The 57,671-nt window shown below is 66.8% G+C and carries 42 protein-coding genes (1 of these 42 running past the window's edge); 10 read left to right on the top strand and 32 right to left on the bottom strand.

Annotated elements, in window-relative coordinates:
- From EDF57_RS23665 to EDF57_RS23635, 8 genes are all read right to left on the bottom strand, one after another.
- Positions 1 to 1,432, bottom strand: the 5' portion of a protein-coding gene (locus EDF57_RS23665) for a type I secretion system permease/ATPase (RefSeq protein WP_134096135.1). Its footprint begins 713 nt before the window's first position; 1,432 of the gene's 2,145 nt are visible here — the first part of the coding sequence; its start codon is at positions 1,430 to 1,432; its stop codon lies beyond the left edge, outside the window.
- Complete coding sequence (locus EDF57_RS23660) at positions 1,425 to 2,993, bottom strand: TolC family protein (RefSeq protein ID WP_243841266.1); 1,569 nt, start codon at positions 2,991 to 2,993, stop codon at positions 1,425 to 1,427. Before EDF57_RS23660 ends, EDF57_RS23665 begins: the two co-directional genes overlap by 8 nt.
- A gap of 98 nt (positions 2,994 to 3,091) precedes the next feature.
- Complete coding sequence (locus tag EDF57_RS23655) at positions 3,092 to 14,824, bottom strand: Ig-like domain-containing protein (protein WP_134096133.1); 11,733 nt, start codon at positions 14,822 to 14,824, stop codon at positions 3,092 to 3,094.
- Between the two features lie 737 nt (positions 14,825 to 15,561).
- Entirely contained in the window at positions 15,562 to 17,529 is a 1,968-nt protein-coding gene (locus tag EDF57_RS23650; protein WP_132269333.1) for an oligopeptide transporter, OPT family, read from the bottom strand.
- An 18-nt stretch (positions 17,530 to 17,547) separates the two neighbouring features.
- A complete protein-coding gene (locus EDF57_RS23645; protein ID WP_243841265.1) occupies positions 17,548 to 18,705 on the bottom strand; it encodes a phosphatase PAP2 family protein in 1,158 nt (385 codons plus the stop codon).
- A 479-nt stretch (positions 18,706 to 19,184) separates the two neighbouring features.
- Positions 19,185 to 19,358: a hypothetical protein gene (locus EDF57_RS25675; RefSeq protein ID WP_166675374.1), complete on the bottom strand. Its 174-nt coding sequence runs from the start codon at positions 19,356 to 19,358 to the stop codon at positions 19,185 to 19,187.
- A gap of 132 nt (positions 19,359 to 19,490) precedes the next feature.
- Entirely contained in the window at positions 19,491 to 20,222 is a 732-nt protein-coding gene (locus EDF57_RS23640) for a Crp/Fnr family transcriptional regulator (protein ID WP_243654428.1), read from the bottom strand.
- A 116-nt stretch (positions 20,223 to 20,338) separates the two neighbouring features.
- Positions 20,339 to 21,004, bottom strand: a complete 666-nt coding sequence (locus tag EDF57_RS23635) for a Crp/Fnr family transcriptional regulator (RefSeq protein WP_166675373.1) — start codon at positions 21,002 to 21,004, stop codon at positions 20,339 to 20,341.
- 701 nt (positions 21,005 to 21,705) lie between these two features.
- Here EDF57_RS23635 and EDF57_RS23630 point away from each other — a divergent pair.
- The gene (locus tag EDF57_RS23630; protein WP_134096131.1) at positions 21,706 to 22,065 is read left to right on the top strand and encodes a hypothetical protein; all 360 of its coding nucleotides are present in this window, start codon (positions 21,706 to 21,708) and stop codon (positions 22,063 to 22,065) included.
- 313 nt (positions 22,066 to 22,378) lie between these two features.
- The gene (locus tag EDF57_RS23625; protein WP_134096130.1) at positions 22,379 to 22,633 is read left to right on the top strand and encodes a hypothetical protein; all 255 of its coding nucleotides are present in this window, start codon (positions 22,379 to 22,381) and stop codon (positions 22,631 to 22,633) included.
- 25 nt (positions 22,634 to 22,658) lie between these two features.
- On the opposite strand, the gene EDF57_RS23620 is transcribed toward EDF57_RS23625, so the two are convergent.
- From EDF57_RS23620 to EDF57_RS23595, 6 genes are all read right to left on the bottom strand, one after another.
- On the bottom strand, positions 22,659 to 23,969 hold the full coding sequence (locus tag EDF57_RS23620; protein ID WP_134096129.1) for a glycosyl hydrolase family 28 protein: 1,311 nt from the start codon (positions 23,967 to 23,969) through the stop codon (positions 22,659 to 22,661).
- A gap of 107 nt (positions 23,970 to 24,076) precedes the next feature.
- On the bottom strand, positions 24,077 to 24,595 hold the full coding sequence (locus tag EDF57_RS23615; RefSeq protein WP_132269324.1) for a lipocalin family protein: 519 nt from the start codon (positions 24,593 to 24,595) through the stop codon (positions 24,077 to 24,079).
- Positions 24,596 to 24,661: 66 nt separating this feature from the next.
- Entirely contained in the window at positions 24,662 to 24,925 is a 264-nt protein-coding gene (locus EDF57_RS23610; protein ID WP_132269322.1) for a DksA/TraR family C4-type zinc finger protein, read from the bottom strand.
- Positions 24,926 to 25,010: 85 nt separating this feature from the next.
- Complete coding sequence (locus EDF57_RS23605; protein ID WP_134096128.1) at positions 25,011 to 25,460, bottom strand: c-type cytochrome; 450 nt, start codon at positions 25,458 to 25,460, stop codon at positions 25,011 to 25,013.
- Positions 25,461 to 25,465: 5 nt separating this feature from the next.
- On the bottom strand, positions 25,466 to 25,786 hold the full coding sequence (locus tag EDF57_RS23600; RefSeq protein ID WP_243841264.1) for a hypothetical protein: 321 nt from the start codon (positions 25,784 to 25,786) through the stop codon (positions 25,466 to 25,468).
- Entirely contained in the window at positions 25,779 to 26,207 is a 429-nt protein-coding gene (locus tag EDF57_RS23595) for a DUF983 domain-containing protein (protein ID WP_134096127.1), read from the bottom strand. The genes EDF57_RS23600 and EDF57_RS23595 overlap by 8 nt, the downstream gene beginning before the upstream one ends.
- A gap of 68 nt (positions 26,208 to 26,275) precedes the next feature.
- Between EDF57_RS23595 and EDF57_RS23590 the strand changes: the two genes are divergently transcribed.
- On the top strand, positions 26,276 to 27,670 hold the full coding sequence (locus EDF57_RS23590) for a PLP-dependent aminotransferase family protein (RefSeq protein WP_243841263.1): 1,395 nt from the start codon (positions 26,276 to 26,278) through the stop codon (positions 27,668 to 27,670).
- Between the two features lie 268 nt (positions 27,671 to 27,938).
- Positions 27,939 to 29,522 (top strand): alkaline phosphatase D family protein, encoded by a 1,584-nt coding sequence (locus tag EDF57_RS23585; RefSeq protein WP_134096125.1) that lies wholly within the window; start codon positions 27,939 to 27,941, stop codon positions 29,520 to 29,522.
- A 348-nt stretch (positions 29,523 to 29,870) separates the two neighbouring features.
- Here EDF57_RS23585 and EDF57_RS23580 read toward each other — a convergent pair whose 3' ends face one another.
- The 7 genes from EDF57_RS23580 to EDF57_RS26115 all read right to left on the bottom strand — a co-directional run bounded on the left by EDF57_RS23580 (position 29,871) and on the right by EDF57_RS26115 (position 35,702).
- Complete coding sequence (locus tag EDF57_RS23580; protein WP_134096124.1) at positions 29,871 to 30,773, bottom strand: glycosidase; 903 nt, start codon at positions 30,771 to 30,773, stop codon at positions 29,871 to 29,873.
- Between the two features lie 4 nt (positions 30,774 to 30,777).
- A complete protein-coding gene (locus EDF57_RS23575; protein ID WP_134096123.1) occupies positions 30,778 to 31,569 on the bottom strand; it encodes a glucose 1-dehydrogenase in 792 nt (263 codons plus the stop codon).
- A 76-nt stretch (positions 31,570 to 31,645) separates the two neighbouring features.
- Entirely contained in the window at positions 31,646 to 32,608 is a 963-nt protein-coding gene (locus EDF57_RS23570; RefSeq protein WP_134096122.1) for a copper resistance protein B, read from the bottom strand.
- Positions 32,608 to 34,383 carry a copper resistance system multicopper oxidase gene (locus EDF57_RS23565; protein ID WP_134096121.1) on the bottom strand — a complete coding sequence of 592 codons (1,776 nt, stop codon included), beginning with the start codon at positions 34,381 to 34,383 and terminating at the stop codon, positions 32,608 to 32,610. Before EDF57_RS23565 ends, EDF57_RS23570 begins: the two co-directional genes overlap by 1 nt.
- Before the next feature lie 24 nt (positions 34,384 to 34,407).
- Complete coding sequence (locus tag EDF57_RS23560) at positions 34,408 to 34,977, bottom strand: RNA polymerase sigma factor (RefSeq protein WP_243841262.1); 570 nt, start codon at positions 34,975 to 34,977, stop codon at positions 34,408 to 34,410.
- 6 nt (positions 34,978 to 34,983) lie between these two features.
- Positions 34,984 to 35,424, bottom strand: coding sequence for a periplasmic heavy metal sensor (locus tag EDF57_RS26120; RefSeq protein ID WP_132269308.1), 441 nt, complete (start codon positions 35,422 to 35,424; stop codon positions 34,984 to 34,986).
- Between the two features lie 2 nt (positions 35,425 to 35,426).
- Positions 35,427 to 35,702, bottom strand: a complete 276-nt coding sequence (locus EDF57_RS26115) for a hypothetical protein (RefSeq protein WP_134096120.1) — start codon at positions 35,700 to 35,702, stop codon at positions 35,427 to 35,429.
- Between the two features lie 174 nt (positions 35,703 to 35,876).
- On the opposite strand from EDF57_RS26115, the gene EDF57_RS23545 reads away from it, so the two are divergent.
- From EDF57_RS23545 to EDF57_RS23535, 3 genes are all read left to right on the top strand, one after another.
- The gene (locus EDF57_RS23545) at positions 35,877 to 36,278 is read left to right on the top strand and encodes a copper resistance protein CopC (protein WP_132269304.1); all 402 of its coding nucleotides are present in this window, start codon (positions 35,877 to 35,879) and stop codon (positions 36,276 to 36,278) included.
- Positions 36,279 to 36,318: 40 nt separating this feature from the next.
- On the top strand, positions 36,319 to 37,176 hold the full coding sequence (locus EDF57_RS23540; RefSeq protein WP_134096119.1) for an oxygenase MpaB family protein: 858 nt from the start codon (positions 36,319 to 36,321) through the stop codon (positions 37,174 to 37,176).
- 146 nt (positions 37,177 to 37,322) lie between these two features.
- Complete coding sequence (locus tag EDF57_RS23535) at positions 37,323 to 37,589, top strand: DUF2171 domain-containing protein (protein ID WP_132269302.1); 267 nt, start codon at positions 37,323 to 37,325, stop codon at positions 37,587 to 37,589.
- Positions 37,590 to 37,620: 31 nt separating this feature from the next.
- Here EDF57_RS23535 and EDF57_RS25670 read toward each other — a convergent pair whose 3' ends face one another.
- The 6 genes from EDF57_RS25670 to EDF57_RS23510 form a co-directional block, all read right to left on the bottom strand.
- Positions 37,621 to 37,782 (bottom strand): hypothetical protein, encoded by a 162-nt coding sequence (locus tag EDF57_RS25670; RefSeq protein WP_165921515.1) that lies wholly within the window; start codon positions 37,780 to 37,782, stop codon positions 37,621 to 37,623.
- Positions 37,783 to 38,235: 453 nt separating this feature from the next.
- On the bottom strand, positions 38,236 to 41,043 hold the full coding sequence (locus EDF57_RS26110; RefSeq protein WP_243841261.1) for a DUF885 family protein: 2,808 nt from the start codon (positions 41,041 to 41,043) through the stop codon (positions 38,236 to 38,238).
- 8 nt (positions 41,044 to 41,051) lie between these two features.
- Positions 41,052 to 43,412 carry a glycoside hydrolase family 127 protein gene (locus EDF57_RS23525; protein WP_243841260.1) on the bottom strand — a complete coding sequence of 787 codons (2,361 nt, stop codon included), beginning with the start codon at positions 43,410 to 43,412 and terminating at the stop codon, positions 41,052 to 41,054.
- A gap of 90 nt (positions 43,413 to 43,502) precedes the next feature.
- Positions 43,503 to 44,252 (bottom strand): FadR/GntR family transcriptional regulator, encoded by a 750-nt coding sequence (locus EDF57_RS23520; RefSeq protein ID WP_243841259.1) that lies wholly within the window; start codon positions 44,250 to 44,252, stop codon positions 43,503 to 43,505.
- Between the two features lie 145 nt (positions 44,253 to 44,397).
- Positions 44,398 to 45,777, bottom strand: a complete 1,380-nt coding sequence (locus tag EDF57_RS23515) for a HAMP domain-containing sensor histidine kinase (RefSeq protein WP_134096117.1) — start codon at positions 45,775 to 45,777, stop codon at positions 44,398 to 44,400.
- Positions 45,778 to 45,806: 29 nt separating this feature from the next.
- Complete coding sequence (locus EDF57_RS23510) at positions 45,807 to 46,484, bottom strand: response regulator transcription factor (RefSeq protein ID WP_134096116.1); 678 nt, start codon at positions 46,482 to 46,484, stop codon at positions 45,807 to 45,809.
- Positions 46,485 to 46,667: 183 nt separating this feature from the next.
- Between EDF57_RS23510 and EDF57_RS23505 the strand changes: the two genes are divergently transcribed.
- The gene (locus EDF57_RS23505; RefSeq protein WP_134096115.1) at positions 46,668 to 47,861 is read left to right on the top strand and encodes a glycosyl transferase; all 1,194 of its coding nucleotides are present in this window, start codon (positions 46,668 to 46,670) and stop codon (positions 47,859 to 47,861) included.
- A 77-nt stretch (positions 47,862 to 47,938) separates the two neighbouring features.
- On the opposite strand, the gene EDF57_RS23500 is transcribed toward EDF57_RS23505, so the two are convergent.
- The 4 genes from EDF57_RS23500 to EDF57_RS23485 all read right to left on the bottom strand — a co-directional run bounded on the left by EDF57_RS23500 (position 47,939) and on the right by EDF57_RS23485 (position 54,771).
- Positions 47,939 to 49,342: an efflux transporter outer membrane subunit gene (locus EDF57_RS23500; protein WP_134096114.1), complete on the bottom strand. Its 1,404-nt coding sequence runs from the start codon at positions 49,340 to 49,342 to the stop codon at positions 47,939 to 47,941.
- Entirely contained in the window at positions 49,332 to 50,537 is a 1,206-nt protein-coding gene (locus tag EDF57_RS23495) for an efflux RND transporter periplasmic adaptor subunit (RefSeq protein WP_132269292.1), read from the bottom strand. Before EDF57_RS23495 ends, EDF57_RS23500 begins: the two co-directional genes overlap by 11 nt.
- Complete coding sequence (locus EDF57_RS23490) at positions 50,530 to 53,727, bottom strand: efflux RND transporter permease subunit (RefSeq protein ID WP_132269291.1); 3,198 nt, start codon at positions 53,725 to 53,727, stop codon at positions 50,530 to 50,532. The genes EDF57_RS23495 and EDF57_RS23490 overlap by 8 nt, the downstream gene beginning before the upstream one ends.
- A 261-nt stretch (positions 53,728 to 53,988) precedes the next feature.
- A complete protein-coding gene (locus tag EDF57_RS23485; RefSeq protein ID WP_134096113.1) occupies positions 53,989 to 54,771 on the bottom strand; it encodes a helix-turn-helix transcriptional regulator in 783 nt (260 codons plus the stop codon).
- A gap of 80 nt (positions 54,772 to 54,851) precedes the next feature.
- Between EDF57_RS23485 and EDF57_RS23480 the strand changes: the two genes are divergently transcribed.
- Both EDF57_RS23480 and EDF57_RS23475 read left to right on the top strand, forming a co-directional pair.
- Positions 54,852 to 55,625: a class I SAM-dependent methyltransferase gene (locus tag EDF57_RS23480; RefSeq protein WP_134096112.1), complete on the top strand. Its 774-nt coding sequence runs from the start codon at positions 54,852 to 54,854 to the stop codon at positions 55,623 to 55,625.
- A gap of 195 nt (positions 55,626 to 55,820) precedes the next feature.
- Positions 55,821 to 56,450 (top strand): LysE family translocator, encoded by a 630-nt coding sequence (locus EDF57_RS23475; RefSeq protein ID WP_132269285.1) that lies wholly within the window; start codon positions 55,821 to 55,823, stop codon positions 56,448 to 56,450.
- Between the two features lie 34 nt (positions 56,451 to 56,484).
- Here the strand turns inward: EDF57_RS23475 and EDF57_RS23470 are convergent, their stop codons facing one another.
- Entirely contained in the window at positions 56,485 to 57,399 is a 915-nt protein-coding gene (locus EDF57_RS23470; RefSeq protein ID WP_134096111.1) for an ROK family protein, read from the bottom strand.
- Positions 57,400 to 57,671: the final 272 nt, after the last annotated feature.

The raw sequence follows: 57,671 nt of genomic DNA, 5'->3' as shown, positions 1-57,671 counted from the left end.
CATAATAGCCGTTGAGCGTCGCCCGGCGCAGCAGGCCGCGTTCGGGATCGTGGTCCACCGGCTTGTCGAACAGGTCCTCCAACCCGGTCATCGCCACTTTGGCATTCTGCCAGCGGGTGAATATCTGCCCGAACGGCACGAACAGGACCAGTGCGCGGCTGGTGAGGATCGAACAGGCGATCAGCGCGCCCATCGTCATGTCGCCTTCCATGACCTTGAAGGCGCCCGCCACGACGACGGCCGTATAGGCGAGTTGCTGAAGCGTCTGCGTCCAGTTGACGAAAAGCGCGGAAAGGAAGCGCTGTTCGGCGCCGACACGGGTGCCGGCAAGGGTCAGGCGTTCCCAAAGCGACTGGAAACGGGCTTCGGCCTGTGCCGACTTGATCTCGTCGATCCGTTCGATCGATTCGACCAGGATCGCGTTGCGCAGCGCCCCTTCCCGCATGCCTTCGGTGGCGAGGCGGGCCAGCGGGCGCTGAAGCAGCAGTCCCGGCAGCAGGATCAGGACAGCCGCGCCGATCAGCACGAAGGTCAATTGTCCCGCCAGGAAGGCGAAGAGCACCAGGAACAGCAGGATGAACGGCAGGTCGATCATCGCCGAAACGGTGGTGGACGTCAGCATTTCGCGTATCTGCTCGACATCGCGCAACTGGGCGATCAGCGCGCCGGTCGAGCGCGGACGGGCATCGTTGCGGATGTCCAGCGCGCGGGCGAAAATGCGCGAGGAAATCGCGATGTCGGCGCGCCGGCCGATGCGGTCCACCAGTTGGACGCGCGCCGTGCGCAGCAACAGTTCCAGGAACAGCGCCAGCCCGGTCCCCAGCGCCAGCACCCATAGCGTGGGGACGGACTGGGCCGGGATCACCCGGTCCCACACCTGCATGGCGAAGAGCGAGGTCGCGAACGTGAGGAGATTGCCGAAGACCGACCCGAGCACCACTTCGCCATAGCCGCGCCGGTCGGCCATGATGATGTCCCACAGCCAGGACCGCGAAGGTGCCCGCAGGAATTCGTCCAGCCGGGCATCGCGCGAACGCGTGGAGAGCGGCTCCACGAAACCGACGCGGCCGGTGGTGCGGCCGCGGAACGTGTCGAGCGACAGTTCCACGGGCGCATCGTGCCGCATTCCGGGCATGGAAACGCGCACGCCCAGCCCGTCCCGGGCGTGTAGGATCGCCGTGCTCTGGTCGTTGAGTTCGACGATGGCCGGAAGCAGCAGTTGCGGCACGTCGTCAACGCGCATGTTCACGATCTGGAAGTCCAGCCCCGAGAGGCGCGCGGCGTGGACAAGGGTCTTCTCGGCGTCCAGGCCTTCGGACCAGTAGAGGCGTTTCGCCAGTTCCTGCGCGCCCACCGGCACGCCTTTCAGAGTGCCGAGGGCCGCGACGGCGGCGGTCCAGGGCGGCTGGACGATATCGGCGCTGTCAGCCATCGAAGTCTTCCTCCTCACGCAGGCGGGCAGGCAGGCCGAGCGAAGGCCGCAAGGTGCCGCTGACGTTTTCGAAACGGACGCGCGCTTCCATGATGTCGTATTGCGCAGCGATGCGCGAACTGGCTGCGCGGTAGATTTCAAGCTGGGTGTTCAGCAGTTCCGTAAGGGTGCGCTTGCCCAGCTTGTATTCCTCGAAGAAAATGCGGCTGGCGGTGACAGCCTGCTCTTCCTGGCGGGAATAGGCTGAGATGCGGGCCTGCCCGGCGCGGATTTGCTGACGGGCCGAAAGCGCCTTGCCCCGTGCTTCCAGCACTGCGGAGTCGCGCGCCGCCTCGGCCCCGCGGCGATCTTCCTCTGCGGCCTCGATCAGGTAGTGGTTGCTGCGGCGATAGAGGTCTCCGGTAACGGTCACCATCCCCGCGAAGGAATTGTCGCGCGTGTTGTAGGTGTAGTTGTTGCGCGTGTAGCCGAGCTGGAGGCCCAGCCGGGGGTAGCGTTCGGCCTTGGCCTGGCCGATCTTCGAGGCGGCGGCATGTTCGGCCTGTTCCGTGGCCACCACCGCGGGCAGCTTGTCATAGTCCGGCTCGTCGTCGCCCGTCTCGAAGCGGGATATCTGTGCGGTCGGGTCCTCATAGCTCTGCGGAAGATCGCCGATGAGATTGAGCAGGCCGGACTGCGCAACGGCGAGCGAGGTTTCCGCCTGGATCGCCTCTCCCCGGGCGCTTTCCACCCGGACATCGGCGAGCATGAGGTCCGACTTGTCGGACACGCCGGCGTTGACCCGCAGGCCGATCAGGTGGCGCAGCCGTTCCAGCTCCTCCACTTGCTTGCGGGCCTCTACCGAAAGCAGTTCGAAGCGCTTGACCTCCAGGAAAGCCATGGCGCCTTGCTCCGCCAGTTGGTCCGCGACGGATTCCAATTCATATCGGCGCTGACGCATGGTTGAACGGGCGGCGCCGATCTCTCCCTTGGAGCGGCCGAAATCCCAGACCTGCTGCTGCAGATAGACGCTCGGCCCGGCCATGTTTTCGTTGAAACCGGACGTGTTGCGGCCGGAAAGCATGTTCGGTCCGAGATTGGCCTGATAGGAAACCTGTGGCGTCCAGGCAGACTTGGCCGCGCCGAGATCGGCCCGCCCCCGCGCCAGGGCAGCGTTGGCGCGCGAAATCTCCGGGTGGCGCATCAAGGTGAGCACCACGGCATCGGAGAGGTCGAGCCGGCCCGGCACCAACGGGGCATCGGACTGATCTTCGCCCGGCTGCCCGGAAGCTGCCTGACCGGAGCCGGGAGGCAGGCCTTGCGGCGGCGGTGGAACAGCTTGCGCCCAGCCAGCCTGGCCATCTTGCGGAACGGCTGCGACGCTCGCCGCAGAGACGGCGTTCGGCGCAGAGACGGCGTTCGGCGCAGCCCCGACACCGGGCGCCGCGGATTGCGGCGCCACGGTGCCTGAGGTGGCGGTGCCCGGCGGGAGAACTTCCTGCCTACCGATCGGCGGCAGTTCGCCCGAGGCGATTACGGCATGCGTATTATCCTGTTCCTGTGCGTGACATCGACTACCCACGATCCCCAGGACGGCGATTCCCACCGTTCCGGCGACCCTCCACTCCGTAAACGCCATGCTCCCCTTTCATGAACTGAGTTCGCTGGCCGTGCTTCCTGTCAGATGACGACCATCACCGGATGGTCGACGAAGATGTCGGTCGTACCCAGAGAGTAATGGTTGTAGGCCTCTCCATTGATGAGCGTCTGTCCCTGGAACACCGCGCCGGTCATCGTCACGCTGTCGTTCCCATCGCCGTTGATGGTGAGTTGATGACTGCTTTCGGTGGCACGAATGACTCCCGCTTCCGTTAGGTTTATCCGCCGCCCCGCATCGCCGATCCCGAGATTGATCACCTCGATATTCCGGATGTTGGTGGCCGTTCCCAAGTCCAGCACTTGTCCGGTGCCGCTGTCGATCAGAAGTGTATCCGTTCCGGTTCCACCGTCGATCAATGTGTCCGCGGAGTCGTAGACCAGGGTGTCGTTGCCGGCGCCGCCGTTGAGGGTATCGGCGCCGGGACCGCCGCGCAGGAAGTCGTTGCCGTTGCCGCCGTTCAGCACGTCGACGCCGGCGTGGCCGTAGAGACGGTCGTTCCCTGCGGTGCCGTTCAGGAGGTTGTTACCACCGTCGCCCTCGATGAAGTTCGGCGAACCGCTGGCGTTCAGCAGACTGAGATCGAGCAGCGTCCCCGTCGACGAAGAGGCCGAAAGGTTGGTGGTGTCAGTGGCGGTAATGCTGACCGAATTGAGAAGGTCCACGCCCAGGGTCGAGACGTTCTGTTGGAAGTGCACGGTGTTGAGCAGTTCGTTGACGGCCAGGTTGTCGATCGCGCCGCCGCTGAGCGAGGTGATCGTCAGCGTGGAGGTCGGCGCGAGGATGCCGAGCAGGCCTGCGGTATTGGTGACGGCGATCTGCAGGCCCAGTTCCGCTGCCAGCGCACTGGAGCCGGTCAGCGTGTAGGCGCCGAGACTGAGCGCCAGGAGGGGTGCGTAGCGGACCTGGACGCTCTTCAGGTTGTTGTTCGGGTCGACCGCCATCAGCGACTGGGTGCTAAGGTCAATGAGGTTCAGCGCCTCGACCCCCACGAGGCCGAGCAGCGATGTGCCGGTGGCCTGGACGATCGGTGCCTGAGCCGGAATGGCGGCGATGCTGAGGTTCTGCGAGGCACTGTTGCCGACATTGCCCGCCGCGTCGACCACGCGGGCGATGATGCTGTGCGATCCGGTCGCCAAGGTTCCCGCGCCGTAGAACCAGGTCGATCCGGAGGAACTGGCGTTGATCCAGGTGCCGCCGTCGATCTGGACCTGCACTTGCTCACCCGCCCCCAACGCGGCGCTGAGCGTGCCGCCGATGGTAGGGGTGGTATCCTGCGTGCTCCAGTCGCCCTGAGTGCCGGTGTCGGTGGTCAGCGTCGTAATCGCGATGGTCTGGACCGGCGCGGCGGTGTCCACCGTCATGCCATAGGTATTGGACGCCGCGCTGGCATTGCCGGCGGGATCGACGGCCACGGCGGTGAAGCTGTGGGCGCCGTTGGCGATCGTGCCGGTCGGCGTGAAGCTCCAGGCTCCCAAACCGTTCGACGTGGTGCTGCCGATCAGGACATTGTTGTCGTAGACCAGGACCACGGTATTGATCGCGGCCGTGCCGTTCAGCTGCGGCGAGGCATCGTTGGAGATGCCGCCGCTGGGGACCGTGCCCGTGACCGGAGCGACATCGTCGACGATGCTGGTGATCATCGGCGAGGGCGGCGCGGTCAGGTCTACGGTGATGCCGAAAGCCGCCGAAGCGGTGCCGGGGTTGCCGGCGGCATCGGTGGCGAAGGCGGTGAAGGCATAGTTGCCCTCGCCAAGGGCGGTCGGGGGCAGGAAGCTCCAGTTGCCGGTCGCATCGACCTGGGTGGTGCCGATCGCGGCGCCGTTGGCCAGGATCGTCAGGACCGAACCCGCCTCGGCCGTGCCGCGCAGGAGCGGGATGGTGTCATTGGTCACGCCGCCATTGGCGACGGCGCCCTGCACCGAACCCACGTCGTCGGTGACGCTGGCGATGACCGGGGCGGCCGGGCCGGCCGTGTCCACCCTTACGGTATAGGCTGCGGACGCGGCGCCCTGGTTGCCGGTGGCATCGGTGGCGCGGACCGTGAAGCTGTGGTTGCCGTCCCCCAGGGTCGTGGTGGGTGCGAAGGTCCAGACCCCGTTGGTGTCTGCGGTTGTCGTGCCGATCTGGAGGCCGTTGTCGAACACCGCGATGCTGGTATTGGCCTCGGCCGTGCCCGAGAGCGTCGGCGTCGTATCGTTCGTGGCGCCGCCGCTGGCCACGATGCCAAGCTGCGGCGCGGTGTCGTCATTTGCCGAGACGATCACCGGCGCCACGGGCGGCGTGGTGTCCACGGTGAAGGCGTAAGCCGCGGAGGTTCCGCTTACATTGCCCGCAGCGTCGCGCGCGGAGGCCGTGAAGCTGTGCGGGCCCTCCGATAGCGGCGAGAGCGGTGTGAAGGACCAGTCCCCCGATCCGTTCGCAACAACGGTCCCCAGCAGGACGCCGTTGTTGAAGATCGAGACGGTCGCATTCCCTTCGGCGGTACCCGTGATCTGCGGGAGAGCGTCGTCAGTCAGGCCGCCATTGGCGATCGGGCCGGACACGCCGACATCGTCCGTCGCGCCGGTGATGGCGGGCGCCGCCGGGGCGGCGGTATCCACGGTCAGGTTGAAGGCCGCCGTGGGCCCGCTCTGGTTGCCGACGGCATCGGTGGCGGTCACCGTCAGGATATGACCGCCGGGATCTAGCGGCGTGGTGGGCGTGAACGTCCATGCGCCGGACCCATTGGCCGTGGTAGTGCCCAAGAGCACGCCGCGGTCCAGGATCGAGACGGTGGAGTTCGCCTCTGCAGTGCCGGTCAGGGTCGGTCGGGTATCGTCGGTCTGCGCGCCCGATACCAGGGCGGTCTGGATCGTGCCCACATCGTCAGTGACGGACGTGACTGCCGGCGGGTTCGGTGCAGCGGTATCGACGTTGACGGTGAAGGCGCTGGAGTTGGCGCTTGCCGTGCCGGCCGCATTGGTGGCGACGGCCGTGAGAACGTGCGCGCCGTCCTGCAACAGGCTGGTCTCGATCGACCAGGCCCCGTTGATGTCGCTGGTGGTCGTGCCTACGGCCACTGCGCCTTCGTAGAGCGTGATCGTCAGGTTCGCGCCGGCGCTGCCGGTGATCGTGGGCTGGCTGTCATCCGTGGCCCCGCCATTGGCGATGGGACCGACTATGGTGCCGACATTGTCGGCGCCGCCGGTAATGACCGGGGCGGCGGGCGTGGAAGTGACGATGGTAAGCGTGTAAGGCGCGGAAGCCCCGCTGACGTTGCCGAACGTATCCGCGGCCGTGACGGTGAAGCTGTGCGGCCCTTCTCCCAGGGCGGTCGGCGGAGTGAAGGTCCAGGCGCCGCCCGTCGCTACCGCGGTGCCGAGCAGCGTCGCACCGTCGTAGACCGAGACGATGGCGTTCGCCTCTGCGATGCCCGAGAGCGTTGGCGTGGTGTCGTCCGTGCCGCCTCCGGTAGCGACGGGGCCCAGGACACCGCCGGCATTATCGTCTGCTCCGGTGATGGCGGGCACGGTGGGCGGCGTCGAATCGATGGTCGCCGTGGTGCTGCCGGAGAGATTGCCCGCCACGTCCCGCGCGGCCACGGTCACCGCGGCGGAGTCGGGAATGGGCGTGCCCGGCGTGAAGGTCCAGTGTCCCGTCGCGTCCGCCTGAACGGTGGTCGATCCGCCCGGATAGGTGATGATAACGCTGGCGTTGGCTTCCGTCGTGCCGGTAAACACCGTGCCGTTGCCCGGATCGACCACTGGCGCCGGCGGCGGGGTGAGGTCGAGCGTGAAAGCGATGGCGTTGCCGCTGATGCTCTCCACGCCATTGGCGGTCGCTGTGGCGGAAATGCTGTGAGGGCCTGCGCCCAGAGGGGGGGTCGGCGAAAAGCTCCATGCGCCATCCCCATCGCTATTGGTCGTGCCAAGTAAGGTCGTGCCGTCGTAGACGGAGATGAGCACGTTGGCACCGGCGGTGCCGGAGATCAGCGGCGAGATATCGTCGGTGACGCCGCCGTTGGTGATGGCCCCCACGACGAAGCCTGCATCATCACTGATAGTGGAAAGGACAGGCGTGGCAGGCGGGGTCATGTCGACGCCCTGGTCGACCGTGCCGGTCCCGGGACCGGAATTGTTGCCTGCTGCATCCCTCGCAGTGGCAGTGAGAGTGGTTCCGTTGGCTGCCTGTATCGGCAGGGTCAGGCTCCATTGGCCGACGCTGTTGGCTGTGGTTTCGTAAGTACCGCCGCCGGAGACTGCGAGCGTAATCGTGGCGCCGATTTCGCTCGTGCCCATGACGGTGGTGCCGTCGCTGCCGGTGATGACAGGCGCACCGGGCGCAAGAGTATCGACGACGATCGCGAAGTCGCCCGAAGGCCCGCTTTGATTGCCCGCAGCATTGGCGGCCGAGACGGCGATCGTATGCGGCCCGTCATCGAGGCTGGGCGCGTTGAACGACCAGTCGCCGGTCCCGGTTGCGGTCATCGTGGCGACGCCGGTTCCATCGATGATCAACGTGACGATGGCGCCCGGATCGGCCTTGCCGGATATGACGGGCGTCGGGTCGTTGGTGGCGCCGCCGCCCAGGATGGCGCCAGGTGTCGGGCCATCGTCGGCAACCTGGACGATCGTCGGCACGCTCGGGTTTCCGGTCAGAACCGTGAAGACCAGGGCCGGACTTTCCGTGCCTGCATTTCCGGCAAGGTCGGTGGCGATATACGTGATGCTGTGAACGCCGTTGCCAAGCGCGACACCCGGCGTGAGGCTCCAATTGCCGTTGAGGTCGGCCTGGACGGTGCCGATCGGCTGTCCGGCGTCGAAGACCTGAACCGTCGCGTAGGCTTCGGTGGTTCCGGAGAACAGGGGAAGCGTATCATCGGTCGTCGAATTGGGCGCGATCGCGCCCATGACGAGGCCCTGATCGTCTTGCGCAGCGATGGCGACAGTTGCGGCAGGCCCGGTCAGGTCGACGAATACCGTCGTGGCCGACGATCCGTTGCCCGCCGCGTCGATCGCGGTCACCGCGATCTGCGTGTTTTCGGCATTGCTGCCGGGAATGGCGTAAGTCCAGTTGCCGGATGCGTCGACGTTCGCCGTCGCGGCCGTCCCGCCGCCGATGACGATGCTCACCGTCGTGTTCGGCTCGGCCGTGCCGCTGAGCGTTCCCGTGCCATTCGTGGGATTGACCAGGGGCGCCGCAGGGGGCGTGGCGTCCACGGTGAAGACGAAGGGCGCTGACTGCACGCTGCTGCTTCCGGCCGCGTTGGCGGCGCTGACGGTGATGCTCTGCGGACCGTCTCCGCCCGTCACGAGCACATATTGCCAGTCGCCAGTCGGCGAGGCCGTCGTGGTATCGATCGCAACGCCATTGGCGTAGATCGTGACCACCGCGTTGCCGTCCGCCCTGCCGATGAGGGTGGGCGTGGTATCGTTGGTAAGGCCGCCGCTCAGCACCGGCGTCGTGATGCCCGGCACATCGTCGTTGGCCTGGGTAATCGTCGGCACCGCGGGAACGGTGGTATCGATATTGATCTGATAGCCGGCTGAAAAGCTGCTGGAGTTGCCGGCGGCATTGGTGGCGATGGCCGTGAAGGTATGCTGGCCGCCGCCCAGCGTTCCAGCGGGCGTGAAGGACCAGTCGCCGCTGCCGTTCGCCACGGTGGTGCCCAACAGGCCCGCCACACTATCATAGACGGCGACGGTCGCATTGCCGCCCGCGGTTCCGACGATCGTCGGCAGCGCATCGTCGGTCGTGGCGCCCGGCGCCACCGTGCCGACGATCGTACCGACATCGTCCCGCACCGAAGTGATGACCGGCAGGACGACCGGGCTGACGTCCACGGTCACCGCATAGGCAGCCGAGGCCGGGCCGACATTGCCCAGCGGATCGGTAGCCGTGGCCGTGAAGGAATGCGGCGCCGAACCGAGCGGCGTCGTCAGCTGCAAGGACCAGGTGCCGGTGGCGCCGACCACGACAGTGCCGACCGGCGCACCGAAATCGAAGAGGTTGATCGTCGAGCCCGGCTCACCCGTACCCGTCAGTTCGGGCAAAGTGTCGTCGGTGGTGCCGCCATTGGCGACATTGCCGGCCTGCGCGCCGACATTGTCCAGGATCTGGGTAATGCTCGGTGCCTGCGGCGGCGTGCGGTCGATCACCACGCTGTCCGTGCCCGAGGCATTGCCCGCCGCGTCGACCGCCGTGACGATCACCGTCGTTCCGTTGTCCAGCCGGGTCGCAGGGGTATAGCTCCAGACCCCGCTGCCGTCGGCAAAGGTGGTGGCGTCGATCGTGCCGTCACCGTCGAGATCCAGCAGGATCGTGGCGTCCGCTTCCGCCGTGCCGTTCAGGATCGCGCCCGCGCTGGGATCGATTTCGGGGGCCAGCGGCGCGCTGGTGTCCACTTCCAGCGTGAAGCCGCCGGACGCCAGGCTGGTATTGCCGACGGCATCGGTGGCCGTGGCGGTGAAGACATGCGGGCCTTCGGACAGCGCCGAAGTCGGCGTGAAAGTCCAGCCGCCAAGCCCATCCAGGGTCGCCAGGCCCAGGGGCGTGCCATTGTCGTAGACCGTTACGGTGCTGCCGATCGGCGCCGTGCCGCTCAGCACCGGCAACACGTCGTCGGTCACGTCGCCACTCGCCAGCGCGGCCGTGTAGCGTCCGACATCGTCGGCAGCGGATGTGATCGAGGGTGCGCCGGGAAGCGCAGTCGAGACCGTCAGCACGAAGTCCGGAGAGACGGCGCTGGGCACGCCGGCCTCATTGGTGACACTCGCGGTATAAGTATACGTGCCCGGCGCGAGGGTGGCAGGCGTGAAGTTCCAGACGCCGAAGGCATCGGCCGTCACCGTGGTGACGAGAATGCCCCCCTCGAAGATGTCGACCTGGGCATTCGCATCGGCGGTTCCGGACAGGACCGGCAGGGTATCGTCGGTTGCCGCGCCGCTCGCCAACGCGCCCTGCACGGACCCTACGTTATCGAAGGCGGATGTGATCGCGGGTGTGGTGGGAACCACGCTGTCCACGGTCAGCGTGAAGGGCGCCGAGGGCGTGCCGGCATTGCCCGCAAGATCCGTGGCGATGACGACGATGCTGTTGCTCCCCTCCGGCAGCGCCGCGCCGGGGATGAAGTTCCAGATGCCCGTCGTTCCGTCTGCCTGGGCCGTGCCCAGCAGCGTCCCGTTGCTGAAAATCGAAACCGTGGAGCCGGACTCCGCCGTTCCGGTAAACGCCGGCCGGGTATCGTCAGTGACGCTGCCCGATACCAGCGGATCGGTGATCGCCCCCACGCCGTCCGCCACCGACGTGATCACGGGCGCGTCCGGGCCCTGGTTGTCGACCACGACGGTGAAAGTCGCCGGCAGGCTCTCGTTACCCACCGCGTCCGTCGCCGTGATGGTGAGCGCGTGGCTCCCCTGCCCCAGCGGCACCAGCGGCGTCACCGACCAGGCACCGGAAGGACCGGCCTGCGCCGTGCCGATCACGGTCGTGCCTTCGTAGAGCGTGATGATGGCATTGCCCTCGGCCGTGCCGCTGAAGGTGGGCTGGGCGTCGTCGGTCGAGGCACCATTCACAAGCGGATCGGTGTAGATTCCGACATCGTCGGCCACCGCGACGATCGTCGGCGCCAGCGGAGCGGTGGCGTCGACCGTTCCGATCGCCGGGCCGGAAGTGTTGCCGGCCGCATCCGTAGCGGTGGCGGAAATCGTGCCGCTGATCAGCGGCGCGAGCGGCGTATAGCTCCAGACGCCCGCGCCGTCGGCCTGGACCGAGGTGTCGGCGGTGCCATCGTTGTTGAGGTCCAGATTGATGGTGGCGTTGGCCTCGGCCGTGCCGGTGATGGCCTGCCCGTCCGAAGGATTGATGACCGGGGCGGCGGGGGCCGCGGTATCGACCGTCAGCGCGAAGGCAGGCGATGGCTGGCTCTCGTTGCCATTGGTGTCGGTCGTCGTCACCGTCAGGCTATGGGCGCCTTCGCCAAGCGGCGCGGTCGGTTCGAACAGCCAGTCCCCCAGCCCGTCCGCCGTGGTCGTGCCCAGCAGGATACCGTTGTCGTAGATCGTCACGGTCACATTGGCTTCGGCCGTACCGTTGAGAGTGGGCTGGGTGTCGTTGGTGGAGCCGCCGTTCGACAGCGACCCTTGCACGGGATCGGCATTATCCGTCACCACCGCCAGGACGGGAATGGGCGGCGGCGTGGTATCGATGCTGTCATCCACGGTGACAGTGGCAGGCGCAGTGGAATTGCCCGCGACGTCCACCGCCGTCACGCTGACGACCGTCCCGTCGGGCAGCGGCGCGGTGAAAGTGACGCTCCAGCTGCCGTCTGGCCCCGCGGTCACCGTCTGGTCGGCCGTGCCGTCGCCATTGGTGTCGACCAGCACAGTCGCGCCGATCTCGGTCGTACCCGTGAGCGTGAGGCCGTCCGTGGGGTTCACGACCAGCGACGCCGGAGGCGAAAGATCGACCACGACGCCGTAAGTCACCGAAGGGCCGCTGACATTGCCGGTGGCGTCGGTGGCGGTAACGGCAAACTCGTGCGGACCTTCGGCGAGAACGCCGGTGGTGAGCGTCCAGTTGCCGGATGGGTCGGCGATGAGCGTGCCGATCAGCGTGGCCCCGTCGTAGATCCGCACCGTGGAATCGGGCTCGGCCGTGCCGTTGATCGTCAGCGTGGCATCGTTGCTCACCGAACCGCGCGGGACGACGCCGATGACGCCTTGCACATCGTCGACCACTTCCGTGATGCCCGGCGCGACCGGCACACTGGCATCGACGATCACGGCGGCCGGCGGCGAGACGTTGCCCGCGGCATCGATAGCCGTGACGGAGATCGTCACGCCATCGGGCACGGCGCTTCCGGGCACGTAAGTCCAGTTCCCGGCTCCGTCCGCCTGGACGTAGGCATCGGGAACGCCGTCCCCGGTCATGTCGATACCCACGCCCGCGCCGATCTCGGCGGTGCCGGAGATCATCGTGCCATCGGTCGGATTGACCGTGGGCGCTACGGGAGCGTTCGTGTCGACAGTGAAGGCGAAGGGCGCGGACGCGGCACCCTGGTTGCCCAGGGCGTCCGTCGCGACGAAGGTCAGGCTATGCGGCCCCTCGCCCAACGCGACCAGCGGCGTGAAGGTCCAGCTGCCGTTGGCGGCGACAGTGGCATTGCCGATCGGCGCGCCATTGTCGAACACCGCCACGGTCGAGCCCGGCTCGGTCGTACCGCCGAAAGTGGGCGCGGGATCGTTCGTGGCGGTATCGGGCAGCAACGGCGCAATCACCGGCGCCGTATTGTCGCTGCCGCCGGACACGACAGGGGCGGCGGGCGGCGTGGTATCGATGCCCGCGTCGACCGTCGCGTTCCCGGTGCCCGAGACATTGCCCGCAGCATCGGTGGCCGTGGCGCCGACCACGGTGCCGTCGCTCAGCGGGGCCGGCAGGGTAATGCTCCAGGTGCCGTCACCGGCAGCCGTCGTGGTCGCATCCGGCGTACCGTCGCCGTTGGTGTCGAGGCCGATGGTCGCGCCCGCTTCCGCCGTCCCGGAGATCGTAGTGCCATCGGTGGGATTGAGCGCCGGAGCGGCCGGAACGATAGTGTCTACCGAGAATGCGGAAGGCGCCGAGGCCGGGCTCTGGTTGCCCGCTCCATCGGTGGCCACGAAAGTCAGGCTGTGCGGCCCCTCGCCCAGCGGCGCAGTCGGCGTGAAGCTCCAGGTGCCATCGGCGGCAACGGTTGCAGCGCCGATCGGCGTGCCGTTGTCGAGAACGGTGACGCTCGATCCCGGCTCCGTGGTGCCCTGGAACGTCGGCGTGGTGTCGTTGGTGGCGCCCCCGGCGGCGACGCCGTCAGTGACGACCGGGATCGGCGGCGGCACGTTGTCCACCCCGTTCACCACCGTAGCGTTCGCCGGAGCGGAGGGATTGCCTGCCGCGTCAGTGGCCGTGGCGCTGACGACGGTGCCGTTGCCGAGCGGGGCGGGCAGCGTGATGCTCCAGGTGCCGTCTGCACCGGCCGTGGTGGTCGCATCGGGCGTGCCATCGCCATTCGTATCGAGACCGATCGTGGCGCCGGCCTCGGCCGTGCCGGAGATCGTGGTGCCGTCGGTCGGATGCAGCACCGGCGCGGCAGGTGCAGCCGTGTCCACGGTGAAGCCGAGCGCCGGCGTGGCGGCGCTGGGGTTGCCCGCCGGATCGGTAGCGGTGAACGTCAGGCTATGCGCGCCCTCGCCAAGCGGGGCTGCGGGCGTAAAGGTCCAGGTGCCGTCAGGGCCGACCGTCGCCGTGCCGATGGACGTGCCATTGTCGAAGACCGTTACGGTCGTTCCGGCCTCCGCCGTGCCGGTGAACGTCGGCGTCGTATCGTTGGTCGCGCCGCCCGGTTCGAGGCCGCTGGTGACGACCGGGGTGGCCGGCGGTGTGGTGTCCAGGCCGCTGTCCACCGTGGCGCTGGCGGCGCCCGAGGCATTGCCCGCCGGGTCGGTGGCCGTGGCGCTGACGACGGTGCCATTGCCGAGTGGGGCCGGCAGCGTGATGCTCCAGGTGCCGTCTGCACCGGCCGTGGTGGTCGCGTCGGGCGTGCCATCGCCATTCGTATCGAGGCCGATCGTGGCGCCGGCCTCGGCCGTGCCGGAGATCGTGGTGCCATCGGTCGGATTCAGCACCGGCGCAGCAGGCGCAGCCGTGTCCACGGTGAAGCCGAGCGCCGGCGTGGCGGCACTGGGGTTGCCTGCCGGATCGGTGGCGGTGAACGTCAGGCTATGCGCGCCCTCGCCAAGCGGGGCGGCGGGCGTAAAGGTCCAGGTGCCGTCGGGGCCGACCGTCGCCGTGCCGATGGACGTGCCATTGTCGAAGACCGTTACGGTCGATCCGGCCTCCGCCGTGCCGGTGAATGTCGGCGTCGTATCGTTGGTCGCGCCGCCCGGTTCGAGACCGCCGGTGACGGCGGGCGCTGCGGGCGCGGCCGTGTCCACGGTGAAGCCGCGTGCCGGCGTGGCGGCGCTCTGGTTGCCGGCGGCGTCGGTGGCCGTGAAAGTCAGGCTATGGGCGCCTTCGCCAAGCGGTGTGCCGGGCGTGAAAGTCCAGGTACCGTTGGCTGCGGCGGTGGCTGTGCCGATGCGGGTGCCGTTGTCGAAGACGGTTACCGTCGAGCCGGCTTCCGCCGTGCCGCCGAAGGTGGGCGTCGTATCGTTGGTGGCACCGCCCGACTGGAGACCGCTGGAAACGACCGGCACCCCAGGCGCCGTGGTGTCGCTGGGCGGATTACCGATATTTCCGCCGCCGCCGCCGCCGCCACCACCGCCGCCGGCAGCCGCAGCAACACCGCCGCCTACGGCCAGCGCGCCCAGACCAATCAGGAGGCCGTTGCTGATTCCCCCGCTCGCCGCCGCGCCGGTGGCACCGGCCGTGCTGGCGGCGGCACTGTCGAGCGGGGTCAGGTTGTAGTTTACGGCCTCGGTGGAAACATCGCCCGGCGCCACGCAGGACACCTCGCTCAGGTTCACCAGCCATTGCGATCCGTTGGAGGGATCGTCGAGCGTCAATTGCCCGAGGTCTTCCGGCGAGCAGCCGAAGTAGCCTTCAAGACGAATGATCGATCCATCCGCGAACTTCAGGACGAGGTCGTCGCCCTCACGGACCATGGATGCGACGGAATTGGGCGGGGCGTCGATCTTGACGTTGGAATCGAGGGGGATCGGGATGCGGGTTTCGCCGGCTCGGGCGACGGCATTGGTTGTTGCCTTGGTGGCGCGATTCACGATCTCGACCCGCTTGTCCATCTCGGTCCTCCCAGCATTGAAGTATCGCCTAGCGCGATACAGCCGTTCGTTGCGCGAAGATGGCCCGCGTCTGCGGACGAACCGAAGAGATCGCCTTGGTTAGTTTTATCAACTAACCAATCTCTGTTTTATTCACCGTGACCTAGGGCGTCACGGCAACAGAATTTTTACGCCCCTCCAACTCATCAATACGTCTGCGGCCCAGTCCCCATCAGGTTTTTAACTTAGGCGATGTCACCTAGTTACGGCCTGCAACGTCGATTTCCAGCCGAAGTTTCCCGAGCGAAGTAAGCGATTTGTCACAGAGACTGCGCAATGGGACACGGGAAGGCAAAACACGGCCAGATCGACGCGCGCATGAGCAGCGAAGCGAAGTCTGCCGATCTCGTCTTGAGGCAACGGAATCCGCTATTTCTCAATGATTAGATGGCATCTTCAAAGAAGAGCACGAAGTTCTCAACGAGACGCATTTACATTCATTACGGCTCTATTTTTCAGGCCGAAATGGTTTTTGTTTCCGTCACTTGCATGAGTTCCGGTGCCGCCTCGAGCGATCGATCGAGGGGCGGGCGAAGGCCTCGGCGACCGAAGTGGAGAGCTGATCCGCAGCATGCAGATCACGCGGCGCGCGTATAGGGCGCGGGGGCGGTCGCTGTCTCGACAAGGACAGCCTTTGACTAACGGACAGTGGATTTGCCGGTTCCCGGTGCCGCCGATCGCGGCACCGGGCAGCGCCTTCAGTCCGAAGTCACCAGCTTGCGGGTCCGGCGATAGAGCGCATGAACCAGGACGAAGAACAGCAGCGTGCCACCGACGAGCGCCGGTCCGGCGAAGCCGTCGCCTACCAGGGCCAAAGGCGCGTCGCTGCCCGAAGCCGCAACGATCCCGGCGAAACCGACGCCCCAGAGGCTTTCGCCCACGATCAGGCCCGTCGCCGTGAGCACACCCATGCGCTCGGCGAATTCGGGATCGCGCTGCTTCCCGGCCCAGCGGTCATAGAAGAAGCCCAGCACCGATCCGATCACGGTCGGCAGGATCACGCTCATCGGCAGGTAGATGCCGATACCGACGCCGAGCGGCGGCAGGCGCAGGCGGCCCATGGCGCCCAACACTTCGTCGATCACGATGAAGGCCACGCCGGCAGCAGCACCCCAACCGATCATCGTCCAGTTGAGATTGCCGCCGAGCACGCCCTTGGCCAGGGTCGAGATCAGTGCCGCCTGCGGGGCGGGCAGCGCGTTCGGGCCGGCATTGGCCGCGCCCGCAAAGCCGAAGGCGGTGTTCAGCAGGTCCAGCACCGGCGGGATCACCAGCGACCCGAACACGACGCCGATCACCAGAGCGACCTGCTGCTTCCACGGCGTCGCGCCGATCAGCTGCCCGGTCTTGAGGTCCTGGAGATTGTCGTTCGAGATCGTCGCCACGCCGAAGACGATGCCGGTGACGATCAGGGCATAGGCCACCAGCGCCTCGGTGGTTCCGGTCGGTTGATCTCGGCCGAACAGGCCCACCAGCATGAGCGAGGCCGCCACGACCGAGAGGATGCCGATGCCCGAAACGGGCGAGTTGGACGCACCGATCAGGCCCGCCATATAACCGCAGACCGCCGCGATCAGCAGGCCGATCACCAGAATGAAGGCCAGCGCGCCGGAAATCAGCAACATTTCGGAGCCTGCCAGCGGTCCGCTGCCGATGACGCTCCACAGCAGCACCGCGATGGGCACCAGCATGGCGAGCGTGCCGATGAAGACGATGGAGATCGGCAGGTCCTGCTCCTCCACCGCCAGCTTCTCGCCCGCCTGGCGCGCACGGCTGGCGGCAAGGGCGGAACGCACGCCACCGATGACCGGTCCGGCGATGCGCAGCAAGGTCCAGACGGCAGCCACGCCGATCACGCCGGCGCCGAAGAAGCGGACGTTTTCGGAGAATACGGTGGAAGCCCAGACTTCCGCCCCGCCCGGCAGTGGGTTCTGCGCGGTCAGGATCGGCAGGAGCACCCACCAGCCCACCACGAGGCCGAGGAACATGGCCATGCCGACCGAAATACCCACGAGGTGCCCCACGCCCATCAGGGCGAAGGAGAGGCCGCCGGAAATGCCGGTCGCACCGGGCCCGGCGCGGAACCAGACCGAGGCTTCCGCCACGGCAAGGCGCGTCTGGGTGAGGATCGCGAAGCCGGCGGACGCCAGCGCGTTCCACAGGAGGACGGAGAGACCCTTGGCGCTCTCCTCTGCACCTTCGCGCGATTCGGAGCCGACGCGCAGCACTTCGGCGGCGGCGTGGCCTTCGGGATAGGGCAGCGGCGTATCCAGCACCAGTGCACGGCGCAGCGGTACGGAGAACAGCACGCCGAGAATGCCGCCCGTCCCGGTGATCGCGGCCGTGGTCCAATAAGGGAAGCCCTGCCACCAGCCGATCATGACCAGCCCCGGCAACACGAAGATGATGGCCGCCAGCGTCCCGGCCGCACTGGCGACGGTCTGGACGATGTTGTTTTCGAAGATCGTCGAGTCCTTGAACCCGCGCAGGATCGCCATCGAGATCACGGCTGCCGGGATCGAGGTGGCGAAAGTCAGGCCAACCTTGAGGCCCAGATAGACGTTCGCCGCCGTGAAGAGCAGCGTGATCACGCCGCCGAGCAGCACCCCGCGCAGGGTCAGTTCAAGCGGCGATCCCGCGCGCGTGCTGCCAGTCTGGTTCGCCATGTTGTCCCGTTCAGCCGATCATGGGGCCCACCCGCCTTCTGCCTGGCGAGAAGGAGGCCCGATATGGAATTCTCTGCGATCTTCGGAAGTCGAAGCGGCACGCTCGCTGCCATATTGTCGCGCAGCCGTCCAGCGCGAGCCGCGAACAGCGCCCGCTTTCAGGCGTCGCACATGCCATTCGAGCAGCAAAAGCGCGGTTACCGCCACCGCCGCGCCCAGGATCATGTCGATCAGATAATGCGTGCCTTCCACCGGCGTGGACAGGAGCATCGCCGCATTCAGGGCGATCACCGGCCAGCGCAGCCCCGGAATCCGCCAGGCCGCGACGATGTAGAGCACGGCGGCGGCAGTGTGGAAACTCGGCGCCGAAACGATGCCCCGCAGATGCGCCAGGTCCACCACATGGACGCCGTGTGCCCGCAGCGCCGGGATCAGGCCGGGCTGCCAAAGCTCGCTTTCCGGCATGTAGACGATCGGCTGGTGCCACAGATGCGAGAACGGCCCCAGCGCCGGCATCAGGCTGAACACGGCCAGGGTGATGACCGCCGCCAGCCAGAAACCGGCCAGGAAGCGATAGGCCGCCTCGCGCTGTCCGGACTTTGCCGCCGACCACAGCAGCAGTGCAGGCGTGATGTAGATGCTGCGATAGGCGGTCGTCCCCAGCACCTGGAGCCAGGGATGCGCGACGACCTGGCGATAGAGCGCGAGCCAGTCGAACCCCAGCGCCTCGTCGATCCGCTGCAGGGCGTCATCGGCATAACCATGCGTGAGCGCGGCGACCGGATAGCTGGCGGCCGCCCCCATCAGCGAAATCGCGGCGAACAGCGCCGCATACTCGCTGAACGCCGCACCGGCCTGCGCATGGCGCCACCGCATCCGGGGAAGGAAATGGCGGCATGCCAGCGCCAGGGCGCCCGCGAGATAGAAGGGCAGGTTACCCACGCGCCAGGGGTCGATCCGCAGCCCGGCCCGGTGCAGCAGCATCCCCAGAGCCACCAGGCTGAGCGCGAGGCCGACCATGAGATGGCGGCGAAGCACATCGCCCTGGCCCGATGCCGTCAGGCGCGTGGCCGGAAGGACTGCCGAACGCTCCGGCAGCCTCGCCTCCACGGCGCGCCCCTCCGCTCCGTCGAGTACGGAGGGCGGCACGGGCAGAAGCGGCTGCATCAGGGTCATTGCGGTTATCCAGGGGCGCGAAGCCCACGTTTCGAAAGGATCGCGTCCAGCCCGAATTCTCCTTAAGCGGGGCTTAACTGCTATCCGGGCGGCAGATTAACTCTTCGTCATGTTCGGTTTTCCGCGAAAGGGCGGAACCTCTTCGCGACAGGGGTGTTGAGATCGGGACTGCTCAAAGAGGCAGAGACCCCGAGGGCCCAATCCCCACCCCCGACCGGGCCCCGTCACTCCATCAAGGCCGCCCCCATGCACGGTGGGCGGCCTTTCCATGTCCGGCGTGAACGGCAAGACGGGCTTTTCCGGCGATCTGGGCGGTGGGTTATGGCCGCCGACCGCTTGTTGTCGGCGCAAACCCGCTCTAGAGGCCGCGCCCGGTCCTCGCCTCTAAACAACGATGGACCGGGGGGCGGTGGCGCGCTGCGTTGCCGCCCCCTCCTGTTCGCCATCGTCCGCGGACCATGCGAAGAATACCGGGAATGTCAGAAAGAACGCGTGCCTTCGCCTTCATGGTCGGGATCGATCCGGGAGCGCAGCCGGTCGAGCAGATCGGGCACCAGATCGCGAAGATGGATCAGGTCGAGGCGCGATCCCACCCGCGATGCGGCAAGATCGTAAAGCCGCTGGGCATGGTCGATCAGTTCGTCGTCGGTCATCGCAGGCGCGTCCTCTGTTCGGCCATCCGCGCAAGCCGCTAGTCTTCCGCCGATGCCTGCACAAGCAGGCGCCCCGCACTATCCCCTTTCACGTCAATGGATCTTGCCGCCTCCACTTGCGGCGGCGGGCGCTCAGACCCGAACGTCCAGCATCAGGTAGCCCGGATCGAAACTGCCGCGACCGGCCAGGGCGTCCCAGTTCTCCACGCGCACCCGCCCCTGCTCGAAGAGGAGGCCGCATTCCTGGCGCAAGGCGGAAACCGTGCGATTGACGTGAACGGTGGTCAGACCCAGCGCATCGGCCATCTGGGCCTGGGTGATCGGCAGGGCGAAATCGTCCCGCGCGTCCAGGCCGTGCGCTTCCATCCGCATGCCCATCTCGCAGATCAGGTGCGCCGTGCGGGTGACGGCATCGGCCCGGCCGAGATTGGCCGTCCATTTCGCCAGGATGGAGGCATCCGTCACGGTGTCGCGCCAGAACGCCCTGGCAATCGCGGGACGGGAATCCGCAAGCCTGCGCAAGTCCCCGTGCGGAATGTGCAGCACGACCGACGGCACCAGCGCCTGGATGCCCCAGGCAGGGAGCGGCATCGGCACCGAATGCAGATCGGCCATGTCGCCTGGAATGTGCAGCGCCGTGATCTGCCGCTTGCCGTCCGCCATCTGGTCGAACCGGGCCAGCAGGCCGTCCACCAGCAGGATCGCATGGTTCACGCCGTGGCCCGGAAGAACCAGATCCTGCCCGCGCGAGGCATGGACGCGGCGGCCGCCAAGCTGCTGCATCGCTTCCACTTCCTCGGCGGACACCACGCTTCTCAGCTGGATACGCCTTACGAACAGAGCGACGGCATCATGACTGTGCACAGGCGTTCTCCCCGTCGGCAGGTGCGCAAATTCCATGCGGGCACAATGGATCAGCCGGCCGTAAGTTGCGTGAGATCTGCTTCCGGCCGCCTCGAGCGCGCGCGGCAAGGGCAGCCTCAGGATTCGTGGCCCATGATCTCGGCGTAGCGAGCCTCCGCGACGCCATAGAACGGCCCGCAATACTTCACCAGGCCCGCGCGGTCGCGGATATGCACCAGTCCGCGCTGCGCCCTGATCCAGCGCTCGGCTTCCAGGTTGTGGATGGCGTGGGTTATGCTGGCCCGGCGGACGCCGAGGATGATCGACATCGCCTCATGCGTGAGCGCAAGATCGTCGTTGCCGATGCGGTCGTGATACATCAGCAGCTTGCGCGCAAGGCGTTGCTGCACCGTGGCCCGCACGCCGGCGCTGGCGGCAAGGCTGATCTGCACGATCTGCGTCTGGATGTAACGCAGGAGGTAGCGAAGCAGCGACGGGCTCGTTTCCAGCAAAGTCTGGAATTCCCCGCGATCCAGCGAAAGCGCCTCTCCCTCGATCTGGACGCAGCTGTCCCGCTGCGGAAGCAGGGTACAGATCGCACTGGCGCCGACGATACCCTCGCAGCCGACCACGCCGACTTCCAGCGGTATGGGAATGTCGCTCGTCTCCAGGTTGGAAACCACGCCCGATTCGATGAAGTAGACCTTTTTCTGAAGTTCGCCGCGTCGCTCCAGATACTGCCGGGTGGCAAGCCACTCCCGGCGCAGCAGCGATTCGACGCGCCCGCGGTCGTCTTTCGACATGCCCAGCAACAACTTGTTGCAGGTCTTTCCCGTCTTCAATCCGCCTGTCATCGGCAGAGCCCTCCCCCTGGCCGGACCGACCAAGAGATATTCCATTTTATCAGGAAAATACAACGATCGATGCGTGCCAAGGTTCCTTGAGATGCGGCTTTCCCGACGCACCACGCAAGTACCTGCAAAAGCACCGTATTTTTACATATACTCATTTTCGATCAATAGAGTTACCCTTTCGGGCTACCCCAAACCACTGTACGCGGCCGTACAAAGTTTTCCTCTTTTTAAAACCGAGTGCGAACTGTAGATAAGCCCTCGCAAGAACGCCAAACGGCATACAATAATAATAAGTATACGATTATCGCCGAATGCACCGGCAAAGCGCCTGGGAATGCGCGTCCGGTCTTGCTGACTTATTGCGAGGAGGAACTGGATCGTCATGAGCATCGGCTCGAGGAGAGGGCGGACGAACCTGCGCGGATCGTCGTATGTCGCGGCACCGGCGCACCGGTCATGGTCACGCTCGGACAAGGATGGGCGTCCTTCGCTCACGCCTTCGGAATCGGCTGCCCTGCAGCAGCGGCTCTGGGCCCTGCTGGACGGAGACTAGCCGGGCGCTTGGGGGCCTCGCGTCTCCGCTGGAGGCCCCGAGCACGGACGTGATGCATTCGCGACTTCGAAAGCAGCTATTGGACAGAGGATGAAGCATGATTGAGTTCGCAGGTTTCGAACAAGGCATCGATCGCGCCAGGTCCATGAGCGAGCACCTCGCCTCGACCACGCGGATCGCCGCGGAACAGATGCTCGAAAACGGCCAGGAAATTCAGGCGCAGATCGTGGCCCAGGTCTCGACGGCACGCGAACGGCTGCTGACCTGCCTGGACGGCATGGCAAAGGCCGGCGATCCGGCCAGTGCATCGCAAGTCGGGGTGTCGTTCATCACCGATTCCGTACGCGCCTATACCGAGAACATGGCGCAATGGAGCGACCTGGTCCTGCGCAGCTGTCACCGCGGCCTCGATGCCGCCCAGCCGATCGCGGGCGAGCGAACCGTTCCCGCCGCGTAACCGCCAAGCCCCGGCCTCTCCGAGGCCGATCCATCAAAATTCGAAGTGCGACCCTGACTGGGCCTCGCGCGCTGATGCGTGCGGGGCCTCATTGTCGTGCGGAAGCGGCGCAAGCCCTGTGCGTTTCACGCCCTCACTCTACCCGGCGCGGCTATATCGGCAATCGTTGTCAACGGTTCGTCGCAATCGCGCGACCGGGTTGGCTAACCCGATCCTATGAATAGTTCGAGCGCATCGCGGCGCCATCGAGGAAAAGGGTTCAGGGTTCGTGGAATTGTTCGGTCTTCCGCCATATGAAGGCATTGCAACGCTGGTGTTTCTGGCGCCTCCCGTGGAACTGGCGTTCCGTTCGCACCGCAACGCGAAACCCGCTTCGGTGGAATGGCTAACCCGGCAATTCGACCGTATCGGCGACGAGACCCTGCGCGCACGTACCGCCCAGGAACTGCGCAAGCTGGTGCGCGCCACCAAGGACATCCGCCGCGCCGATTTCACCACCGCTCTCGAACGCGCCCGCGCTGCGCTGCAGTCTCCGACCGGCGAAGAGGCAGCGCACGCCGTCAACTGACGGGACTGCCCGCGCCGGCGCGATCCTACCCCTGAGCGGCAGGCGCCTTGCGCACTTTCCCGTTTATCATGACGTGATCGAACACGATATCCTTCACGCCCTGCCCGTGGAGTTCCCCGTCGGCCAGTTGCAGAGCGAAGTTCTTCAGCAGCACGTCGCGGATTTCCGTCTGCCCCGGATTGGGCCTGATCGTGCCGAGCGCGCCGAACCGGCCGCTGATGCCGGAAAACTCCAGCCCGCGCACCCATGACATCGGCGGCGCCATGCCCTTGAGGTCGGTATACTGGCTCCAGGGCTCCACCGCCATGACCGTGCCTTCGGCATGATCCAGGCGGATGTTCCGGAAGCGGATATCCTCGTAACGCTGCGGCGTGTCGGCGCGCAGCTTGAGGCGCGCCAGCACCATCCTGCCGGTGACGCGGCAGTTCTCCATCACGACATCGCGCACGACCGTGGCCTCGCTGCCGCAGGCCAGGGCGTGATGGCCGCGCCGGAAGTGGCAGTTGCGCACGCGCAGCCCCTCCACCGGGGGGCTGTCCCTGTCTTCCAGGGCATGCGGCCCCTTCGATCCCTTGGCGGCGATGCAATCGTCCGTCACCGAGAACGTGCAGCCGTCCACCGTCACTTGCCGGCAACTGTCGACATCGATGCCGTCGGTACTGGGCGCCTGGGCATAGTCGTCCGGCACTTCGAAGCGCGCATAGCGCACCAGCACGTCCTCGCAGCGATAGAGGTGCAGGTTCCAGAACTGGGAATCCTTGAAGGTCACGCCTTCGACAAGGACGTTCTTCGAATTCTCGATCAGGGCCAGGCGCGCGCGCGGCAGGCCGAGGTTCGGGAACTCGTCGGGAACGGGCGCGGCATTGCGCAGCTTCCAGAAGCGGTCCCAGACCGGGCGCCCCGCACCGTCCAGCGTGCCGCTGCCGGTGATGCGCAGCCCGTGGCAGCCATCCGCATTGATGAGCGCCGGGGTAAAGCTGGGCTCGAAATGCCCCTCGATGCGGGTGCGGCGCGGCGGGAAATTTTCCATCCGCGTGGTACAGCGCAGCACCGCTCCTTCGGCGAGATGAAGGTGGACTCTCGGCTTGAGAAATAGCGCGCCGCTGACGAAAACGCCCTTCGGCACCACCACCGTCCCGCCGCCCCGTTTGGAGAGGCTGTCTATCGCCGCCTGGATCGCGCGGGTGTTGATGGTGACGCCATCCGCCTTTGCACCGAAGCTGACGATCGACACTGCAATGTCCGGCTCCGCCCCCGCACCGCCGGTCTGCGCCAGAAGCGGCAGCGCCAGCACGGATAACGCGAAAGTACGGCGATCGCAGTGGCTGCTGGACATTTATGCTCCCGGTTCGGGTCGAAAAGCCGGCGCCCCGCCGCATCGATCCCATATGGTGTTATCTTATTCCACCATACATGACCGCAAGCCCAAGGGAAGCCTCTGCATCAGTCGGTGAAGGCCGCCTCCGGCACGGCATATCCGCTCTGAACCGGCGTGATCAGCCCGGACAAGTCGAAGCCCTCGCGCTCGGCCGCTCCCAGGAAGTCTGCCGTCACGTCCGGCGCAAGATCGGCGGTGCGGGACAGGAGCCAGAGATTGTCGCGATCGGGCGTGCCGACCAGCGCCACCGTATAGTCCGAGGATATCCGCAGCACCCAGTAGTCGCCCTTAGTGAAGGGGATCCAGCGCAGGAACTGGGGCAGGAAGCTGACTTTCAGGCGCGCATTGCTGCCGTCGATCGGAAACGCCTGCCCGATCGATCGGTCAGGATTCCCGTCCTTGTCGATGCAGCGGTTTTCCACCCGGACGCTGCCGTCGGGGTTGCGGGAATAAGTGGCGGTAATGTCCCGGGCTTGCGCATCCTCCCACTTGAGAGGCAGGCGGCAGATTTCGAACCATGTTCCGAGGTAGCGATCGATATCGAGCGCCGGAACGGTAGAGACTTCGCTGTCGTGGTCGGCCATGGGCTACTCCGTTTTGCGAGGAAACGAAGTGGTGCGCCGAGTTGTTCCGGCCCGCCGGAGCCGTGCTCAGCGCAATTGGCTGTCCTTGCTGCCACGCCGGTTGATGCCGGAGAAATCCGGCCGCTTGTCGCGCTGGGACTGGCAGGAAACGCATGTCCGCGCGCCGGGAAGTGCACGGCGGCGGGCGGGGGGAATGGTCTCTCCGCAGACCTCGCAATCCTCCAGCCCCTCACCCTGCGGCAATCTTGCCCGGGCGATGGAGACGGCGTCCTTGAGGCTGTCGTCGATCTGGTCCTGAACGGCGCCGTCGGGCGCCCAGCCGTTGGCCATGTGACTTTCCTTGCATGCACCCTTCCGCCCGGTAGCGATATGGGGACGCCGGCCGGCGATTGCATCGGCTTTTCGGGAAACTGCTCTAGCTCTGGGGCTTCTGGCTGCGCAGGTAGGCGATCAGGTCCGCGCGGTCGAGCGGGTCCGGCACGCCGGGGAACTGCATCGTCGTGCCCGGAATCAGGGCAGAAGGCCCGGCGATCCAGGTGTCGAGCGTCTTCGCGTCCCAGGTGCCGCCTGCGCGGGTGAGCGCGGCGGTGTAACCGTAGCGCGTGCTGTTGGTGCCGAAACGCTTGCCGAATACCCCGAAAAGGTTGGGCCCGCCGCGGTCCATCGCGCCCTCGATCACGCTATGGCAGGCCGCGCATTGACGGAACTTGCGCGCGCCGGAATCGGCGTCGGCCACTGTCATGAGGCGTTCGAACGAGGGATCGGGTCCGGCCGCGCGCAAGCGCTCCTCGCGCCGGTCGTCCCCGCAGCCTGACACGAGGGCGGCGGCTGCCAGCAGGACCGGCAGGGCTCTTTGCCATGTCATCGCCGTCAGTCGCGGTGGAAGAACGGCGGCCGGCCGCCCAGCACGTTGCGCGCCATCTGGCCGCTGTCGTGCAAGGCCAGCGCACCGCCCGGCGTCGCCTCGTCCCAGAAACCGGGATCGGCATATTGGCCGAGCGCTTCCTCATATCGCCGCAGGACATCGGCCTGCACCGAGAGCATCTCGACGGCGGCGCGAACCTCGGGAAAATCATCCCCCTCGCCCGCGCGCACCATATGCGAAAGATCGGCCCGTCCCGCCGCCTCCAGATATCCCGACACGAAACTGCGCGCCATCCCGATCACTGCGTGGCCGTAGCGGTCAGGCATCATGCTTTTCCGCCCTTGCGTTCAGGTCGGCCCAAAGCTTCTCGGTCCCGGCTTCCTGCGCCTTGTTCACGTATTGCGAGGCGACCAGCCAGCCCTTGATATATTGCAGCGGCACGATGCATCCGATCCCCAGCAGCGGGAACGAGGTCAGCAGATGGACCCAGAACGGCGGCTCGAACGCGACCTGCAGCCAGACGGCGAAGAACGTCAGCGGAAAGGCGACGATGCAGAGCGAGAAGAACGCCGGGCCGTCGTCGGGCGCCGCAAAGCCGTAGTCCAAGCCGCACTGGGGACAGGTATCCTGCAACTTCAGCCACTTGCGGAACATCGCGCCTTTTCCGCAGCGCGGACACAAGCCCTTCAGCCCGCAATGGAAGATCCAGCGCCCCTTGCTGGGCGGCAATTCATCCGGCTGCGTCATGGTCCGATCCGAAAAATGTCCCTGGAGTCGATATTGCATCATATGGGTTTTGTATGCATACAAAGTCAATGCAAATCACATCGCAAAAATGGCTGCCGGAGATCGACCCGGCCCTCGGGCCTGTCTACCTGGCGATCTGCGCGGCCATCGGGCGCGATCTGGAGCAAGGAAAGCTCGCCCCCGGCGACCGTCTTCCCCCGCAGCGCGAATTGGCGGAAGCGCTCGGCATCGACACTGGAACGGTCACCCGCGCCTATGCCGAAGCGCGGCGGCAGGGGCTGATCGATGCCGAAGGTCGCCGCGGCAGCTTCGTGCGCAATCGGCCTGCAGGCGGCATTTCCAGCGAAGTTGCGCCTTTCGATACCGGGATGAACCTGCCCCCGGTCCCCGCGGCCGGCACTTTCGCGCGGCGCTTCGCGCAGGGCCTGCAGCAAGTGCTGGACGGACCGGCTGCCGCCAATCGTCTCCAGTATCAGCCCGCAGGCGGCGCGCCCGAGGACCGGGTGGCCGGAGCGCTATGGCTCCGTGCATCGGGGATCGAGGCGAACGAGGACAATGTGGTGGTCACCAGCGGCGCGCAGACGGCCCTCCATGCCGTGGCCAGCGCCATCCTCCAGCCGGGCGATGCCGTATGCACCGGCGCTTTCGTCTATCCGGGCTGGACCGCGATCTGCCGCAGGCTGGGCATGACCATCGTGCCCCTGACCGGCGACGAAGAGGGTATCGACCCTGACGCGTTCGAACGGGCCTGCACCGCCCAGCCGATCCGTGCGCTCTATCTCGTGCCCGAGAACGACAATCCCACGACCGGCACGCTCAGCCGGCAGCGGCGCGAGCGGATCGTGGAGATCGCGCGCCGCCACGACGTTCTCCTCATCGAGGACGATCCCTACTCGCGCCTGGACAGGACCGATATCCCCGCCCTTGCCGCGCTGGCGCCGGAGCGGACCTGGCATGTCGCCAGCCTTTCCAAGCTGATTTCGCCCGCGCTGCGGGTGGCCTATCTGCGCGCGCCGCTGCTGCGCGACGCCATGCGCCTTGCCACGGATACGCACGAGACCACGATCATGCCGCCGCCGCTCAACATGGCCGTGTGCACGCAGTGGCTGGTCGACGGCACCTGGGCCACCCTCGTCGGCGAAGTGCGCGAGGAATGCCTGGCCCGGCAGGCCATCGTCGCTTCCACCCTGCCTTCAGGCGCCTACCGCACGGCGCCTGCGGGCTATCATCTCTGGATCCCTTTGGGGGGAGAGACTCGCGCTCACGAACTGGTGAGCGCGATGCGCCCGCTCGGCATCTCGGCAGTCTCCAGCGAGCACTTCCGCGTCGATCCGGCGTGCCAGCGCCATGCCGTGCGACTCTCGATCGGCGGAAGCGTGGACCACCCGCGCCTCCACCGCGCGCTCGAAACGGTAGACGCCCTGCTCCACCACCGCGACGGTCGGGCCAGCCCGATGGTCTGACGCCCTGCGACAGATGTCGCAGATCGCAACCCGCTGGCGATGCTGCAACTGCACATGCAATTTTGTCTATTGCGCTGCACCGCAACATGGCGCAAGAAGGACGGGCCTTTCAGGCATCCTCTCCCAAAACTTTTCAAGCCGGTCCCATGGGCCGGCTTTCTTTTTGCTGCGACTGCGTTGCGGCCGCCTCGCCATTTTTGGGCAGGAACCGGCGCCTGCAGGCGATTGTCACGGTTCGGTAACATTGGATGCCGATAGCCCGGCCATCATGACCGAAACCCGCCCCACCGCCCCTCTCGCCTATTCCCGCCGCGCCGTCATGGGAGGCGCGCTGGCCGCGGGGACGCTGTTTTCGATCGGTGCACATGCGGCAGCCGGCCTGCCGCCGGGCCTGTTCACGCTCGGCGTCGCCTCGGGCGATCCCGAACCCGAAAGCGTGATTCTCTGGACCCGCCTCGCGCCGCAGCCTATGGCACCCGACGGCGGCATGACTTCGGCCCCGGTGGACTTGCGCTGGGAGGTTTCCGAGGATGAGCGCTTCTCGCGGATCGTACGCTCGGGCGTGGCCCGCGCCGAGGCGCGCTGGGGCCATTCGGTCCATGTCGAGGCTGGGGGCCTGCGACCCGGCCGGGCCTATTTCTACCGCTTCATCGCCGGCGGCGAAGCCAGCCCGGTGGGCCGCACGCGCACGGCCCCGGCACGCGGGGCCGCCGTGGACCGCCTGCGGCTCTGCTTCGCCTCCTGCCAGAAATACGAGGTCGGCTTCTACGCGGCCTGGCGCCATGTCGTGGAAGAAGACCCGGACCTGATCCTCTTCCTGGGCGATTACATCTACGAAGGCGCGCCCAACAAGAAGGACGCGGTTCGCCTCCACCGCAATCCCGAACCGATGGATCTTGCCGGCTATCGGGTCCGCTATGCCACCTACAAGCTCGACCCCCTGCTCCAGGCCGCCCACCACGCCGCGCCCTGGGCGCTGACCTGGGACGATCACGAGGTCGCCAACGACTATGCAGGGGCGCTGGACCAGGGCAACGGCGATCCGGCCGCATTCCTGCGCCGCCGTGCCGCCGCCTACCAGGCCTATTACGAGCACCAGCCGCTGCGGGCGCGCCCACCGCGCGGGGCGGACATGCGGCTCTATCGCACGCTCGATTGGGGCAGCCTGGCTCAGTTCCAGATCGTCGACGACCGCCAGTACCGGGGGCCGCACGCCTGCCAGCCCGAGGGCCTGATCGAGGCGCACCAGCCCTATCACAGCCGCATCGGCAATTGCGCGGACCTCTATACCCCCTACCGCACGATGCTGGGCGCGGCGCAGGAGCGTTGGCTGGACGAGCGCCTGGGCAAAAGCACCGCGCAGTGGAACCTGCTCACCCAGCAGACGCTGATGCGCCAGACGGTTCAGCATTACGAGGATGGCGCCGCCGAATACTCGGCGGACAACTGGTCCGGCTATCCTGCCGCGCGCGACCGGATCTTCCGCCGCTGGGCCGAGGCCGGAACCAGCAACCCGCTGGCTCTGGGCGGAGACATCCACGCCTTCGCCGCCGCCGACATCCACAATCCCGACCGTCCGGACGATGCGCCGATCGCCGCCGAATTCGTGGGCGGATCGATCACCTCGCTCCGGCCGGATCCGGACTTCAAGCGCCTGGCCGCCACCAACGGGCTGGCCTTCGCGGAGAACGACGTGCGCGGCTACGGCCGGATCGACATCGATGCCCGCGGTGCTGCCGTCACTTATCGCGGACTGGCGGACGCCCGGCGCGAGGATTCGGGGATTGCCGACATTGCCCGCTTCTCGCTGGAAGCCGGCAAGCCCGGCCTCCACGTGGAAAGCGTCGGGTAACCGCCGGCTAGCAGGGTTCGAAGGTTCCCGTGAGGTGCAGCCACCATGCGGGGGTCAAGTCGGCAAGGGGCTGGCGCAGCACGCCCGCAATGAGGGGCAGGAAGGCAGCCAACCAGCACGCCATCGTCAGCGGCCTCGGCCCGTTTAAACAAGAACAGCTCAGCGTGCTGCTCGCCAAATTGCTGGCGACCGCGGAGTAGGCGCGCGGCGCGCAAGGGGCCGAGGATCGGGCACTATCCCGCCGCAAGGTCCCTGTCCGACGGTCAGGAACTTCCAGCGCCAGAGCGCCCTGCCAGCGCGAGATGAGGGCTGCGAACATCCGGTCAGGTGCGCGGTTCCGGCATGATTCTAGAGACAGCTGCGAACCAGGGCCCGCCGCAGGATCTTGTCCTCCAGCGAGTAGTACAGCCAGATATCGTCCCCGATCACGAGGCAAGAGGCCGCGAAGGCGATGTCGGTCGCATCGCGGCTCCTTGCCGGAGGCGGCATGATGAGCGGTTCGAGGCCGCGTCCGGTCACTTTGCCGAAGTCGGGGGAGAAACTGATCCAGCCGATCCGCCACCGGGCGTCCATCGTGGCGCCGTTGTAGAACATCACCGGGTCGCGCCCGTCCTGCTGAACGATCGGGCCGGTCGACAAGTGCCAGTTGTCCCAGCCCTCTTCACGGATCGAAAAGGGGTCCTCCACCACGGTCCACGGCCCCTCCACCGTCGGGCCGACCGCCATTCCGATCCGCGAGGCATTGTCCCTGGCATATTCGTAGAACAGCCTGAGGCAGCCGTCCGTCCCCTGCGCCAGGGTCGCTTCCTTGATATTGCCCTCGCCGCGCGGCGCCGTGAGCATGACTCGCTGCTCGTGAAGATCCGTAAGCGCCGGCCCTTTCGCCACCAGCAGCGAGCCTTGCTGACGTGCGGCGTCTACCCCGGTGTAGAAAACGAGATAGGCGCCGTCCTCGCCCCGCACGACCGTCGGGTCCTCGCATCCACCAGCGTCATCAGGGTTGGGCCCCGGTATGATCGCCGGAGTTTCGCGCATTCGGAAATGCAATCCGTCGTCGGAATCGCCGCCCCAGATGACGCCGGTAGGGTCGGCTGGACCCAGCGGGCTTGGTAGCACGCGGACGAGCATTCGATATGTCTCGCCCTCCGTCCAGACGAACGGGCTCATCAGATCGTAATGGGCGAGCCGCCCCTCAGGCCCTGCCACGTCGAGCGTCACATCCTCCAGCGCCTCCACCACATAAGCAACCATGGGCTCAGGCTCCCTGGGCGACGGTGAGCGACAGGGCTCCGTCGATCGTCACGGTCGTTCCGGTGATGTAATCGGCGGCGGGCGAGAGCAGGAACAGGATGAGATCGGCAACTTCTTCCGGCGTGCCGGCCCGGCCCCAGGGTATCGCGGCCTCCTTTCGCTGCAACTCGTCCGGGTGGTCCAGCGCGCTCTGGTTCATCGGCGTCAGGATCATGCCGGGGGCAATGCCGTTTACCGCGATATGCTTCGGCGCCAGTTCGAGCGCGAGCGTGGCGGTCAATTGTGCCAGCCCGCCCTTGGCGGCGTCGTAATCCGCCCCGCCTGGACGCGGCGCGCGTTCATGGATCGAAGACACGTTGACGATCCGGCCCCCGCGTCCCGCATCTTCCAGAGCACGCACCATCCGGCGGCAGCTCAGAAAAGGTCCGTAGAGATCGACGCGGACAAGCCGGTCGAATTGAGCCAGCGCCATGTCCCGCAGCATGACGCCGGACATGTTCAGACCGGCAGAGTTGATGAGGAGATCGACGGTACCGAAGCGCTGTTCGGCCAGCGTGAAGAGGTTCTCCACGGCCTGCTCGTCGCTGACATCCGCCTTTATCGCCGCTGCCTGGCCCCCGCCTTGGGCAATGGCGGAGACAACGGCATCGGCCGCTTCCGCATCTTCGAAGAAAGTCAGCACCACGGGAACGCCGCGTTTCCCCAGCTTCAGGGCGGTGGCACGGCCGATGCCGGATTCGCCGCCCGTCACGATTGCAACCGAGGTCTCTTCGAAGGGAATGCCGAGATGTCTCATGCAATCGGCAACACCTGAAAAGACCGGGAGTGCCGTCCCATGTCGAACAGCGCGCAAAAAGTAGCGACGGCGCCTGTCAGAACATCGCGCGCGCGCCGAAGACCGCCGAAACGCCCGAGACGCCCTCGCCCGCGGCACGCGCGAAATCGGCAGTCCCGCCCAGCTTGCGCTCCCAGTTCACGCCCACATAGGGTGCCAGGGAACGATTGCGCTCGTAGCGCAGCCTCAAGCCCAGTTCGAGCCGTTCGAAACCAGCGCCCACATTCAGTTCCGGCACGTCCTGGAAGGCGAAATCCACTTCGGCTTCGGGCTCGAGCACCAGCGACTGAGTGATCCGCTGGGTATAGCCCGCCTTGCCGCGCGCGTGGATGTCGCCCTTGTTCGAGACCAGCAGCTGGCCTTCCAGTTCGAACCAGTAAGGCGCCAGTCCCTCGACGCCGAGCAAGGCGTAAGTGCGCCTCGGATCGGGCCGGAAGTCCTGCCGCATACCCAGTTGCAGATTGAACCATGGGTCCAGCGCATGACGCCAATAGGCGCCCAGTTCGATGCGCTCGGCCCGTTCGCCGAACAGACCTTCACCCTCGCTGGCCAGCACCACGCGGTCGATATCGCCCCCGTACCAGGCCTGCCCTTCCCAACCGAAGCCGTCGCCGCCCTTGCCCGAGCGCCATTCGAGCTGATCGACCTGAAGCGCGAATGTGCTGAACGTCATTTCCTTCACCATTGCCGCACGGGACACCGCCATGCGCGCAGGCGGGAAGAAGCGATCGGCGGGAAAATCGGCAGGCACCGGTGGCGGCGGAGCATCGCCCGGTTCGTCGGAGGCGTCGGCTCCGGGCATGGCATGCCCGGCGTGATCAATTCCGTTCATCTCACGCGCGCTCATGTCCATCTGCGCATGATCCATGGAGCCATGATCGCTTCCGGCATGTCGTTCGGCCTGCGGTGCTGTCGCATCGGTTTCCTGCGCCTTCGCCTCCAGCGCCAGCATGGCACCGGGCAACAACAGCGCGGCAAGGATCGGGAAGCGCCTCGTCATCAGGCTTCCTCCGCCCTGCGTACCGTCACGACGCGCATCATCCCTGCGTGCATGTGGAGCAGCATGTGGCAATGGAAGGCCCAGTCTCCCTCGCCGTCGGCCGTGAGGTCGAAGGAGACCTTGCCGCCGGGCAGCACGTTGACGGTATGCTTGCGCGCCCGTTGCCCCGGCTCTCCGCTGACGAGTTCGAAGAAATGGCCGTGCAGGTGGATGGGGTGCGGCATCATCGTGTCGTTGACCAGGTTGACGCGCACGCGTTCACCCAGACGGAACGGGATCGGCGCCGGGTTTTCCGACATAGCCTCGCCGTCCATGGACCACATGTAGCGCTCCATGTTGGCGGTGAGGTGGACGTCGATCTGGCGGCTCGGCGTGCGCGGATCGGGATTGGCGTCGCGTGCGCGCAGCTGCGCATATGTCAGGACGCGGTGTTCCACCGTTTCCAGCCCGGTCGGCCGATCAGCCAGCCGGTCCACCGGCATCGGCGACAGCATCGCGACCCCCGGGCCCATCTTCACGCCCGGCGCGGCGGACGGGTCGCGCATCGACATCGAGTGACCCTCCATGTGGCCGGTCATTTCGCCGGACGCCGGCTGACTAAGGTCGATGACGCCGCCGGCTCCCATGTCCATGCCGGACATATCCATACCCATGTCGCGCATGGTGAGCACCGGGCGGGCGCGCAGCTTCGGCGCCTCGGCCACCAGGCCCGGCCGCTGCGCCAGCGTGGCGCGGACGAGGCCGGAACGGTCTATCGCCTCCGCCACGATGGCATGGCTTGGGGCCGTCCCCGGCTCGACGATGAAATCGTAGGTCTCGGCAATGGCGATCTGGACTTCGTCGGTCTCGACCGGCTGCACGGGATTGCCGTCCGCCGCCACCACGGTCAGCGGCAGGCCGGGAATGCGGAAATTGAAATTGGTCATCGAAGAGGCATTGATGACGCGCAGGCGCACTCTTTCGCCCGGCGCGAAGAGCCCGGTCCAGTTCTCGGCATGGCCGTGGCCGTTGATGAGGAAGCTGTAAGTGGAGCCGGTCACGTCCGAAATGTCAGTGGCGTCCATCCGCATCTGCGCCCAGGCGAGCCGCTCGGCCAGGGTTTGGTCCCGCCCGGCCAGCAGGCCCGAAAGCGTCTGCCTCTGCCGGTTGAAATAGCCGCCCTGCATCTTGAGCCGGCGCATCTGCTCGTGCGGATGGATCGGGCTCCAGTCCGACAGCACCAGCACATGCTCGCGGTCGCAAGCCAGCGGATCGACGCCCGCAGGATCGATCACGATGGGTCCGAACAGCCCTTCGGCTTCCTGCATGCCGGAGTGCGAATGGTACCAGAACGTGCCGGAATGGGTGAGCGGGAACTCGTAGAGGAAAGTCTCGCCCGGTTCGATGCCGGGAAAACTGACGCCGGGAACGCCGTCCATCTGAAACGGTACGAGCAGACCGTGCCAGTGGATCGAACTTTGCACCTTCAGGCGATTGGTGACGGCGATCCGCACCTTGCGGCCTTCCCGCAGGCGCAGCAGCGGCGCGGGCAGCGTGCCGTTCACGGTCACGGCATGGGCAGAGCGGCCTCCGGTGGTGAAGTGGCTCTCGCCGATCTCCAGCGCAATGCTGTCTCCGAAGAGCACTTCCGATCCCGCGCGGGCGTGAGCCAGTCCGGCCGTCCCGCTGCGCGCCCAGGCGGGAAACATGCCGAGCGTTCCGGCCACGGCACCGCCGAGAGCGAGAAAACGCCTGCGTTCCAGCAGGAGGCGAAACTGACTATCGTGGAGCGACATGCACCCGATACGCGGCGCGGCGCGCTATCCCTCGGACAGAAACGACAATTTCTGCCGCGCGCGGTAGATCCGCGTTTCCACGGCCTTGCGGCTGATGCCCAGGATCGCGGCGGCCTCTTCCTGAGAAAGCCCCTCCACGGCGCAGAGCAGCAACGGCTCCTTCAGGGCATCGGGCAGTGCGGCAACGGCAGCGTGAATGCGCTCCACCGCGCGCTGGGAAGAGAGCGTTTCCTCCGGGCCGGGCGCCGGGTCGACAAGGCCGGCCGCCGCCTCGATCGGCAGGGCGAAGGCGAAGAAGCGCCGCACTTTGCGCCGGCGCGCCCAGTCGTGGCATTTGTTGAGGGCGATGCGCAGGATCCACCCGCGAAACGGACGCGCCGGATCGTAACGGCGCAGCGCCAGGAAGGCGGCGACGAAGCTCTCCTGCGTCACGTCGAGCGCATCGGCCTCATTGCCCAGATGGCCGCGCACCATGCGGAACACCGCGTCGCGGTGCCCCTCCATCAGCGCGGAAAAACCGGCCTGCCGCCCGGCCAGCGCCGCCGCGGCCGCTTCGGCCTCCCAGCGGACCGCTTGCCTGGCTGCCCCGGACACGCCGGGTCAGTCCTGCGGCGCGGTGGTCAATGCCTGGGCGACGGCCCGGTCGAAGCGAGCGGTCTGGTCGGCGCGCAGCACCGCGCGCATGGCAAAGACGTGCCGGAGCGTGGCTTTCTGCAATTCGCCCATCGCGACGTGCGAACGGTCGACCGCTTTCTCCACGTCCGGGCCATAGGCATGTTCATGTGCGATGGCGCGGGCGAGATCGGCGTTGGCAGCCGTCAATTCGCCTTCGAGCTGCTTCCGCCGCCCGGCGAAATCCTGCTCCAATCCGTCTATCCGGCGCTTCTGGCCAGCGTCCAGATCGAGTTCGCCGTGGAGCAAGGCGTGAATGCGGCTTTCGTCCGGCGCATCGGCGCGCAGCTTCTGGCCGATCCACAAGGCGGCCAGCGCCACCAGGAAGGACAGCAGGGCGACAAGCCCGTAGCGATAGGCCTGCCGCACGATCAGGAGGCCAGCAAGTGCGAAGGAGCAGCCGCCGGCATGCCCAGCAGCGGTTCGACATGGGCATGGCGATGCTGCGTCGGTGCCAGCGGCATCGACAAGCCGCCCCAGAGCCCGACCACCGCCGCCACGCCGCAGGCCAGCACGAAGCCGCGCCGCGCCGACAGTCGCTCCCGTCCGGCGGCCAGGCCTGCCATGACCGGCCCCTCCAGCCCGCCGAGCGCCGCGGGCACGGATTCCCGGCGCAGCCGCGCCAGCATGTCGTCGAGTTCGTTCATCGGCCCGGTTCCATTTCCAACCTTCTGCTCGCGATACGCACGGGCGTAGCGCATCCCTTGAAGGCCGCGGGTAAAAATTCCTGCCGAGCGCGCAAGGGATCGGCTGAGGCCCTGCGTATGGTTTCAGGCAAGCCGGAGCAAGCAGCATCGCCCGGCACCCTTATCGGAGCTTTCATGCGTTTTCCTGCATTCCCGCTTTCCTTGCGATCAGTCCTGGCCCTGCACCTTGCCCTTGGCGCGGCCGGGCTGGCACCCGCGGCATTCGCCCGCCCCGCCCTCGTCGCCGCCGATCCCGCTGCCGATGCCGCCGTGACCAAGCCGACTGTCCTGACCCTGACGTTCTCCGAAGCGCTCGACGCGCCGCTCTCGGGACTGGACCTTGTCATGACCGCGATGCCCGGCATGGCCCACCATCAGCCGATGCCGATCAAGGGCTTCCCGGTGAAGGTCGAAGACCGCAGGATCGCCGCCGCTCTGCCCCGCGCCTTGCCGGCCGGCACTTACCTCCTGACCTGGCATGCCGCCGGCGCCGATCGCGACGGTGCCACGGGCAGCTACAGCTTCACGGTGCGTTGAGCCTCTGTTCCGGCGCGGCGAATTGGGGCACAGTCACCCCATGGCCGCGCTGAGGATTCCCGGGCCCACCCAGGCCCTGCGCAACTTGCTCGTGCGGCAGGTTCGCGCCGTGTTCAACGATCGCAGCAAGGGCGAAACGCCCGTCGTGCCCTCCCGGCATGCCCTATTCGAACCGGACAGCCCCATCCGCATGGTTCATGCCGATGTCGTGGCGATGATGGTGGGCGGCATGCGCGCCCTCCTGCTGCAGATGCTGCATCCGGCCGCACTTCAGGGGGTGCTGGACCATTCCGATTTCCGGGAAGACGTGGAAGGCCGCCTGCGCCGCACCGCGCGCTTCATCGCCGTGACCACCTATGGCCACCGAGACGAGGCGGCACGCGTGGTCGGGGTGGTGAACGCCATCCATTCGCGCGTCATGGGGACCCTGCCAGACGGCACGCCTTATTCGGCCACCGATCCGCGTGTGCTCGCCTGGGTGCATCTGGCAGAAGCGACCAGCTTCCTCGAAGCCTATCTCGCCTACGGCAACCCCGCGATGCCACCCGAGGCGCAGGACCGCTATTTCGAGCAGAGCGCCGTGGTCGCCGAGATGCTGGGCGCCGCGCCGGTCCCACGCGATCGCGCGGAAGCGGCGGCGCTGATGTCGGAAATGCGCCAGGACCTGCGCGGCAGCGCGTCAGCCCGCGAGGTTGCCGCGTTCCTGCTGGAGGGAGAGGGAGCACGGCGGCCCGGCACCGCCATGCGCGCGTTGGGCGCGGCGGCCGTCGACCTGCTGCCGCCCTTTGCCCGCACGATGCTGGAACTGCAGCGGCCCGGCCTCTCGGCCATTCCCGCACTGGCCGGAACCCGCGCCATGGCCGGCGCCATTCGCTGGGCCTTCGCGGGGAGCCGCTAAGCGCAGCGCAGGCGGCGCGCGAGGAATGGCGCCCTGCGCGGGCCGAACGGTCGGCCGGCGGGGATATATCGCGCTTCCGCCCGCGTTCTGCTTCCATGTCCGACCAGCTCGCGTCCGACAAGCTCGTCACTGAAAAGGAAGTTCACATGGCAGATCTCAGCGCAATCGCCGAACACATGGAAATCATCGGCGCCGACGGCGTCCACATCGGCACCGTCGATCATGTCGAGGGCGACCGGATCAAGATGACCAAGGCCGACAGCGGCTCCCACGGCAGCCACCACCACTACATCCCGGGCGGACTGGTCGCTGCGGTGTCGGACGGACAGGTCCGCCTCTCGGCCGCGGGCGACGTGGCGCTCCTGTTCGAAGAGGAACAGGGCGGCGAAGCCATTTCCGACCATCGCGCCTGATCGGCGCAATACGCCGGATCAAGCTGCGCGATCAGGCAGCGAGAGGCAGTTCGCGTGCGGCGGCAGGAGCTTCGGCTTCGGTCGCCGCAGGCGTTTCGGCCTGGGCAGTGGCCTGCGCCAGCGCGGGGATGTGGCGTTCGGCCATGACGACATCACGGCGATAGGCGAAATAGAGCGAAACAAGCGAGAACATCGGGAATACCTTTGGGGCGTGCAGCGCAGTGCTGCATTGCAACATTCCCGCTATGTGATCCCAACTTACGCTTGCTGCAAATGCAAGCACTTCGCTTTGGGTTGCATATTGCGCAATTGGAGCTGGTGCGGCTGTAGAGATGTCGCGCCCAGCGCCGCCATTCTCGGCAAAGCGTCGCAATTGACGCTAAAGCAAGCTTGATCGTGCAAACCGGGCAAAGTGAGCTCCCTGCCCCTTGCACCGTTATCCCCTTCATGAAGAAAGACGGGACGGTTCGGCCGGACAAACCCGGCTGCCTATACGGTTGGGAACGGCAAAAATCGGCTCGGTGCCGCGAAAATTCAAACCGCAATCCGATATTGCGTAAAACGCAATTTTGCATGTGCGAAGCGAAACAGACCGGCAATCTTTGCGAGTCGACCGCCGCGCCGTGTGAGCGCGGCGGTCCTCGGCTTATTCCTCGTCCGGATAAGGGCCCTTGCCGCCATCCTTGATGAGCTGGTCCACGCGCTGGTCGATCAGCGGTAGCGGCACGCCGCCCAGTTCCAGCACGGCGTCATGGAAGGCGCGGATATTGAACTTGGGACCGAGCGCGGTCTCCGCCTTCTTGCGCGCGTCCACGAAGGCGAGCTGGCCCATGTAGTAGGACAGGGCCTGCCCAGGCCAGGAGATGTACCGATCCACCTCGGTCTCGATCTCGTGATCGGAAAGCGCCGTGTTGTCACGCAAGTATTGCTGAGCCTGTTCGCGGGTCCAGCCCATGGCGTGGATACCGGTATCGACCACCAGGCGCGAAGCGCGCCAGGCCTGGTAGCTGAGCATGCCGAAGCGGTCATAGGGCGTTTCGTACATGCCCATGTCCTCGCCCAGCGCCTCGCAATAGAGCGCCCAGCCTTCGCCGTAGGCCGAGAGGTAGCTGTCGCGGCGGAAGGCCGGCAGGTCCTTGTTCTCCATCGCCAGCGGCATCTGCATGGCATGACCCGGCGCGGATTCGTGCAGCGTCAGCGCGATCTGCGAGTAGAACGGGCGGCTGGGCAGGTCGTAGGTGTTGACCAGATAGATACCCGGGCCGCCGCGGCCGCCGGTATAGAAGGGCGCAACGTCGTCCGGCACCGGCTTGATGGCAAAGCGGCTGCGCGGCATGTGGCCGAAGAACTGGTCCGCCTTGCCGTCGAAGGTCTTGGCGATCCAGGCGGCGCGATAGAGCAGCTCGTTCGGGGTCTTGGGATAGAACTGCGGATCGGTGCGCAGGAAGTGCAGGAACGCCTTGAGGTCGCCCTTGAACTCCACCTGCTGCATCACTTCGGCCATCTGGGAACGGATGCGCGCCATTTCGCTGAGGCCGATCTGGTGGATCTGCTCCGGCGTCCTGTCGAGCGTGACGAACTCGGCGATCTTCGACTGGTAATAGGCCTTGCCGTCCGGCAGGTCGTAGGCCGCCAGCGACTTGCGCGCGCCGACCTCGTATTCGCTGCGCATGAAGGTGAGCAGCTTGGCATGGGCCGGCACGACGCCGCCGGAAATGAGCGTGCGGGCCTCGGCGCGCAGCTTTTCCTGCTCGGCGGCAGCGATCGTCGAAGGCAGCTTGCGCAGCGGCTCATAGAACGGCGAGGCTTCCGCCGTCTTGGCCTGGACCACCAGCTCGATGCCCTTGTCACGTCCGGTCAACGTCACTTGCGGGCCGGTGAAGCCGCGCTTCAGGCCCGCGCGCATGTTCTCGATCTGCTGGTCGTAATAGCGCGGGATCTCGCGCAGCATCGCCAGGTAGTTCTCGGCGGCGGCCTGGTCCTTGACCGGGTTGCGCGCCCAGTCGGCCAGATCGCCCCAGAAGCTGGTGTCGGCGTTGAACGGCTTCTCGTAGTCGCGGAACCGCTGCGAGGCGAGGAGCGCGTCGACCTGGCCCTTGTAGACGGCGAAGTTCACGCGGTTGGCGGGCGAAAGCTGCTTCTGGTCGATGGCGGCAAGCTGGCCTTCCACCTGCTCCCAGCGCGCGAGGCGTTCGGCCTGCGCCTTGGGGCCGAGGTCGGGCAGGGTGACCTTGCAGTCCTTGGGTGTGTCCTCGCAGGGCGCGAACTGGCTCTGGCGCCAGGTATATTCCGCCGTGTAGACCGCCTCGAACGCTTGGTCGGCGGTCTGCTTCCCGGCATGCTGGGCGGCAGGAGCGGCGGCAACCATGGAGGGCGAGGCGGCCAGAGCGGCGCCGGCCAGCAACATGGCCCGGCCAACCGAATTCTTCACGTCATTTCCCCTTTCGAGAACCTCGAGAATGTCCTGGTGGAGCTTCGCCGGAATGCGCAGCCCCTCCTTGTCGGATCGCGCGCGCGCGATCAGACGGCGCGATCCCGGCAGGCGTGCGCCCTGCCCTTCGATCATGTCGAACATGGCTTCGGCGCGGCGCAGATGCTCCTCCACACCCGCGCCCAGGAAGCCTGCAGGATCAATGGCGATGATGAATTCGCCGCCGATGGGAGAGCCGCCGCGGTCCTGATCGGCCGCCATCGATTCCGCGCTGGTCATGTCGCCGATCAGCGGACCTGCCAGCAGTTCGACCATCGCCGCGAGCGCCGAGCCCTTGTGGCCGCCGAAGGTGCGCATGGCGCCGTCGAGCACGGCCTTGGCATCGCTCGACGGATTACCCTCCGCGTCATAGCCCCAGTCGAGCGGAATTTCCTTGCCCGCGCGGCGGTGCAGTTCGATCTCGCCGCGCGCCACCGCGCTGGTGGCAAAGTCGAACACGAAAGGCGCGCGATCTGGACGCGGCCAACCGAACGCGATCGGATTGGTGCCGAACACCGGCTTGGTCCCGCCCGCAGGCGCCACCCACGAATGGCTTGGCGTGAAGGCAAAGGCGACGAGCCCCTGCTCAGCCAGCGCCTCGACCTCGGGCCAGAGCGCGGCAAAGTGGACGACATTGTTCAGCGCCATGGCGGCGATGCCGAACTTCCGTGCCTTCTCGACCAAGAGCGGCATGCCGCGCTCGAAGGGAAGCTGGGCGAAGCCGCCCTTCCCGTCCACGCGCACCAGCGCCTGGGCAGGCTCGCTCACTTCGGGCACGGCATCGGGCACCACGACCCCGCGCTCGACCGAATTGGCGGCGACGAGGAGGCGGTAAAGCCCGTGCGAGGTGCAGCCGTCCCGCTCGCCCGACACCATGGTGTGGGCGACCGCGGCGGCATGATCGGGCGCAAGGCCCCAGGCTTCGAGCACCGTGCGGGCGAGGTCGTCCGCCTCGGCTATCGTCAGGGCAACGTCTTCACTCAAGGATAGGCTCACTTCTTCTCGGTAAACAGGCGCACGCCGAAGACTGGCCCGGCCGAGCTGCGATCATGCGGCACGAAGCGCACCTTCACGCTGCTCTTGCCCTTGGTGAGCGCCTCGGGCAGCGGATAATCGACATCGAAGAACTTGCCCGCCGCATCGTTGTCGAGCTTCTGGGTGGCGATCTTCACGTTATCGACCAGGATGTCGAACACCCGCGAACGCTCGCTGCCCCAATAGCTCGCCTGAAGCAGCAGCGGGCCGGGCTTCACCTTCATCTTGAATTCGAAGAAGCCACCCGAGCGGGCATCGCGTCCATTGCGGCCACGATAGGAGACCGGATAGGAGATTTCCGAGGTCAGCTCGTGGTCGCGCTCGGGCTGCATTTCGCCCAGGTGCATCACATCGATCGAGCGGGCGGCGAGGTCCTTCTGGCGTGCCTGTTCGGCCAGGAACGCGGCTTCTTCCGTCTTCCAGCCGCTTTCGGTGAAGCGCTTGAAGTAGACGGCGCTGCGGCGGTCGTACTGGCTGTAGAACGGCGCGAACATGCGGTCGCCCGGACGGATAATGCCAGTGGTCTGGTAACGCGGACGGTCCGAGACCATCGGCGCGAAGGCGGCCAGCGGGTTGTCGCCCACCATCGCGGGCTCCACCCCGGTGAACTCCATTTCGGCCGGGCCGAGATCGGCGGCCATGACCATCGGGCCGCGAACGACGGCCACGACGTCCTGCGAACCCTGCGCGGTTTCGAGGCGCAGTTCCAGCGGCAGGTTGAGCGCGATCACGTCGCCCTTCTTCCAGCGGCGGTCGATCACGGCATAGCCGCCGACCGGCGTGGCGGGCACCGGAGCGCCGTTGACGGTGATGGTAGCCTTGCCGTTCGACCAGCCCGGAATGCGCAGCGCCACGGCGAACTTGCCCTGCTTCACCGCGTCCAGCGTGATCTTCACGTCCGACTTGAAGGGATATTCGGTGGCGATGGTGAAGGCCGCGCCCTTGGCCTTCCATTGCCCGGTCGAGGGGATGTAGAGGTTAACGAAGAAGGTATCATCGCCTTCCCAGAAAATGGAATCGCCGTGCTTGGAATGGCTTTCCATGCCCGAGCCGACGCAGCACCAGAAGGCTTCCTCGCCCGGGCCCGAATAGCCGCGCGGGGCGCCGCTCATCATCGGGGTCATGTACGTGAAGCCGCCCGTCTCGGGGTTCTGCGCCGACATGACGTGGTTGAGGTGCGCGCGTTCGTAATAGTCGAACAGCGCGCCGTCCGGCTGCCACGCGTAGAGCTGACGGGTCAGCTTGAGCATGTTGTAGGTGTTGCAATGCTCGCAGGTGGATTCCGTGAGGTGCAGCGCGACGGTATCGGGCTCGAAGAAATACTCGCGGTCGGCATTGCCACCGATCACGTAGCTGTGGTGCTGGGTCACGCGTTCCCAGAAGAAGCGCGCGGCGCGGCCCGGCTCGTCCTTGCCGGTCAGCTCGTGGATGCGCGCCAGGCCGATCAGCTTGGGCACCTGGGTATTGGCGTGGAAGTTGGAGAGCTTGTCCTCCTGCGCCACCAGCGGGTCGAGCACCTTCTTGTCGTAGATGCGTTCCGCCACCTTCAGCCAGCGCAGGTCGCCGGTCTGCGCGTAGAGTTCGGCATAGCTTTCGTTGAGGCCGCCATATTCGCAGCCCAGAAGTTCCTGCATCTGCTTGTCGTCAAGCGCGGCGAAGACCTTCTCGAAGTACCCGCCGAGGCCGATGACCACTTCCAGCGCCTTGGCATTGCCCCAGGCCGAATGGATATCGAGCAGGCCCGCGAAGTACTTGTGCACGGTGTAGAGCGGCGACCACGATCCGTTGAGGTCGAACCCGCCGGACTTGATCTCGCCGCGCATGACCTCGGGGAAGATTTCCTGCCCGTCGACGACCTTGCCGTCCTTGGTCTTGCGGCCGAGCGCACCGATGTAGCCGTCCTGGCGCTGCGCCTGGCACAGCGCCAGTTCGTCGACGATATAGTCGGCGCGGCGGCGGCATTCGGGGTTGCCCGTCTGCTGCCAGGTCAGCACCAGCGCGGTCATGTAGTGGCCCAGCGTATGGCCGGCGATGGTATCGGATTCCCAGCCGCCGTAGATCGGCGCCTTGGGCTCCAGCCCGGCGTACTTGCGGAAGTTGTGCAGGAAGCGATCGGGGCTGAGCGACATCAGGTAGTCGACATTGACGTTCACCGCCGTGGCATAGTCCGACGGCGCCAGGCGCACGTCGGTCAGCGGCAGCGGCTTCGCCTTGATCGGCAGCTTGGGAGCGACGACGGCCGCAAAGCCCTTGAGAGGGACAGAGCAAATAGCCAGCGCCGCCACGCCAGCCATCCATTCGCGCCGATTGGCCTGCATTTTAAAACCCCTATCGAATATCGTATACGGTATTGATAGAACGAGGGGGTCTGGAGTCAATCCTTTCTTTGCAGCAATTCCGTCACGACTTCAGCGGCGCAGCGCCACTTGGGTATCGGCATGGGCGAGTTCGATCAGCGTGATCATCGCCTTGCGGGCCTTTGCAGGATTGCCCTCGGCGATCTGGGCATAGAGCGCGTGATGCTCTGGCATGGGATCGCGCGGGCTGTCCTGCATGCCGTGCTTGATCGCCGTCGTCGAGGCGATGGCGGTCGAGATCGAGTTCGACAGCGCCAGCAGCATCTCGTTGCGGGTGGCCTCCATCAGCAGTTCGTGGAAGCGGATGTCCGCCGCCCGGCCCTTGGGGCTGGTGAGGGTATAGCGCTCCATGGAATCCAGCGCGTTGGCCATGTCCAGCAATTGCCGCTCGTCTCGCCGCAGGGCAGCCATTTCCGCTGCTTGCGGCTCCACCACCATGCGCAGTTCGAACAAGTCGCGCAGGAATTCGTCACTGGCGCCGCACTGGATCTGCCAGGAGAGCACATCGGGATCGAGCAGGTTCCACTTGCGCCGCTCGTTCACGCGAGTCCCTGCCTTGGGCCTGCTGCTGACCAGGCCTTTCGCCGTCAACATGCGAAACGCCTCGCGCAGGACCGAGCGCGAGACGCCGAGCAGTTCGGCATGCTCCACTTCGGCCGGGAATACGTGCCCCGGAGGATAGTCGCCATTGACGACATGCGTGGCCAGTCTCTGGGCCACTGCATGATGCAGGCGCCCGCTCAACAGCGGAAGCGCTTCGCCGGCCTCGCCTGATTCCATGCCCGGCCTCTTGTTTGCCATCATGCTCGCTCTCGTCGTTTGCATTTGGTCTGTAATATCGAAACCGATCTGGCTAGCCTGAAAATGAACAGATTATATATCGTATATTTTTTTAAAGCATCAAGCACGTCGCTTGGCGGGTGGGAGATGGCCCTGCAGCGGCATGCTATAACGGCCTGACGGGAAAGCGCAGCACCACGCTCAGGCCCGGACGATTGTCGCTGAAGACAACCCTCGCCCCGTGAACTTGCGCGATCGCGGCGACCATGCTGAGCCCAAGCCCTTCACCGGGGATCCCCGCCGAACCCTCGGCGCGGTAGAACGGCTCGGTCACCCGCGCAAGATCGGCGGGGGACAGGCCCGGCCCGTTGTCCGCCACGGCCAGCAGAAGCTCAGCGCCCTGCCGCCCGGCCCGCACATCGACGCGGCTGCCGTCCGGCACATGCTTCAGGGCATTGTCGAGCAAGTTGGACATCGCCTGGAACACCATGTCCAGATCGAGATCCGCCACCAGCGGCCGCCGCGCGTCGAGCACCAGATCGATACCGCGCCGCTCGGCCTCGGGCTGGTAGAATTCCACCACGTCTTCCAGCAGTTGCACGACGTCGGTGCGCTGAAGATGCACCGTCGCCCGGCCGCCTTCCAGCCGCGAGATGCGGATCAGGGCTGCGAAGATCGCCCGCAGCCGGTTGGCCTCGACGATGGCTTCGGCCACCGCCTGCCGCGCGGCGGGATCGCCTCTGAAGTCCTCGCCAAGATCGTGTTCCAGCACTTCCAGCTTGCCCGCCAGACGCGCCAGCGGGGTGCGCAGCTCGTGCGCGACATTGTCGGACACGCGCCGCACCGCCTCGAACAGGGTCTCGATCCGCGACAGCATCAGGTTGAGCGTCGCGCAGAGCCGGTCGAAATCGTCGCGCGTGCCGCGCACCGGGACACGGCCGGACAAGTCCCCCTCCATCACCTGGAGCGCGGTGTTCACCACCGCCTCGATCCGCTTGCCGATGGCCTGGCTCATCAGCCAGCCGCCGGTTATGCCCAGCGCCAGCGAGCCGAAGAGCATCCAGAGAGCGCCGGTGCGCAGAAGGTCCTCGTCATCGACGATGTCCTGCACGTCGCGCCCCACGATCACACGCGCGCCGTCCGGCATGGCCCGATCGCGGACGAAAGCGGAATGGTCGATCTCGAACCCGTCGACGAACTTGTCCGCCTCGATCACCGAAAGATCCCGCGCCGGCCGCGGCGGCCAGCTCGGCAGATTGGCGGCCACGATCTCGCCATCGGGCGCCACCAGCACATGGAAGGGCACGCGCGCCGCAGCGGTATGCGCGCGCCGGTCCAGCGCCGCGCGGGCCGCAGCGATCCCCGACTTGCGATAGATCCGCGCCACCTCGCCCGCCTCGGCCTCCACCGTGGCCCGCACGTCCGCCATCGGCCGCACCACCCGCCACCAGTACCCCGCGCCGAACAGCAGGCCGACGGACAGGCTGAACAGCAGCGCATAGGTCAGCGCCAGACGGAACGACAGGCTGCGAAAAAGGCGGGTCATGGCCGCATCATCCCGGTATCAGGCCGCGGTCATTCGGGGCGCATGACATAGCCGAGCCCCCTGATCGTATGGATCAGCGGCGCCTCGTCCTCCCGCGCGATCTTCTGCCGCAGCTTCGAGATATGCTGGTCGATGATATTGGTCTGGGGGTCGAAATTGTAGTCCCAGACGTTCTCCAGCAGCATGGACCGCGTCACCACCCGCCCGGCATTGCGCGCCAGATAGGCCAGGATTCGCAGTTCCCGCAGGGTCAGGTTGATCCGCCGCCCGGCGCGCGAGACGACATGGGCGACAAGGTCGATCTCCAGGTCCGCCACCCGCAAATGGTCGCTCGGCTCCGCAACCGCCGCGCCGCGCCTGCCCAGGCTCTCGACCCGGGCGAGCAGTTCGGACAGGGCGAAAGGCTTGGCCATGTAGTCGTCCCCGCCCGCCCGCAGGCCGCGCACGCGCTCGTCCACATCGCCCAGCGCACTGACGATCAGCACCGGCGTGGCGTTCTCCGTCGCCCGCAGCGCCGCCAGCAGCTTGAGCCCGTCGAGCGAAGGGAGCATGCGGTCCAGCACGATCACGTCGTAGATTTCGCAAGTCGCCTGGACCAGGCCCTCGCGCCCATCCGCGCAATGTTCCACGACATGCCCGGCCTCGCGAAGCCCTGCCGCGACATGGGCGGCCAGGCTTTCATCGTCTTCGACCAGCAGTATCTGCATTGTTCGTGTCCGGGCGGGATTAAGGACGGGAATCGTGCTCGTACCGGCACGAGGCCGCGCCGTCGAGAGCGGGGTCGGCGCGGCAAGATGGGCAAATCCAAATGTTTCCGCAATCATCCCGCGACGGAAATCGCGCATGGGGGCAGGATGTCCGCTTTGATTGCAGCCCCCTCGCACGTTCCCATGCCGCCACCCGCCACCACGCTGCGGGGCGCGAAGCCCGGCCTCATCCATGTCCTGGCGATCGGCGGCGCGCATCAGTTGCCCCATATCGTCCCGGTGGCCTGCGAACTGGAGCGGCGCCATCCGGGCACGGTGAAGATCTTCGTGCCCAAGGCCGCCGATGCCCGCGCAGTGCGCGATCTTGCCGCCGGCATGGGGCTGCCGCTGCCGGCCCTGGTGGAGATGCGCCTTCCGGCAGCACTCGGCGCGATCGTTCCGGGCTTCGCGCGCAAGCTGGCCCGCCTGCTCTACTGGTCGCCGCTGCTGCGCGATGCCGAACTGATCCTCTGCGCCGAGCGGACCTCGACGATCCTGCCGCGGCTGTGGAAGCAGTGTCCGCCGCTCGTGCACATCCCTCATGGTGCCGGAGACCGCGCCGTCGGTTTCGAGAAGCGCTTCGAGCTGTTCGACCACGTCATCGTGGCCGGCGCCAAGGACCGCGACCGCCTGCTGGAGGCCGGTCTCGTCACCCCGGAACGCTGCACGGCCGCCGGCCCGATCAAGCTCGCCGCGATGCTGCGAACGGGGATCGACCGCGCGCCGCTGTTCGCGAACGGGCGCAAGACGATCCTTTACAACCCGCACTTCACCAGGAAGCTCAATTCCTTCGACGCTTTCGCCCGGAAACTGATCGAGGCCGTGGTCAGGGACGGCCGCTACAACCTGGTCGTCGCGCCGCACGTCCGCATGGCCGCCCGCTGGTCCGCGCGCCAGCGCCGCGAATGGGAAGCGCTGGCCGTGCCGGGTCAAGTGATCGTCGACCTGGGCTCGCCGCGCTGCAACGACATGACGTATACCTGCGGTGCGGATCTCTACCTGGGCGATGTCAGCAGCCAGGTCTACGAGTTCCTGATCCGCCCGCGCGCCTGCCTCTTCGTCAATGCCCATGGCGCCGACTGGCAGGACTGCGAGGACTACGCCATGTGGCACTTCGGGGATGTCGTCACGCCCGATGCCGACCCGATCGCCGCGATCGACCAGGCCTTCGCCGATCACCGCGCCTACGTGGCCTGGCAGAAGGAGCGGATGCGCTATTCGATCGGCGGCCTCGATTGGAAGCCCGACGGCACCCCCTTCATCGCCGGCGAGGATCCGATCCGCATTGCGGCGGATATCGTCTCGCGCACGGCCGGGCTGCAACCCGCAGCGGCCTGATGCAAGGAAAGGCGCCCGTTCCTTCCGGCACGGGCGCATTTCCTTGCACTTCAATCGTCGTCTGAGCAGTGTGAGCCCTAGCTCATCCCGCCCATGGCGCGGACGTAAGCCACATTGGCCCGCATTCGCGAGGTCTGGACGCTGATCCACGAACGCTGCGCGTCCAGCGCGTCGGTCTGCGCCGTCACCACTTCGAGATAGTCCGCCGCGCCGTCGCGGTAGCGCGAGAGCGCGATCTCGCTGGTGCGCCTGGCCGCCTGGGCCGCCTCGCTCTGCGCGCCGGCCTGGTTTTCGAGGTGATGCATGGCCGCGATCGCATCCTCCACGTCCTGGAACGCGCCCAGCACGATGGAGCGATAGTTCGCCGCCACTTCCTCGTACTCCGCACGCGACATCTTGACCTGCGACTTGCGCGCGCCGCCGTCGAACAGCGTCAGCAATGCCGAGACCGGGCCGAGCGACCAGAACGTGTTGGGCGTCTTCAGCAGATCGCCATGCGTCGTCTGCCAGCCCCCTGCCGCGCCGAGGCCGATCGACGGGAACCATGCCGCTTTCGCCACGCCGATACGGGCATTGGCGGCAAAGACCCGGCGCTCTGCCGCCGCGATGTCGGGACGGCGCTGGAGCAGCTCCGACGGCACGCCCACGGAAACGCCCGGCACGTCGAGCGGCTCGCTCCGCATCGGCAGGGAGAACTCGGCCGGCGTCAGCCCGATCAGCGCGGCCAGTTCATGCTCGGTCGCCGCGCGTTCGTTGGCGACGGCCGAGACTTGGGCGCGGGCATTGCCGAGCACGGTGCGGGCGCGGTTGACGTCGATGCCCGAGGCGATACCGCCCGAATGGCGCGTATCGGTAAGCTTCAGCGCCCGTTCGAACGCCTCCACCGAGCGGTTCAACAGGTCTGCCTGTGCATCCAGCCCGCGCAGACGCAGATAGGCGTCCGCCACCGAAGCCTGCAGGCTGAGCCGCGCCGAGGCGAGATCCCCGCCGGTAGCGACCGCTTCCGCATCAGCTGCCTTCACCGAATTGCGCACCCGGCCCCAGAGGTCGAGTTCGTAGGACAGGCTGCCGCCGACCACATAGTCGTTGTAGGTCCGTGCCGAGCCGGTCGACAGCGGCCGGCCCGCCGAGACGCGATCGCGCGAGGCTTCGCCGCTGACGCCGACCGTGGGATAGAGGTCCGACGCGGTGACACCGGCAGCGGCGCGGGCCTGGTCGTAGCGGGCGAGCGCGGCGGCCAGCGTGGGGCTGGCGGTCTCTGCGCGCTTTTCCAGATCGTCCAGCGTGGGATCGCCGAACATCGTCCACCAGTCGCCGCGGGCCTCGGCATCGCGCGGGGCGGCCTGCGACCAGCCCGCAACCTCGCGGAAAGCGGGCGGAGCAGCGGTTTCGGGCGCGTGATAGTCGGGCGCCATGGAGCACCCGGCCATCGAGCACCCCGCAAGCAGCAGCGCAGCGGCTGCGCCGAACCTAGCCGCCATGGGCCGCGCCCTTGGCATCGGCAGGAGCTGCAGGCTTCTGGATCTTCACCGCGTCCCCGCTGCGCATCGAATCCGGCGGGCTGTCCACCACCCGCTCGCCCTGCTTGACGCCGACCGAGACCACCACCGTCTTGCCCAGATCGCGGGCGATGGTGACCGGGCGCACCGTCACGCGGTTGTTGGCGCCGACGACGGCCACGCTCGGGCCCTTGTCGGTGTAGAGGATCGTGCTGCCCGGCAGGGTCAGGCCCTGCACGCCGCCTGCCACGTCGAAGTGGGCCTGGACGAAAGCGCCCGGCTTGAGCGCGCCTTCGCTGTTGTCCGCCTGCACTTCCACGAGCACGGCGCCGGACTGGGCATCGACGGCCCCGGCGCTGCGAGTGACGGTGCCGGGGAACGTGCGGCCCGGATATTCGGGCAAGCTCAGGTCGACGCCGACGCCCTGCTTGACTTGCGCCGAGTATATCTGCGGCACGCGGACATAGACGCGCATGCGGTGGACGTCGGAGACGGTGAACAGCGGCTGCGCAGCGGCATTGCCGGCCACGACAAGCGCGCCGATCTGCGCCGAACGGCTGGTCACGATACCTGCGAACGGCGCGGAGAGCCGGGTGAAGCCGCGCGTGGCCTCAAGCTCGCGCACGCTGGCGAGCGCGGCATTGGCAAGGGCGGTCTTGGCGGCGAGGTCACCGGCCTTCTCGTCCACTTCCTGCTGCGAGACCGCGTCCTGCTTGAGCATGGCGCTCCAGCGCTTGGAGGTCGTGGCGGCAAGGCGCTGGTTGGCCAGCGCGGTCTGATAGTCGGCCTTGGCCTGCGCCAGCTGCTGATCCACTTCCGGTGCATCGAGCACGGCCAGGGTCTGCCCGGCCCCCACCTTGTCGCCGATGTCGGCCTGCCAGCTGCGCACGTAGCCGTTGGTGCGGGCATAGATCGCCGCGCTGTTGAATGCCTGGGCGGTGCCGGGCAGCGCAAGGCCGCCGGCATCGGCCGCGCCGGCCGGAGAGACGACCGCGACGGTGGGCACCGCCGCGTCTTCGGCCACGACTTCCAGATCGCGCGTGGCGCTCAGGCGGCTGGCGATGCCCGCGCCGACCACTGCCAGCGCGATCACCGCGGCGCCGATTCCGACGCGCTTGAGGGTGCGGCTCTCCGGTCCGGTGGACTGGTGAGCAGGTTCAGAGGTCGAATCATGCATGGGCGGCCTGCACTTCCTGGGGGGCGGCCTTCTCGCGGCGACGGCCGTGGACGAAGGCGAAGACGGTGGGAACGAAAAGAAGGGTTGCGATAGTGGCGCAGATCAGGCCGCCGACGACGGCGCGGCCGAGCGGAGCGTTCTGCTCGCCGCCCTCGCCGAGGCCGAGTGCCATCGGGCCCATGCCGATGATCATCGCCAGCGCGGTCATGAGCACCGGACGGAAGCGGACGAGGCCAGCCTCCATGGCCGCCTTCACCGCGTCGCCGCTTTCCGCGAGCTTCTCGCGCGCGAAGCTGACGACCAGGATCGAATTGGCCGTGGCCACGCCCATGCACATGATCGCGCCTGTCAGGGCCGGGACCGACAGCGTGGTTCCGGTCGCGAACAGCATCCACACGATCCCTGCCAGGGCGGCCGGCAGCGCGGTGATGATGACGAAGGGATCGAGCCAGGACTGGAAGTTGACCACGATCAGCAGGTAGATCAGCACGACCGCTGCCAGCAGCCCCCAGCCGAGGCCGGAGAAGGCGGTGTTCATCGTCTGGTACTGGCCGCGGATGGTGATCGTCGAGCCCTTGGGCGCCTCGGCCTTGAGCGAGTCGATCGCGCGCTGCACGTCGCCTGCCACGGCGCCGAGGTCACGGCCCTGCGGCGTGCCGTAGATGTCGATCACCGGCGCGATGTTGTAGTGCGAGACGACCGGGGCCGTGGTCGAGCGGGTCAGCGTGGCCAGCGCGCCGAGCGGCTGCGGGCGGGTACCGGCGGCGGCCCCTGAAACCGGCAGGTTCGACAGCTTGCTCATGGAATCCACCGCATATTCCGGTGCCTGCGCCACCACGGCATATTGCACGCCGTTGTCGGGATTCACGAAGAACACCGGCGCGGTCTGCGAGGTTCCTGCCAGCGAGTTGCCGAGGCTGGTGGTCACGTCCTTTTCGGTGAGGCCATATTGACCGGCGCGGGCGCGATCGACGTCGACGTCGAGCTGCGGCGAATTCGCCGGCTGCTGGAGGCGCATGTCGGCAAGGCCGGGGATGCGCGTCAGCTTGGCCATGAGCTTGCGCGCATAGACGCGCGAGGCGGCCAGGTCCTTGCCGGCGATCTGCACGTCGATCGGCGAAGGCGAACCGAAGTTCAGGATCTGGCTGGTGATGTCGGCCGGCAGGAACGAGAACTGGGTGCCGGGGAACGCGCGCGGCAGTTCGCGGCGCAGCCGCTCGACATAGCCGTCGGTCGGGGCATGGCCCTTGTTCAGCGTGATCAGCATGTCGCCGTCCTGCGGACCGATGGTGCCGCTGTTGTTGTAGACGGTGTTGATGGAGCTGACCGGCAGGCCGATATTGTCGGTGATCGAGGCCACTTCGGCCGCGGGGATCATCTGCCGCACTTGCGCGCCGATGCGTTCGAAGCGCAGCGCCGTCTCGTCGATGCGGGTGCCGACCGGCACGCGGACGTGCATGGCGATCTGGCCGGAATCGACGGTGGGGAAGAAATTGCTGCCCAGGAAAGGCATCAGTCCGAACGAGATGACGACGACCGCCAGGAAGCCGATCATGAAAGTCCGCTGCCCCTGAAGCGCCCGGTGCAGCAGGCCGAGATAGCCGTCGCGCAGCTTCTCGAAGCGGGCTTCGAAACCGCGCTGGAAACGGACCAGCGGATTGCGCGAATCCGGCGCGCCGGCATTGTGCGAATTCTCACCATGCGGGGCGTGCGGCTTCAACAGGTACATCGCCATGGTCGGCACCAGGGTGCGCGACAGGATGAACGAGGCGATCATCGCGAAGACCACCGAAAGCGCCATCGGCACGAACAGGTAGCCTGCGACGCCCGGCAGGAAGAACATCGGCACGAAGACGATGCAGATGCAGAGCAGCGAGACGAAGGCCGGGGTGACGATCTGGGCGGCGCCGTCGAGGATCGCCTCCATCACGCCCTTGCCCTGTTCGAGGTGCCAGTTGATGTTCTCGATGGTCACGGTCGCGTCGTCGACGAGGATGCCGACCGCCAGCGCCAATCCGCCCAGCGTCATCACGTTCAGGGTCTGCCCGAAGACCGCCAGCATGGCGATCGCGGCCAGCACCGCCAGCGGGATCGACAGCGCGATGATCACCGTCGAGCGCCAGGATCCCAGGAACAGCAGGATCATCAGCGAGGTCAGCGCGGCGGCAATGGCGCCTTCGTGGATCACGCCGTTGACCGCCGCCTTCACGAAGAGCGACTGGTCGCCCACCGGCAGGATCTTGAGATTGTCCGGCAGGGTCTCGGCGATCTTGGGCAGGGCCGACTTCACGCCGTCGACGATCGAAAGAGTGGACGTGGCGCCGTTCTTGAGCACGGTCAGCAGGGCCGAGCGGCGACCTTCCACATGGACGACGTTCTGCTGCTGGGCGCTGCCGTCGCGCACGAAGGCCACGTCGCGCATGTAGATGGTGGCGCCGTTCACGACCTTGACCGGCAAGTCATTGAGCGCCGCGATCGAATCCGGGGTGTTGTTCAGGCGCACCGAGTACTGGGTGGCGCCGATCTTGACGAAGCCCGCCGGGTTGATCTGGTTCTGCGCGGCAATGGCGTTGCCCACGTCGACCGCGGAAAGGCCCTTGGACTGGAGCGCCTGCGGATCGAGGTCGATCTGGACCTGGCGCTGGCGGCCGCCCGAGGGGAACGGCATGGCCAGGCCCGGAATGGTGACGAGGCCGGTGCGGATCTGGTTCTGGCCGATGTCGAAGAGCTGCTGCTCGGTCATCCCCTCGCCGGACAATGCCAGCTGGAGGATCGGCACGGTAGAGGCGCTGTAGTTCAGGATCAGCGGCGGCGTGATGCCGGGCGGCATCTGGCGCAGCACCGTCTGCGAAACCGAGGTGACCTGCGCCGTGGCGGTGCGGATGTCCGCGCCGGGCTGGAAGTAGATCTTGACGATCCCCATGCCCTGGAACGACTGGCTCTCGATATGTTCGATATCGTTGACGGTCGTCGTCAGCACGCGCTCGTATGGCGTGATGATGCGATCCGTCATGTCCTGCGGGGCGAGACCCGAATAGGTCCAGGCCACCGCGATGACCGGCACCTTGATTTCGGGAAAGATGTCGACCGGCGTGCGGAAGGCCGCCAGCAAGCCGCCGATGGCGATGATGATGGCCATGACGATGAATGTCAGGGGGCGGTGCAGCGCGGTCTTGACGATACCTAGCATCGAGAACTCCATAGGCCGCCCGGCACGCGGACACGCGCACCGGACAGGCGAATTCCTCTCCGAATCATTTTTTGGTTGAGTCCCCGCCGCTGCGACCCTCCTCTGCCGGGGCAGCGGAAACGGACGGGAAATCCTGCTGGAATAGTTAAGCCCCTAACGACCCTCTCGGCGATAGAAAAATGCGCTGAACGGAATACTCTCATGAATCGATTTCATGATTGTTGCTGGTCCGTATCGCCGCCGGCCTAGTGGCGAGGCGATTCAGCCGCGCGTTTCCGCGGGTTGCAGGAAGACGACCCGGAAATCGCCACGCTCCACGTCTGCCAGCGTATGCTGGGTAAAATGCAGCAGGCCCCGATCGGGGTGGCGAAAACTTCGCGTTCCGCCCTCCCGCGCCAGCACCGTCTGCGCGTTCCACGACTCCCGGAACTCGGGGCTCTGTTCCTGCAGCCACTGGACCACGCCCTGCACGCGCGGATCTGCCAGGCCGTGGCTGTAGTCGCGCCGGAACTCCGCGAGCAAGCGCCCGGCGCGGGCGTTCCAGTCGGGCAGAAGCGCGCGTGCGGCCGGGTGCGTGAAGACATAGCGCAGCAGGTTCGGCGCGGGCTCGTCCTCGAACAGCCCCACGAACAGCTGCCGGGCGGCCGGATTCGCGGCGCAGAGCGTCCATGCCGGGTCGAGTGCATAGCACGGCCACGCGATCTCCCCCACCAGGGCGGCGATGGCCGGCGGAGCCGCCTGCCCTGCATCGGCAAAGGGATCGACCGGATCGTGCCGCCCGGCGAGAGAGAAAAGATAGTCGCGCTCGGCCGCCGACAGGCTCAGCCCGGAGGCCAGTCGCGCCAGTGTTTCGGCGGAGGGACGCACGTCGCGGCCCTGCTCGATCCAGGCCACCCAGGTGGTGCCGATGGCCGCGCGGGCTGCAAGCTCCTCGCGCCGCAGACCGGGCGTGCGGCGGCGCCGGTCGTGTCCCTCGGGCGTCATGCTCTCGCGCCGCGTGCGGACGAAAGCGCCCAGCAGCCGTCTTTGCTCCTCGTTCCGCATGGTAGCCTTTATAACAGGATAACAATGTTCATTGTAACAGGCTATAGTTGCGCCGATCGGGGCTTCGCAAGGAGAAACCCATGACTGAAGACCAGACCAAACCCAGCCGGCATGCGCTGGTGGACCGCCAGTTCGGCGCCACGGCCGCCGCCTATGTCACCAGCAAGGTCCACGCCGCCGGCGCCGATCTCGACCGCATTGCCGAGCGGGCGCGAGAAGCGCGGCCCGCCCATGCGCTGGACCTCGGCGCAGGCGGCGGCCACGCCGGGTACGCCATGGCACCGCATGCCGGAAAAGTGACCGCCTGCGATCTGGCGCCGAGAATGCTGGAAGTGGTGTCCGCCGAAGCGGAGCGCCGCAGCCTCGCCAATATCGCCGTTCAGCCCGCTGCTGCCGAGGCGCTGCCTTTTGCCGACGGCACCTTCGACTTCCTCGCCTGCCGTTTCTCGACCCATCACTGGCGCGGCGCGGAGGCGGGCCTGCGCGAGGCGCGCCGCGTGCTCGCGCCGAACAGCCCGGCCATATTCATGGACGTGGTCGCACCGGCCGATCCCGCGGCGGACACGCATCTCCAGGCAGTCGAACTGCTGCGCGATCTCTCGCACGTTCGTGACTATTCCGCGGCGCAATGGCTGGCCATGCTGGGCGGCGCTGGCTTTGCCGTCACCCGGATGACCAGCGCGCGCCTGCGTATGGACTTCGCCGACTGGACCGGCCGCATGCAGACCCCGCCCGCCCAGATCGCCGCCATCCGCGCGCTCCAGTTGGCCGCGAGCAGCGAGGTATCGGCGCACTTCGAGATTGAACCTGACGGTTCCTTCACCATCGACACGCTCCTGATCGAAGCGGTCTGAGCCGCCGAAGCCTCCGCGCGCGAACCGGCGTTCGCGCGCAGTTGCCAAGGCGCCCCGCATCGCCAATCCGTCGGGCCGCCAGCGCGAAGTCCGCGCCGCCGATACGCGGCAAGGGCGCAAGCGCGGATCACCAAGACCATTGCGATCCCCCGCCCCCGGGCCTACGCGAAACGGACAAACCTGCAGAGACGAATTATGACATTCCAGACATGGTGGCTTTACGCCTTCGCCGTTTTCCTACTTTCCGGCACGCCCGGACCGAACATGCTTCACGTCATGACGCGGAGCGTGGAATTCGGCTTCCGCCGCAGCATGGCGGCCATGGCGGGCTGCATGCTGGCCATCACGCTGGTCCTCGCCGCCTCGGCCGCGGGCCTGACCGCCCTGCTCAAGGCGATCCCCGGTGCCTTCGAGGTGCTGCGCTACTTCGGCGTCGCCTACCTCGTCTATCTCGGCATCAAGTCCTGGCGTGCGAAAGTCTCTGCCGAAACCGTGGTCGACGAAGGGCTGACCCGCCGCAGTTCGCCCGCCGCACTGTTCCGCGGCGGCTTCACGATCGCCATCAGCAACCCCAAGCTGCTGCTGTTCGCAGCGGCCTTCTTCCCCCAGTTCATCAATCCCGCCGAGCCCAAGGCACCGCAGTTCGCCCTGCTCGTCGGTACGTTCGCGGTGATCGAAATGCTCTGGTACTGCACTTACGCGCTGGCGGGCGGATCGCTTTCCACCCACTTGCGCAAGCCCTCGGTGAAGCGGCTGTTCAACCGCGTCACCGGATCGATCTTCGTCGGCTTCGGAGCGGCGCTGCTTACCTCCCGCACGGCCTGAGGCCCAGCTCGCCAAGCTTCAAGCGCGGCTGGCTTCAAGCGCGGCTGGCCGTGCCGGCATGGTGGCGCGCGGCCCGTTCCGCCAGCAGGAAAGCGCCGACAAGGCCCGAGGGCTCACGGCAGGCGGGGCCGACGATCCGCTGCTCCATCGCCGCCATGTCGCGCGCGCCCTGGACATAGCCGCCCAGCAGTTCAGCGGTTCGCGCCCGGATCAGCGGCAGCAGCCGCTCCTGCTTCATCACCCCGCCGCCCATGACGATGCGCTCCGGCGCCATCGTCAGGAACAGCGTCATGCAGAGCTGCGCAAGATAGTCGGCTTCCACCGCCCAGAAGGGATGATCGGCCGGCAGCTCCGAAGCGGGAGAGCCCCATGCCGCGCTGACGGCGGGTCCGGCGGCAAGGCCTTCCAGGCAGTCGCCATGGAAGGGGCAGGTTCCGGCGAAATCCCCATGCGCGGGATGGCGGCGGACCAGGATATGGCCGGCCTCGGGATGGCCGATGCCGTGGACCGCCCTGCCCTCGCTGACCAGCCCGACGCCGATCCCGGTGCCGACCGTGACATAGGCAAGCTGGCGCAAGTCACCGCCCACCGCTGCGACTTCGGCCAATGCCGCGGCATTGACGTCAGTGTCGATGGCAAGCGGGACATCGCGGAATGCGCGGACGCGGGCGAGCAGGTCGGTCCCTTCCCAGCCCGGCTTGGGAGTCGCCAGGATCCTGCCGTAATCGGGCGAGGCCGGATCGACGCCCACGGGCCCGAAGCTGGCGATGCCGATCCCCGAAACCGGGCCCAGATCGGCGGCATCCTCGAAGAAGGCCGCCACTTCGGCGAAAGTGCTGTCGGGATCGCGCGTGGCAATCGTGGCCGTGCGGAGCGAGCCCGTTTCGGCGGCGCCCACGGCGCAGACGAACTTGGTGCCGCCGGCCTCTATCGCTCCATGGATCGTCATGCGCTGGATCATCCTGCAGTTTCGACACGGCCGGGAACAGCAATGTCCCGCGCCGCTTCATCTTCTCCATTTCGCCTGTGCCATTGCCGATGGGCAGGCTGCAACCGTCTTGACCGCCGATAAAGCTGCGCCCGCGGATCCGGCTGGACTCGCGGGCGCAGAAAGGAGCGTCGGAGACGTCAGGCGACGGAGGAGAGACGGAACTCCTGCCTGCGCGCGCCGGTATCGAAGCGGGCGGCCTGGTCGTTGAGCGATCCGGCCTCGGTGGTGAG

The sequence above is a fragment of the Novosphingobium sp. PhB55 genome, from assembly GCF_004368805.1.
Taxonomy (GTDB): domain Bacteria; phylum Pseudomonadota; class Alphaproteobacteria; order Sphingomonadales; family Sphingomonadaceae; genus Novosphingobium.
The sequence above is the reverse complement of the archived record's forward strand: the minus strand, read 5'-3'. Positions and strand labels throughout refer to the sequence as shown.

Bases quoted from the DNA above. Each gene is read 5' to 3' on its own strand.
- EDF57_RS23585 (WP_134096125.1), top strand. From the start codon at position 27,939: ATGACCGAAACCCGCCCCACCGCCCCTCTCGCCTATTCCCGCCGCGCC.
- EDF57_RS23480 (WP_134096112.1), top strand. From the start codon at position 54,852: ATGACTGAAGACCAGACCAAACCCAGCCGGCATGCGCTGGTGGACCGC.
- EDF57_RS23540 (WP_134096119.1), top strand. From the start codon at position 36,319: ATGGCCGCGCTGAGGATTCCCGGGCCCACCCAGGCCCTGCGCAACTTG.
- EDF57_RS23595 (WP_134096127.1), bottom strand. From the start codon at position 26,207: ATGACGCAGCCGGATGAATTGCCGCCCAGCAAGGGGCGCTGGATCTTC.
- EDF57_RS23510 (WP_134096116.1), bottom strand. From the start codon at position 46,484: ATGCAGATACTGCTGGTCGAAGACGATGAAAGCCTGGCCGCCCATGTC.
- EDF57_RS23570 (WP_134096122.1), bottom strand. From the start codon at position 32,608: ATGACGAGGCGCTTCCCGATCCTTGCCGCGCTGTTGTTGCCCGGTGCC.
- EDF57_RS23525 (WP_243841260.1), bottom strand. From the start codon at position 43,412: ATGCAGGCCAATCGGCGCGAATGGATGGCTGGCGTGGCGGCGCTGGCT.
- EDF57_RS25675 (WP_166675374.1), bottom strand. From the start codon at position 19,358: ATGACCGACGACGAACTGATCGACCATGCCCAGCGGCTTTACGATCTT.
- EDF57_RS23615 (WP_132269324.1), bottom strand. From the start codon at position 24,595: ATGGCCGACCACGACAGCGAAGTCTCTACCGTTCCGGCGCTCGATATC.
- EDF57_RS23475 (WP_132269285.1), top strand. From the start codon at position 55,821: ATGACATTCCAGACATGGTGGCTTTACGCCTTCGCCGTTTTCCTACTT.
- EDF57_RS23500 (WP_134096114.1), bottom strand. From the start codon at position 49,342: ATGGCGGCTAGGTTCGGCGCAGCCGCTGCGCTGCTGCTTGCGGGGTGC.
- EDF57_RS23535 (WP_132269302.1), top strand. From the start codon at position 37,323: ATGGCAGATCTCAGCGCAATCGCCGAACACATGGAAATCATCGGCGCC.
- EDF57_RS23565 (WP_134096121.1), bottom strand. From the start codon at position 34,383: ATGTCGCTCCACGATAGTCAGTTTCGCCTCCTGCTGGAACGCAGGCGT.
- EDF57_RS25670 (WP_165921515.1), bottom strand. From the start codon at position 37,782: ATGTTCTCGCTTGTTTCGCTCTATTTCGCCTATCGCCGTGATGTCGTC.
- EDF57_RS23620 (WP_134096129.1), bottom strand. From the start codon at position 23,969: ATGTCCAGCAGCCACTGCGATCGCCGTACTTTCGCGTTATCCGTGCTG.
- EDF57_RS23495 (WP_132269292.1), bottom strand. From the start codon at position 50,537: ATGCATGATTCGACCTCTGAACCTGCTCACCAGTCCACCGGACCGGAG.
- EDF57_RS23490 (WP_132269291.1), bottom strand. From the start codon at position 53,727: ATGCTAGGTATCGTCAAGACCGCGCTGCACCGCCCCCTGACATTCATC.
- EDF57_RS23645 (WP_243841265.1), bottom strand. From the start codon at position 18,705: ATGACCCTGATGCAGCCGCTTCTGCCCGTGCCGCCCTCCGTACTCGAC.
- EDF57_RS26115 (WP_134096120.1), bottom strand. From the start codon at position 35,702: ATGAACGAACTCGACGACATGCTGGCGCGGCTGCGCCGGGAATCCGTG.
- EDF57_RS23655 (WP_134096133.1), bottom strand. From the start codon at position 14,824: ATGGACAAGCGGGTCGAGATCGTGAATCGCGCCACCAAGGCAACAACC.
- EDF57_RS23630 (WP_134096131.1), top strand. From the start codon at position 21,706: ATGATTGAGTTCGCAGGTTTCGAACAAGGCATCGATCGCGCCAGGTCC.
- EDF57_RS23600 (WP_243841264.1), bottom strand. From the start codon at position 25,786: ATGCCTGACCGCTACGGCCACGCAGTGATCGGGATGGCGCGCAGTTTC.
- EDF57_RS23605 (WP_134096128.1), bottom strand. From the start codon at position 25,460: ATGACATGGCAAAGAGCCCTGCCGGTCCTGCTGGCAGCCGCCGCCCTC.
- EDF57_RS23520 (WP_243841259.1), bottom strand. From the start codon at position 44,252: ATGGCAAACAAGAGGCCGGGCATGGAATCAGGCGAGGCCGGCGAAGCG.
- EDF57_RS23485 (WP_134096113.1), bottom strand. From the start codon at position 54,771: ATGCGGAACGAGGAGCAAAGACGGCTGCTGGGCGCTTTCGTCCGCACG.
- EDF57_RS23610 (WP_132269322.1), bottom strand. From the start codon at position 24,925: ATGGCCAACGGCTGGGCGCCCGACGGCGCCGTTCAGGACCAGATCGAC.
- EDF57_RS23635 (WP_166675373.1), bottom strand. From the start codon at position 21,004: ATGTCGAAAGACGACCGCGGGCGCGTCGAATCGCTGCTGCGCCGGGAG.
- EDF57_RS23505 (WP_134096115.1), top strand. From the start codon at position 46,668: ATGCCGCCACCCGCCACCACGCTGCGGGGCGCGAAGCCCGGCCTCATC.
- EDF57_RS23650 (WP_132269333.1), bottom strand. From the start codon at position 17,529: ATGGCGAACCAGACTGGCAGCACGCGCGCGGGATCGCCGCTTGAACTG.
- EDF57_RS23580 (WP_134096124.1), bottom strand. From the start codon at position 30,773: ATGGTTGCTTATGTGGTGGAGGCGCTGGAGGATGTGACGCTCGACGTG.
- EDF57_RS23470 (WP_134096111.1), bottom strand. From the start codon at position 57,399: ATGACGATCCATGGAGCGATAGAGGCCGGCGGCACCAAGTTCGTCTGC.
- EDF57_RS23515 (WP_134096117.1), bottom strand. From the start codon at position 45,777: ATGACCCGCCTTTTTCGCAGCCTGTCGTTCCGTCTGGCGCTGACCTAT.
- EDF57_RS23590 (WP_243841263.1), top strand. From the start codon at position 26,276: ATGCAAATCACATCGCAAAAATGGCTGCCGGAGATCGACCCGGCCCTC.
- EDF57_RS23575 (WP_134096123.1), bottom strand. From the start codon at position 31,569: ATGAGACATCTCGGCATTCCCTTCGAAGAGACCTCGGTTGCAATCGTG.
- EDF57_RS23545 (WP_132269304.1), top strand. From the start codon at position 35,877: ATGCGTTTTCCTGCATTCCCGCTTTCCTTGCGATCAGTCCTGGCCCTG.